General features: G+C 60.1%; 61 protein-coding genes and 1 tRNA gene (1 of these 62 cut by a window edge). 33 read left to right on the forward strand and 29 right to left on the reverse strand.

The window, feature by feature from the left end:
- Positions 1-43: 43 nt before the first annotated feature.
- Positions 44-307, forward strand: coding sequence for a hypothetical protein (locus WAO69_RS04405; RefSeq protein WP_422176836.1), 264 nt, complete (start codon positions 44-46; stop codon positions 305-307).
- A gap of 206 nt (positions 308-513) precedes the next feature.
- Here the strand turns inward: WAO69_RS04405 and msrQ are convergent, their stop codons facing one another.
- The 3 genes from msrQ to WAO69_RS04420 all read right to left on the reverse strand — a co-directional run bounded on the left by msrQ (position 514) and on the right by WAO69_RS04420 (position 3723).
- A complete protein-coding gene (msrQ, locus tag WAO69_RS04410) occupies positions 514-1119 on the reverse strand; it encodes a protein-methionine-sulfoxide reductase heme-binding subunit MsrQ (RefSeq protein WP_422176837.1) in 606 nt (201 codons plus the stop codon).
- Between the two features lie 124 nt (positions 1120-1243).
- Complete coding sequence (gene msrP, locus WAO69_RS04415; protein ID WP_422176838.1) at positions 1244-2161, reverse strand: protein-methionine-sulfoxide reductase catalytic subunit MsrP; 918 nt, start codon at positions 2159-2161, stop codon at positions 1244-1246.
- A 68-nt stretch (positions 2162-2229) separates the two neighbouring features.
- Complete coding sequence (locus WAO69_RS04420; protein WP_422176839.1) at positions 2230-3723, reverse strand: FMN-binding glutamate synthase family protein; 1494 nt, start codon at positions 3721-3723, stop codon at positions 2230-2232.
- 308 nt (positions 3724-4031) lie between these two features.
- On the opposite strand from WAO69_RS04420, the gene WAO69_RS04425 reads away from it, so the two are divergent.
- Both WAO69_RS04425 and WAO69_RS04430 read left to right on the forward strand, forming a co-directional pair.
- On the forward strand, positions 4032-4514 hold the full coding sequence (locus tag WAO69_RS04425) for a fasciclin domain-containing protein (protein WP_422176840.1): 483 nt from the start codon (positions 4032-4034) through the stop codon (positions 4512-4514).
- A gap of 173 nt (positions 4515-4687) precedes the next feature.
- Positions 4688-5191, forward strand: coding sequence for a fasciclin domain-containing protein (locus WAO69_RS04430; protein ID WP_422176841.1), 504 nt, complete (start codon positions 4688-4690; stop codon positions 5189-5191).
- A 56-nt stretch (positions 5192-5247) separates the two neighbouring features.
- Here the strand turns inward: WAO69_RS04430 and clpB are convergent, their stop codons facing one another.
- A complete protein-coding gene (gene clpB, locus WAO69_RS04435) occupies positions 5248-7866 on the reverse strand; it encodes an ATP-dependent chaperone ClpB (protein WP_422176842.1) in 2619 nt (872 codons plus the stop codon).
- Between the two features lie 208 nt (positions 7867-8074).
- Here clpB and pyrF point away from each other — a divergent pair, with 208 nt between their 5' ends.
- Complete coding sequence (pyrF, locus tag WAO69_RS04440) at positions 8075-8770, forward strand: orotidine-5'-phosphate decarboxylase (RefSeq protein ID WP_422176843.1); 696 nt, start codon at positions 8075-8077, stop codon at positions 8768-8770.
- Between the two features lie 266 nt (positions 8771-9036).
- Complete coding sequence (locus WAO69_RS04445; RefSeq protein ID WP_422176844.1) at positions 9037-10290, forward strand: DNA polymerase IV; 1254 nt, start codon at positions 9037-9039, stop codon at positions 10288-10290.
- A 2-nt stretch (positions 10291-10292) separates the two neighbouring features.
- Here WAO69_RS04445 and WAO69_RS04450 read toward each other — a convergent pair whose 3' ends face one another.
- The gene (locus tag WAO69_RS04450) at positions 10293-11153 is read right to left on the reverse strand and encodes an N-formylglutamate amidohydrolase (protein WP_422176845.1); all 861 of its coding nucleotides are present in this window, start codon (positions 11151-11153) and stop codon (positions 10293-10295) included.
- Positions 11154-11300: 147 nt separating this feature from the next.
- Between WAO69_RS04450 and WAO69_RS04455 the strand changes: the two genes are divergently transcribed.
- The 5 genes from WAO69_RS04455 to WAO69_RS04475 all read left to right on the forward strand — a co-directional run bounded on the left by WAO69_RS04455 (position 11301) and on the right by WAO69_RS04475 (position 14019).
- Positions 11301-11375: transfer RNA gene (locus tag WAO69_RS04455), tRNA-Val, on the forward strand.
- A gap of 78 nt (positions 11376-11453) precedes the next feature.
- The gene (ykgO, locus tag WAO69_RS04460; protein WP_422176846.1) at positions 11454-11579 is read left to right on the forward strand and encodes a type B 50S ribosomal protein L36; all 126 of its coding nucleotides are present in this window, start codon (positions 11454-11456) and stop codon (positions 11577-11579) included.
- 193 nt (positions 11580-11772) lie between these two features.
- Entirely contained in the window at positions 11773-12786 is a 1014-nt protein-coding gene (locus WAO69_RS04465) for an extracellular solute-binding protein (RefSeq protein WP_422176847.1), read from the forward strand.
- A 154-nt stretch (positions 12787-12940) separates the two neighbouring features.
- Positions 12941-13492 (forward strand): helix-turn-helix domain-containing protein, encoded by a 552-nt coding sequence (locus WAO69_RS04470; protein WP_422176902.1) that lies wholly within the window; start codon positions 12941-12943, stop codon positions 13490-13492.
- A complete protein-coding gene (locus WAO69_RS04475) occupies positions 13489-14019 on the forward strand; it encodes a GNAT family N-acetyltransferase (protein ID WP_422176848.1) in 531 nt (176 codons plus the stop codon). Before WAO69_RS04470 ends, WAO69_RS04475 begins: the two co-directional genes overlap by 4 nt.
- Positions 14020-14069: 50 nt before the next feature.
- Here WAO69_RS04475 and WAO69_RS04480 read toward each other — a convergent pair whose 3' ends face one another.
- Genes WAO69_RS04480 through WAO69_RS04495 form a run of 4 tightly spaced genes read right to left on the reverse strand, consistent with a single transcriptional unit; the run spans position 14070 to position 17006 of the window.
- Positions 14070-14990 carry an OmpA family protein gene (locus tag WAO69_RS04480; RefSeq protein ID WP_422176849.1) on the reverse strand — a complete coding sequence of 307 codons (921 nt, stop codon included), beginning with the start codon at positions 14988-14990 and terminating at the stop codon, positions 14070-14072.
- A complete protein-coding gene (locus WAO69_RS04485) occupies positions 14987-15559 on the reverse strand; it encodes a peroxidase-related enzyme (protein ID WP_422176850.1) in 573 nt (190 codons plus the stop codon). Before WAO69_RS04485 ends, WAO69_RS04480 begins: the two co-directional genes overlap by 4 nt.
- Complete coding sequence (locus tag WAO69_RS04490; RefSeq protein ID WP_422176851.1) at positions 15556-16287, reverse strand: GNAT family N-acetyltransferase; 732 nt, start codon at positions 16285-16287, stop codon at positions 15556-15558. The genes WAO69_RS04485 and WAO69_RS04490 overlap by 4 nt, the downstream gene beginning before the upstream one ends.
- Positions 16284-17006 carry a competence/damage-inducible protein A gene (locus WAO69_RS04495; RefSeq protein ID WP_422176852.1) on the reverse strand — a complete coding sequence of 241 codons (723 nt, stop codon included), beginning with the start codon at positions 17004-17006 and terminating at the stop codon, positions 16284-16286. The genes WAO69_RS04490 and WAO69_RS04495 overlap by 4 nt, the downstream gene beginning before the upstream one ends.
- 46 nt (positions 17007-17052) lie before the next feature.
- Between WAO69_RS04495 and sfsA the strand changes: the two genes are divergently transcribed.
- Positions 17053-17757 (forward strand): DNA/RNA nuclease SfsA, encoded by a 705-nt coding sequence (gene sfsA / locus WAO69_RS04500; protein WP_422176853.1) that lies wholly within the window; start codon positions 17053-17055, stop codon positions 17755-17757.
- Between the two features lie 24 nt (positions 17758-17781).
- Positions 17782-18630, forward strand: a complete 849-nt coding sequence (gene map / locus WAO69_RS04505) for a type I methionyl aminopeptidase (RefSeq protein WP_422176903.1) — start codon at positions 17782-17784, stop codon at positions 18628-18630.
- Positions 18631-18659: 29 nt separating this feature from the next.
- Here the strand turns inward: map and WAO69_RS04510 are convergent, their stop codons facing one another.
- From WAO69_RS04510 to WAO69_RS04520, 3 genes are read right to left on the reverse strand one after another with little or no spacing between them, the layout of a single operon-like run.
- Positions 18660-18872: a hypothetical protein gene (locus WAO69_RS04510; protein WP_422176854.1), complete on the reverse strand. Its 213-nt coding sequence runs from the start codon at positions 18870-18872 to the stop codon at positions 18660-18662.
- Positions 18873-18884: 12 nt separating this feature from the next.
- Complete coding sequence (gene rsmD / locus WAO69_RS04515) at positions 18885-19451, reverse strand: 16S rRNA (guanine(966)-N(2))-methyltransferase RsmD (RefSeq protein WP_422176855.1); 567 nt, start codon at positions 19449-19451, stop codon at positions 18885-18887.
- Complete coding sequence (locus tag WAO69_RS04520) at positions 19448-20656, reverse strand: NAD(P)/FAD-dependent oxidoreductase (protein WP_422176856.1); 1209 nt, start codon at positions 20654-20656, stop codon at positions 19448-19450. Before WAO69_RS04520 ends, rsmD begins: the two co-directional genes overlap by 4 nt.
- A gap of 88 nt (positions 20657-20744) precedes the next feature.
- Here WAO69_RS04520 and WAO69_RS04525 point away from each other — a divergent pair, with 88 nt between their 5' ends.
- On the forward strand, positions 20745-21233 hold the full coding sequence (locus tag WAO69_RS04525) for a peroxiredoxin (protein WP_422176857.1): 489 nt from the start codon (positions 20745-20747) through the stop codon (positions 21231-21233).
- Positions 21234-21297: 64 nt separating this feature from the next.
- Here the strand turns inward: WAO69_RS04525 and WAO69_RS04530 are convergent, their stop codons facing one another.
- Genes WAO69_RS04530 through WAO69_RS04545 form a run of 4 tightly spaced genes read right to left on the reverse strand, consistent with a single transcriptional unit; the run spans position 21298 to position 24053 of the window.
- The gene (locus WAO69_RS04530) at positions 21298-21594 is read right to left on the reverse strand and encodes a 4a-hydroxytetrahydrobiopterin dehydratase (RefSeq protein WP_422176858.1); all 297 of its coding nucleotides are present in this window, start codon (positions 21592-21594) and stop codon (positions 21298-21300) included.
- Complete coding sequence (locus tag WAO69_RS04535) at positions 21591-22778, reverse strand: GNAT family N-acetyltransferase (RefSeq protein ID WP_422176859.1); 1188 nt, start codon at positions 22776-22778, stop codon at positions 21591-21593. The genes WAO69_RS04530 and WAO69_RS04535 overlap by 4 nt, the downstream gene beginning before the upstream one ends.
- Before the next feature lie 58 nt (positions 22779-22836).
- Entirely contained in the window at positions 22837-23598 is a 762-nt protein-coding gene (locus tag WAO69_RS04540) for a glycerophosphodiester phosphodiesterase family protein (protein WP_422176860.1), read from the reverse strand.
- The gene (locus WAO69_RS04545; RefSeq protein WP_422176861.1) at positions 23595-24053 is read right to left on the reverse strand and encodes a RidA family protein; all 459 of its coding nucleotides are present in this window, start codon (positions 24051-24053) and stop codon (positions 23595-23597) included. The genes WAO69_RS04540 and WAO69_RS04545 overlap by 4 nt, the downstream gene beginning before the upstream one ends.
- A gap of 349 nt (positions 24054-24402) precedes the next feature.
- Between WAO69_RS04545 and WAO69_RS04550 the strand changes: the two genes are divergently transcribed.
- The gene (locus tag WAO69_RS04550; protein WP_422176862.1) at positions 24403-25155 is read left to right on the forward strand and encodes an MlaA family lipoprotein; all 753 of its coding nucleotides are present in this window, start codon (positions 24403-24405) and stop codon (positions 25153-25155) included.
- Between the two features lie 32 nt (positions 25156-25187).
- Positions 25188-25748: an MlaC/ttg2D family ABC transporter substrate-binding protein gene (locus tag WAO69_RS04555; protein ID WP_422176863.1), complete on the forward strand. Its 561-nt coding sequence runs from the start codon at positions 25188-25190 to the stop codon at positions 25746-25748.
- A gap of 3 nt (positions 25749-25751) precedes the next feature.
- Here the strand turns inward: WAO69_RS04555 and WAO69_RS04560 are convergent, their stop codons facing one another.
- Both WAO69_RS04560 and irrA read right to left on the reverse strand, forming a co-directional pair.
- Complete coding sequence (locus WAO69_RS04560; RefSeq protein WP_422176864.1) at positions 25752-26540, reverse strand: phytanoyl-CoA dioxygenase family protein; 789 nt, start codon at positions 26538-26540, stop codon at positions 25752-25754.
- Positions 26541-26544: 4 nt separating this feature from the next.
- Positions 26545-26961, reverse strand: a complete 417-nt coding sequence (gene irrA / locus WAO69_RS04565; RefSeq protein ID WP_422176865.1) for an iron response transcriptional regulator IrrA — start codon at positions 26959-26961, stop codon at positions 26545-26547.
- Positions 26962-27166: 205 nt separating this feature from the next.
- On the opposite strand from irrA, the gene fabA reads away from it, so the two are divergent.
- From fabA to WAO69_RS04590, 5 genes are all read left to right on the forward strand, one after another.
- Positions 27167-27676, forward strand: coding sequence for a bifunctional 3-hydroxydecanoyl-ACP dehydratase/trans-2-decenoyl-ACP isomerase (gene fabA / locus WAO69_RS04570; RefSeq protein WP_422176866.1), 510 nt, complete (start codon positions 27167-27169; stop codon positions 27674-27676).
- A 166-nt stretch (positions 27677-27842) separates the two neighbouring features.
- Entirely contained in the window at positions 27843-28619 is a 777-nt protein-coding gene (locus tag WAO69_RS04575) for a transglutaminase-like domain-containing protein (RefSeq protein WP_422176867.1), read from the forward strand.
- A gap of 156 nt (positions 28620-28775) precedes the next feature.
- Positions 28776-30005 (forward strand): beta-ketoacyl-ACP synthase I, encoded by a 1230-nt coding sequence (gene fabB, locus WAO69_RS04580; RefSeq protein ID WP_422176868.1) that lies wholly within the window; start codon positions 28776-28778, stop codon positions 30003-30005.
- A gap of 8 nt (positions 30006-30013) precedes the next feature.
- The gene (locus WAO69_RS04585) at positions 30014-30805 is read left to right on the forward strand and encodes an enoyl-ACP reductase FabI (protein WP_422176869.1); all 792 of its coding nucleotides are present in this window, start codon (positions 30014-30016) and stop codon (positions 30803-30805) included.
- An 8-nt stretch (positions 30806-30813) separates the two neighbouring features.
- The gene (locus WAO69_RS04590) at positions 30814-31200 is read left to right on the forward strand and encodes a hypothetical protein (protein WP_422176870.1); all 387 of its coding nucleotides are present in this window, start codon (positions 30814-30816) and stop codon (positions 31198-31200) included.
- Positions 31201-31229: 29 nt separating this feature from the next.
- Here WAO69_RS04590 and WAO69_RS04595 read toward each other — a convergent pair whose 3' ends face one another.
- Positions 31230-32261 carry a permease gene (locus tag WAO69_RS04595; protein WP_422176871.1) on the reverse strand — a complete coding sequence of 344 codons (1032 nt, stop codon included), beginning with the start codon at positions 32259-32261 and terminating at the stop codon, positions 31230-31232.
- Positions 32254-32565: an ArsR/SmtB family transcription factor gene (locus WAO69_RS04600; protein ID WP_422176872.1), complete on the reverse strand. Its 312-nt coding sequence runs from the start codon at positions 32563-32565 to the stop codon at positions 32254-32256. The genes WAO69_RS04595 and WAO69_RS04600 overlap by 8 nt, the downstream gene beginning before the upstream one ends.
- Before the next feature lie 125 nt (positions 32566-32690).
- On the opposite strand from WAO69_RS04600, the gene WAO69_RS04605 reads away from it, so the two are divergent.
- The 8 genes from WAO69_RS04605 (at position 32691) to WAO69_RS04640 (ending at position 42371) form a co-directional block, all read left to right on the forward strand.
- A complete protein-coding gene (locus tag WAO69_RS04605) occupies positions 32691-34178 on the forward strand; it encodes a PLP-dependent aminotransferase family protein (protein WP_422176873.1) in 1488 nt (495 codons plus the stop codon).
- A gap of 108 nt (positions 34179-34286) precedes the next feature.
- Positions 34287-36065: a sulfoacetaldehyde acetyltransferase gene (gene xsc / locus WAO69_RS04610; RefSeq protein ID WP_422176874.1), complete on the forward strand. Its 1779-nt coding sequence runs from the start codon at positions 34287-34289 to the stop codon at positions 36063-36065.
- 251 nt (positions 36066-36316) lie between these two features.
- Positions 36317-39133 (forward strand): molybdopterin oxidoreductase family protein, encoded by a 2817-nt coding sequence (locus WAO69_RS04615; RefSeq protein ID WP_422176875.1) that lies wholly within the window; start codon positions 36317-36319, stop codon positions 39131-39133.
- Entirely contained in the window at positions 39130-39279 is a 150-nt protein-coding gene (locus tag WAO69_RS04620) for a hypothetical protein (RefSeq protein ID WP_422176876.1), read from the forward strand. Before WAO69_RS04615 ends, WAO69_RS04620 begins: the two co-directional genes overlap by 4 nt.
- Positions 39280-39283: 4 nt before the next feature.
- Positions 39284-39964 (forward strand): class I SAM-dependent methyltransferase, encoded by a 681-nt coding sequence (locus tag WAO69_RS04625; protein ID WP_422176877.1) that lies wholly within the window; start codon positions 39284-39286, stop codon positions 39962-39964.
- A gap of 25 nt (positions 39965-39989) precedes the next feature.
- A complete protein-coding gene (locus WAO69_RS04630; protein WP_422176878.1) occupies positions 39990-40763 on the forward strand; it encodes a 4Fe-4S dicluster domain-containing protein in 774 nt (257 codons plus the stop codon).
- Positions 40763-41635 carry a dimethyl sulfoxide reductase anchor subunit family protein gene (locus WAO69_RS04635; RefSeq protein WP_422176879.1) on the forward strand — a complete coding sequence of 291 codons (873 nt, stop codon included), beginning with the start codon at positions 40763-40765 and terminating at the stop codon, positions 41633-41635. Before WAO69_RS04630 ends, WAO69_RS04635 begins: the two co-directional genes overlap by 1 nt.
- A gap of 244 nt (positions 41636-41879) precedes the next feature.
- On the forward strand, positions 41880-42371 hold the full coding sequence (locus WAO69_RS04640; protein ID WP_422176880.1) for a DUF3592 domain-containing protein: 492 nt from the start codon (positions 41880-41882) through the stop codon (positions 42369-42371).
- A gap of 294 nt (positions 42372-42665) precedes the next feature.
- Here WAO69_RS04640 and dapA read toward each other — a convergent pair whose 3' ends face one another.
- Positions 42666-43538, reverse strand: a complete 873-nt coding sequence (dapA, locus tag WAO69_RS04645; protein WP_422176881.1) for a 4-hydroxy-tetrahydrodipicolinate synthase — start codon at positions 43536-43538, stop codon at positions 42666-42668.
- A gap of 139 nt (positions 43539-43677) precedes the next feature.
- On the opposite strand from dapA, the gene WAO69_RS04650 reads away from it, so the two are divergent.
- Positions 43678-45633, forward strand: a complete 1956-nt coding sequence (locus tag WAO69_RS04650; RefSeq protein ID WP_422176882.1) for a lytic transglycosylase domain-containing protein — start codon at positions 43678-43680, stop codon at positions 45631-45633.
- A gap of 1 nt (position 45634) precedes the next feature.
- On the opposite strand, the gene WAO69_RS04655 is transcribed toward WAO69_RS04650, so the two are convergent.
- Positions 45635-46507, reverse strand: coding sequence for a DMT family transporter (locus WAO69_RS04655; RefSeq protein ID WP_422176883.1), 873 nt, complete (start codon positions 46505-46507; stop codon positions 45635-45637).
- A complete protein-coding gene (mnmD, locus tag WAO69_RS04660; protein WP_422176884.1) occupies positions 46504-47175 on the reverse strand; it encodes a tRNA (5-methylaminomethyl-2-thiouridine)(34)-methyltransferase MnmD in 672 nt (223 codons plus the stop codon). The genes WAO69_RS04655 and mnmD overlap by 4 nt, the downstream gene beginning before the upstream one ends.
- Before the next feature lie 61 nt (positions 47176-47236).
- Here mnmD and WAO69_RS04665 point away from each other — a divergent pair, with 61 nt between their 5' ends.
- Positions 47237-48280 carry an NAD(P)/FAD-dependent oxidoreductase gene (locus WAO69_RS04665; protein ID WP_422176885.1) on the forward strand — a complete coding sequence of 348 codons (1044 nt, stop codon included), beginning with the start codon at positions 47237-47239 and terminating at the stop codon, positions 48278-48280.
- Here WAO69_RS04665 and WAO69_RS04670 read toward each other — a convergent pair.
- The 4 genes from WAO69_RS04670 to WAO69_RS04685 all read right to left on the reverse strand — a co-directional run bounded on the left by WAO69_RS04670 (position 48275) and on the right by WAO69_RS04685 (position 51417).
- Entirely contained in the window at positions 48275-49060 is a 786-nt protein-coding gene (locus tag WAO69_RS04670; RefSeq protein WP_422176886.1) for an FAS1-like dehydratase domain-containing protein, read from the reverse strand. The genes WAO69_RS04665 and WAO69_RS04670 overlap by 6 nt on opposite strands.
- 58 nt (positions 49061-49118) lie before the next feature.
- A complete protein-coding gene (locus tag WAO69_RS04675; protein WP_422176887.1) occupies positions 49119-49661 on the reverse strand; it encodes an NADPH-dependent FMN reductase in 543 nt (180 codons plus the stop codon).
- 104 nt (positions 49662-49765) lie between these two features.
- Positions 49766-50425: an OmpA family protein gene (locus WAO69_RS04680; RefSeq protein WP_422176888.1), complete on the reverse strand. Its 660-nt coding sequence runs from the start codon at positions 50423-50425 to the stop codon at positions 49766-49768.
- Between the two features lie 137 nt (positions 50426-50562).
- Complete coding sequence (locus WAO69_RS04685; protein WP_422176889.1) at positions 50563-51417, reverse strand: methylated-DNA--[protein]-cysteine S-methyltransferase; 855 nt, start codon at positions 51415-51417, stop codon at positions 50563-50565.
- Between the two features lie 110 nt (positions 51418-51527).
- On the opposite strand from WAO69_RS04685, the gene nth reads away from it, so the two are divergent.
- The 3 genes from nth to WAO69_RS04700 are packed head-to-tail and all read left to right on the forward strand — an operon-like array spanning position 51528 to position 53766.
- Positions 51528-52172 carry an endonuclease III gene (gene nth, locus WAO69_RS04690; RefSeq protein ID WP_422176890.1) on the forward strand — a complete coding sequence of 215 codons (645 nt, stop codon included), beginning with the start codon at positions 51528-51530 and terminating at the stop codon, positions 52170-52172.
- Positions 52169-53161, forward strand: coding sequence for an adenosine kinase (locus tag WAO69_RS04695; RefSeq protein WP_422176891.1), 993 nt, complete (start codon positions 52169-52171; stop codon positions 53159-53161). The genes nth and WAO69_RS04695 overlap by 4 nt, the downstream gene beginning before the upstream one ends.
- Positions 53158-53766 carry a GNAT family N-acetyltransferase gene (locus tag WAO69_RS04700; RefSeq protein ID WP_422176892.1) on the forward strand — a complete coding sequence of 203 codons (609 nt, stop codon included), beginning with the start codon at positions 53158-53160 and terminating at the stop codon, positions 53764-53766. Before WAO69_RS04695 ends, WAO69_RS04700 begins: the two co-directional genes overlap by 4 nt.
- 72 nt (positions 53767-53838) lie before the next feature.
- On the opposite strand, the gene WAO69_RS04705 is transcribed toward WAO69_RS04700, so the two are convergent.
- Both WAO69_RS04705 and WAO69_RS04710 read right to left on the reverse strand, forming a co-directional pair.
- Positions 53839-54258 (reverse strand): hypothetical protein, encoded by a 420-nt coding sequence (locus WAO69_RS04705; protein ID WP_422176893.1) that lies wholly within the window; start codon positions 54256-54258, stop codon positions 53839-53841.
- Between the two features lie 47 nt (positions 54259-54305).
- Positions 54306-54367: the end of an RNA pyrophosphohydrolase gene (locus tag WAO69_RS04710; RefSeq protein WP_422176894.1), read on the reverse strand. It continues 430 nt past the right edge of the window; the window shows 62 of its 492 coding nt (coding positions 431-492); its start codon lies off the right edge, out of view; its stop codon occupies positions 54306-54308.

Genomic DNA, 54367 nt, shown 5'->3' on the forward strand with positions numbered 1-54367 from the left:
ACCTAAATCCTAGTAGCGCGATATGAAGAGGCTGATCCATCGGATGAACCAAACCGCCCACATATCTCTTCAGTTCTATTCTGTTTTCAAAGAACGTAGCGACAACAAAACTGAGATGCGCCCTATAACACCGGCGCGCCCCGCCCTGTCTGCCCCTGGTTTTATAAAACGACACGTTGCCATCCAGCCCGGTTGCCGCAACCAACAAAACATCACTGCGTCGCCGGTGAAGCGGGTTCTACGGTTAGGCACCGATACCCGCAACCCCTTTTTTCATGAAAAGCCCATTTTTTTACAGGTTTCCTGAAATCCATTTTATTTCAGTGGTTTAGATTATCCATCTTCTTGCATTCATGCGTTTTGTCCGTCGCTAACATCGTGAAATCTGCGCTCCGGCTGAGCGTGACACACCACATATTGCGTTATCCACAGAGCTATCCCCAAGACCGGCAGAACCCGCCCAGACTCAGGGCCCGGAATCGGGGCGACTCGGGCCGAATCCATGGCATCACATCACACAGTCGCCCGGTTGCGGCGGGATGGCAGGCGCAGCGCCAACAATCCAATGATCGCGCCCATGTAGAATAGCGGCTCCAACTGAAACCCCTTGGCCAGCCAGATGAAGTGCAAGGCACCCAGAAGAGCGCAGAGATAAACAAGCTTGTGCAAATGCCGCCAGCGCGGCCCCAGCTTGCGCACCGACCAGTTGTTGGACGTTATCGCCAAAGGGATCATCAGCACGAAAGCCAGCATGCCAACGGTAATGTAGGGGCGCTTGACGATGTCCTTCCAGATCTCGGACAGGAATTGCACATCCAGCACCATCCAGACCAACAGATGACAACAGACATAATAGAAGGTGATCAACCCGATCGCCCGGCGGAACCTCAGCAGGTTCAGCCCCGCAAATCGGCGCAAGGGTGTCACGGCCAGGCCTGCCACCAGAAACTGCAGAGCCAATTCACCCAGGCGGCGCTCAAGTTCCTTAATCGGCTCGACACCCAGCCCCCCCGTAAAGCCCTGATACACCAGCCACGGTGCAGGCAACGCGCAGAGACTATAGACGAGCCATATCGGTATGGCGCGTATCCGCGTGTTTATCCGATCGAGCGCGGTCATCCGATATCATCTGCATATGCAGAGGCACAGAGCATGGGAGCCCAGAAGACATGCGCACCTGTCTGTCGCAGGCCGGCAAGCTCAGCCTCTTGCCGGGTCCTTGGCAGTATCACATGGTCCTTGGTCAATGATATTTGACCAGGTCCATTCCTTCATACAGGCTGGCCACTTCTTTTTCATACCCGTTGAACATCAATGTCGGGGTTCTGCGTGCAAGCAACCCGCCACCGACGCGCTGCTCATAGGCCTGGCTCCACCTTGGGTGGTCCACGTTCGGGTTCACATTGCTGTAGAACCCGTATTCATTCGAGCTGTACTTGCCCCAGGCGGTCGGTGGTTCCTTGTCGGTCAGTGTGATCCGCACGACGGACTTGATGGATTTATACCCGTATTTCCATGGCACCACCAAACGCAGCGGAGCACCGTTCTGGTTCGGCATGGGTTTGTCATAAAGCCCCGTCGCCATGATCGTCAGCGGGTGCATCGCCTCGTCGAGGCGCAAACCTTCCACATAGGGCCAGTCGATCACGTTATAGCGCAGACCGCGCATTTCCGACGGGCGGGCCAGAGTTTCAAAGGCCACGTATTTCGCGCTCTCCTGCACGCCCACCATATTCAGCAGATCGGCCAGTTCGAACCCGTTCCAGGGGATCACCATCGCCCAGCGCTCCACGCAGCGCAAACGATAGATCCGCTGTTCGATCGTCATCGAAGACATGATGTCCTTGAAGTCATAGGTGCCCGGATTGTCGACCATGCCATCGATCTCGATGCTCCAGGGATCAGTCGTCATCTCATGGGCATATCGCGCCGGATCACCCTTGTCGGTGCCGAATTCATAGAAATTGTTGTAGCTGGTGATCTCTTCCCAGGTGTTCGGCTCCAACGCCCTCGCATCTGCCGTTGCATGTGCCTGTCCTGCAGCAATCGCCCCCAGACCAAGGCCCGCCGCAGCACCTGCGATAAGTTGGCGACGGTTCAGAAAGGCGTCATATGGTGTAACGTCAGCAGCGGTCAGGTCATTTTTCCAGCGATAGGCCATCGGGCACTCCTGTTCGAGGGTTACTCAATACTTATAGCACCGGGAACAAAGTCAAAACTAAACTGAACTCACGATTGAGAGAGGGAATTGTAACTTGGCAGCAGCTCATTCATCGGGATGCTTCGGCCATTGTCCTGAACAATCCGCACATGACGTCGGCGCATCAATCGCGGCTCGGCGACGCCGACCGAATGGGCGATCATCTCGACCTCCTTGATGATGCCCTTGGCATAGTTGGCGACGCGTTTGTACTTGTCCTCGACGACCAGCCCCTTCTGGAAACGTGGATCATGGGTGGTAATCCCGGTCGGGCAGGTGTTCCTGTTGCATTTCAAGGCCTGAATACAGCCCAGGCTGAACATGAAACCGCGCGCCGAATTCACGAAATCAGCCCCCGCGGCCAGGGCCCAGGCCACATCGCCGGGATTGACCAGCTTTCCGCTGGCGATCAGCCGGATACGCTCTTTCAGACCGGCCTCGTCGCGCAGGTTCGCGACGATGGGCAGCCCCTCGCGGATGGACACACCCACCAGATCAATCAGCGGCATGGGTGCCGCCCCGGTGCCGCCTTCGCCCCCATCAATGGTAATGAAATCAGGTGCGCTTTCGGCACCGCGCGCATTGATCAGTGCAAACAGTTCCTCAAAGGGCTCTTGCGCCCCAAAGACGGTCTTGATGCCAACCGGTTTTCCCGTGACCTCGCGGATATGACCAACCAGGTCCAGAAGATCGCCAAAATCGTCGACCTCGCGATGTCGATTGGGCGATATGCCGTCCTGACCGACGTGCAATCCGCGAATGGCTGCGATTTCAGCGGTCACCTTCTCTCCGGGCAGGATACCGCCCTTGCCGGGCTTGGCGCCCTGCGCCAGTTTCACTTCGAACATGCGCACGCGTTCATGTGCTGCGACCGCACGCAGTTTCTCGTCGCTCAGATTTCCGTCTTTGTCCCGCACACCGAATTTTGCCGTACCGATCTGGAACACGAGGTCACCGCCCCCCTCAAGGTGAAACGGGCTGAGCCCGCCCTCGCCGGTGTTCAGCCAGATGCCCGCCTCTTTTGCACCCCGGCTGAGCGCCAGCACGGCCGGTTTCGAAATCGCTCCGTAGCTCATCCCGGAGATGTTGAAGAAGGACGGCGCACTATAGGGAATGCGCGCACCCGCCCCGATGACCATCGCTTCGCTCGAGGCAAACTGGTCATCAAGCGGAGGGAAAGCCGCATTCACGAAAATCGGTGTGCCCACGACAGAGAGATTGCGGGTCGATCCGAAAGCCACCGTGTTGCCTTTGCCATCTGCGGCACGATCCACCCAAAGACGTTGGGCCCGATTGAACGGAAGCTCTTCGCGATCCATCGCAAAGAAGTACTGGCGGAAGAACTCTCCAAGTTCGCTGAAGATATGGCGGAAACGTCCGATCACCGGATAATTGCGGCGGATGGCGTCACCGGTCTGCGTGCGATCAATGAAGAACAGGACAATGAGCGCCAGAACGATCAGACCAACTACGGCCGTGAAAGTGATGACCATTCCTTCGATCATGTTCATCGCAAAGTTCATGCATATCTCCCACTTTCAGACTGCTTTCTCACACACTGCCCGCGGGCAGCGCATCGGCGCAAGACTTTCGATAGCGCGCAGCTTGGGCCAGCCTGAAACGCCCCGTTCGCAGCGCCGGATTCTCACGGAATTCTGACGCGAGATAACGTTTGTGTAACTGGACATGCGAAAGCGACGCGGCCTAGTCCGGCGGCCGCTTTCGTCAAGTGCAGCAAGCGGAAATCCCCGGTGATCTGCAACCTGTCGCCCGGCGTACACTGCTCAGATGCCAATGAGCGCATCAGGGAACAAAAAGAGGACTATTCAATATGCTTCGCAGAACATTCATGGCTGTCGCCGCTGCAGCAACATTTGCAACGCCTGTGTTTGCCGGTGGCCACTCCAAGGACATCGTCGACACAGCGGTAGGTGCGGGCACCTTCAATACACTGGTTGCCGCCGTCACAGCCGCTGGTCTGGTTGACACGCTGAAAGGCGAAGGCCCTTTCACCGTCTTCGCTCCAACAGATGACGCCTTTTCCGCGCTGCCCGAAGGCACAGTCGAAAGCCTGCTGCTGCCCGAGAACAAAGACCAACTGGTTGCGATCCTGACATACCACGTCGTGCCCGGCAAAGTGATGTCGACGGATCTGACGGACGGCATGACAGCGGCAACCGTGCAAGGCGGCATGATCACCATCGATCTGGATAACGGCGTCATGGTCAATGATGCAAATGTCACCACCGCGGATATCGAAGCCGAAAACGGCGTCATCCACGTGATCGACAAAGTGATCCTGCCCGAGGGTTAAGACCTCATCTGACGATCGGCAAAGGCCCGCCGGAATGCGGCGGGCCTTTTTCATTGCTCGCTACATTCTCTGAAATGACGCATGGTGCAGGGATTATGGGAACCAGAGATCTCGACGATGTACCGACGCCGATGGCGTGGCACAGCTTCCCGAAAATCATAAAGGAAGACCAGATGAACCGCCGTTTTATACTGAAATCATTCGCCGCCACAGCAGCCCTCGGCGCCGTTGCGGCCTGTGCTCCTGCAAACACCACGCCGAACATCGTCGACATCGCGGCCAGTGATCCGAATTTCTCGACCCTAGTTGCCGCTCTATCCGCAGCCGGCCTCGTCGACACGCTCAGTGGCCCGGGCCCCTTTACCGTGTTCGCTCCGACCAATGCCGCCTTCAACGCATTGCCCGCAGGCACAGTGGACAACCTGCTTTTGCCTGAAAACCTGGACACGCTGCGCAGCATCCTGACCTATCATGTCGTGCCCGGCTCGATCACATCCAGCCAGTTGGTCGGAACACGTCAACGGGTGGCGACAGTTCAGGGCGGCACCGTCGATATCAACGGCGTGCAAAGCAAACTGAACTTTGGCGTGCGCGTGAACGACGCGAATGTCACCACCGCCGATATCATCGCGTCGAACGGCGTGATCCACGTGATTGACAAAGTGCTTTTGCCCTGACCTTTGCTCGCGCAAAAAAAGGCCCCGCCGGAAAACCGCGGGGCCTTTTTGATGACTTAATGCACGACCGCATCTTCGGGGCGCGGACGGTTCGAGCTTGAAACCTTGCCGCCGATGATCAGGCCATCGGCACCTGCACCGATCTCTATGGTCTCGCCATCCCTGACGTCGCCAGCCAGAAGCATTTCCGCCAGCGGATCCTGAATCGCCCGCTGCATTACCCGTTTGAGAGGGCGCGCACCGAACACCGGATCATAGCCTTCGTCGGCCAGCCACGTCTTTGCCGCATCTGTCAGTTCCAGAATGATCTTGCGACCAGCCAGACGTTTGGCAAGAGATGCCAACTGGATATCGACAATGCCGTCCATATCGGCCCGTGAAAGCCGGTCAAAGATGATTGTTTCATCCAGACGGTTCAGGAACTCGGGCCGGAAATGGGCCCGCACAGCATCCATCACATCACGCCGAGCGCCGGCTGCATCCGCGCCATCGGGCAACTGGCTCAAAGCCTGAGCGCCAAGGTTCGATGTCAGCACGATCAGCGTCTGTTTGAAGTCAACGGTTCGGCCCTGACCGTCGGTCAGCACACCATCGTCCAGAACCTGCAACAGCACGTTGAACACATCTGGGTGGGCCTTTTCGACCTCGTCGAACAGGACAACCTGATAAGGCCTGCGCCGCACCGCTTCGGTCAACGTGCCGCCTTCCTCATAGCCGACATAGCCGGGAGGCGCGCCGATGAGGCGGGCCACAGAGTGTTTCTCCATGAATTCCGACATGTCGATCCGAACCATCGCGTTGTCATCATCAAACAGGAAGTTGGCCACAGCTTTGGTCAGCTCGGTCTTACCCACGCCGGTCGGCCCGAGGAACAGGAACGAGCCAAGCGGCCGGTTCTCGTCATTCAGCCCGGCTCGCGCGCGACGCACCGCATTTGCAACGGCTTTCACGGCAGAGTTCTGACCGATGACCCGACGATGCAGCGCGTCTTCCATGCGCAACAGCTTCTCACGTTCACCTTCCAACATTCTGGACGTGGGGATACCGGTCCAACGCTCGACCACGGCGGCGATCTGTTCGGGGCGCACGGCCTCTTCAACCATCACACCGTTTTCTTCCTGGGCTTCCGCATCAAGCAATTGCTTTTCCAGCTGCGGGATCACGCCATAAGACAGCTCTCCCGCTTTGGCGAGATTGCCTTCGCGCTTGGCGATATCCAGTTCGGCCCGCGCGCGGTCCAACTGCTCCTTGAGGTCGCGCGCCGAGGCAAGCTTGTCACGTTCAGCCTGCCACTGAGCCGTCATCTCCGCGGATTTCTCCTGCAGATCACTCAGCTCTTTCTCAAGCGTTTCCAGACGATCTTTCGACGCCTGATCATCTTCAAGTTTCAGAGCTTCAACCTCGATCTGCATCTGCAGGATCTGACGATCCAGCTGATCCAGCTCTTCGGGCTTGGAATCCACCTCCATGCGAAGACGGCTGGCCGCTTCATCAACAAGGTCGATGGCCTTGTCCGGCAGGAACCGGTCGGTGATATAGCGATGGCTGAGCGTTGCAGCCGCCACCAATGCGCTGTCCGAGATGCGCACGCCATGGTGCAATTCGTACTTTTCCTTGATACCGCGCAGGATCGAAACCGTATCTTCAACGGTTGGCTCCGCGATCAGGATTGGCTGAAACCGACGCGCCAGTGCGGCGTCTTTCTCGACGTATTTGCGATACTCATCCAACGTGGTCGCGCCGATACAATGCAACTCACCGCGCGCAAGCGCCGGCTTGATCAGGTTCGCTGCATCCATCGCGCCATCGGACTTGCCCGCGCCAACCAGCGTGTGCATCTCGTCGATGAACAGGATGATTTCGCCAGCAGCCTCGGTCACTTCGGTCAGAACCGCCTTCAGTCTTTCCTCGAACTCACCGCGATATTTCGCGCCTGCGATCAGCGCACCCATATCGAGCGCCAGCAGTTTCTTGTCGCGCAGGGATTCCGGCACATCACCATTGATGATGCGCAGTGCCATGCCTTCGGCAATCGCCGTCTTGCCGACTCCGGGCTCACCAATCAGAACCGGGTTGTTCTTGGTGCGCCGACTCAGGACCTGCATCGAGCGCCGGATTTCCTCGTCCCGCCCGATGATCGGGTCGATCTTGCCTTCCCGCGCCGCCTGCGTGAGATCGCGAGCGTATTTCTTGAGAGCGTCATAGCCTTCCTCGGCACTCGCCGTGTCGGCAGTGCGTCCTTTGCGGATATCATTGATCGCTTCGTTCAGCTTCTGGGCAGACACAGCACCTGCGTCCAAAGCGTCTTTGGCTTTGGATTTGACCATGCACAGGGCCATCAGGATGCGTTCCACCGGCACAAAGCTATCGCCGGCCTTGCTGGCAAGCGCATCTGCCTCGGCCAGCACCTTGGCAGTCGCGCCATCCAGATAGGTTTGGCCGTCTCCGCCAGAGACGACCGGAATCTTGGAAATGGCCAGATCATTTGCCTCGGCAACCCGCGCCGGATCACCGCCTGCGTGTTTGATCAGGTTGCTGGCCAGCCCCTGATCGTCGTCAAGCATCGCTTTCAGAATATGCTCGGGTGCCAGGCGTTGATGGCTTTCCCGGATCGCAATGGTTTGTGCCGCCTGGATGAATCCACGCGCACGCTCCGTGAACTTTGCTAAGTCCATGGTCATTCTCCTTGTCTAAGCGCCCTGTGGTTGCTGCGCCCGCCTGGCGGCACACAGTCTGTTTTGGGCCTCACTCACAATGTGGGAAAAGCGTTGCTTCAGTTCAAGGTTTCGTGATCTGAAAATCGACACCCGCATTGCGCAGCTCGTCATGGACATGACTATGCCCGCGGTCTAGGGAACGCGCACCAACAGCAAAGGGGCACCCATGACAGATGACCGATTGATTGTTGCGCTGGATGTACCCAACGCGCTGGACGGGTTGGCTATGGCCGAGCGGATTGGCGACAGTGTCGGGTTTTACAAGATCGGTCTTGGCATGCTGACCGGCGGAGGCCTGGCCTTGGCCAATGAACTGAAACAGGACCATGGCAAGCGCATTTTCCTGGATATGAAGCTATTTGACATCGGGGCCACGGTCGAGGCCGCGGTGCGTGGGCTGGCACAGTTCGAATTGGATTTCCTGACCGTGCATGGCGATCCGCATGTGGTGCGCGCAGCCAAGGAAGGGGCAGCCGGCAAGGACCTCAAGATACTCGCGGTCACGATCCTGACCTCTCTGGACCGCAGCGATCTGGATGCAGCCCTGATCCGCGACGGAGACATCCGCGATCTTGTTGCCGAACGTGCCGCCCGTGCCTTCGAGGCCGGTGCAGACGGTGTCATTGCTTCACCCCAAGAAGCCGCCATGATCCGCGCTTTGCCCGAAGCAAAAGGCCGCCTGATCGTCACCCCGGGCGTGCGGCCGGCCGGAGCGGCCCTTGGCGATCAGAAACGCGTCGCGACACCGGCGCAGGCCATCTCGGACGGTGCAGACCATATCGTTGTCGGCCGTCCAATATGGCAAGCCGCCGATCCAAAAGCTTCGGCACAGAAAATTTTGGCCGAACTCGCAGGGGTTTAGTACCGCCCTGTGCTTTCAAGGGCACAAGGCTGGGTTGATTGGCCTGGTCTGGAATTCCATACTTTGCGTTTTTGCAACTCTGAGCGACTATATTGAGTGAGACACTCCCCGACGGACCTTTTCTTCCTGTGGTTCGTTAACTCCCCCCGCCTCATCAGCGGGGGGTTTTTATTTTTCACGTATTTGGCTTATGTGCCTTGCAGCGTATACTGTGACCAGCACATCTTCGCGCGCGCAGTACACCGCGCCCATAGCCGCCCGAGCCGATGCCAGCCCTTTGTCGTGACTGCCTTACCCAATTCCAAGCAGGCCGCCGCTGTCCGTCTTGCGGCAGCCGGCGCACCGTGTCGAATCCGGAACTGTTCGATCTGTCGATTGCGCATATGGATTGCGACGCGTTTTACGCTTCTGTGGAAAAGCGGGACAACCCGTCACTGGCAGACAAACCGGTCATCATAGGTGGTGGCCGACGCGGCGTGGTCTCGACGGCCTGCTATGTCGCGCGCATCCGGGGCGTGAAATCTGCCATGCCGATGTTTCAGGCGCTCAAGCTGTGCCCCGATGCGGTCGTGATCAAACCCAGGATGGAGGCCTATGCCGAAGCATCCCGCGCGATTCGCGCGATGATGGAAGAGCTGACCCCCGCGATCCAACCCTTGTCTCTGGATGAGGCGTTCATGGATCTCTCCGGCACACAGAAACTGCATGGTGCACCACCGGCTGTGATGCTGGCTCGGCTGATCCGAAGAATGCGCAGCGAGCTGGGGTTGACCGGCTCGATCGGGCTGTCTCACAACAAGTTCCTGGCGAAAGTCGCCTCGGATCTGGACAAGCCGCATGGGTTTTCGGTGATCGGCAAAGCAGACACGGATGCGTTTTTGCGCGACAAACCCGTGCGCATGATCTGGGGCGTCGGAGAGGCAGCGCAACACGCGCTGGAAAAGGCAGGCATCCGGACCTTCGCGGACCTGCTGCGTTGGGACAAAGAGGGGCTAGTCGCGCGGTTCGGCTCGATGGGCGAACGGCTCTGGCACCTGGCGCGCGGCGAGGACCACCGGCGCGTCACCGCGCATGAGCCGATCAAGTCCATATCAAACGAGACGACCTTCAACACGGACACGAACGATCCCGACCTGCTGGATGGGCACCTGTGGCGCATGGCCGAAAAAGTGGCGGACCGCGCCAAGGCCAAGCGCATAGCAGGCCGCGTGGTCACGCTGAAACTCAAGCGCGCAGATCACAGTTCGCTGACTCGGCAAGTCGCCCTGCGTGACGCCACTCAGATGGCCGATGCAATCTATCGCAATGCGCGCGGTCTTTTCGATCAGCTGGGTGATGAAGGCCCCTATCGGCTATTGGGCTGTGGGCTGTCGCATCTGTGTCCCGAAGAAGAGGCCGATCTGTCCGGCGATCTGCTGGATCCCGGCGCAATCCGGCGCAGCGGTGCCGAAAAAGCGACAGACAAGATCCGCGAACGCTTTGGAAAAGATGCCATCCTGAAAGGGCGCGCCTTGCGTTGATGTTATTCCGCTGCCAAAGGCAGGTCCCGCGCCTGCAGTCCGGTGATCTCGGCCACGACCCCACGCAGAAGATCACGGAATACATCAAAATTGGCATTCGGCTCTATCAGCTTCTCATCCATGTAAAGCGCGCGGTCGATCTCGATCTGGACCGCATGCTGACCCCGTGACGGGCGCCCATAGGCCTGCGCAATATACGCACCCGCAAATGGCGCGTTGCGCGTTACAACCAATCCGGCCGCAGCAAAGGCCGCTTCGATCTGATCCACGATCTCGCCACTTGCCGCCGCGCCAAAACGATCCCCCAGAACAATCTCGGGCCGTTTCACGGCAGATCGCGCAACCCCGTCCAGGGCCTCATGCGGCATGGAATGGCAATCCACCAAGATCGCCTGCCCGAATTGCCTGTGCGCGTCAGTCAGCAACGTTTGCAGAGCCGCATGATAGGGATGCCAGTACCGGGCAAGCCGCGCATCCGCTTCTATCCGCGACAGCTTTCCGTCATAAATGGCACGCCCGTTGGACACCACGCGGGGAATGACACCAAGACCCGAGGCGATGCGCGGATTATGCCCGCTGCGCCTGACGCCCTGAATCAGTGCTGGATCCAGCTCGTCGGGGCTGCGATTGAGATCGACATAGGCGCGCGGGACCTTTGCGGTCAGCAGCGGCGCGCCAAAATCTGGAACACAATCAAACAGCCTGTCGACGAAAGCATCCTCGGATGAGCGCAGCGCGCGTGCATCCAAGGCAGATCGATCCGCAAAACTCTGCGGATAGCTGCGCCCGCTATGGGGCGAGGCAAACACCACGCTCGAACGAAGTTCGCGTGGTTGATACAGGTCATAGGCGATCGTGGACATTCGCTCTCCTTTGAGCGCAACATAGCGCGGAAATTGCTGATGCCAAAACCCCTTGATCCGGCCCACGACTCCTTTTATAGACCCCGCTACCGGCGCGGATTTCCGCGCCCCATTTTATTGGGGCAAGTCAGTTCAGCCGGCATTCATGGGCGCTTAGCTCAGCGGTAGAGCACTTCGTTGACATCGAAGGGGTCACTGGTTCGATCCCAGTAGTGCCCACCATGAATTCATCGTTGTCCACTCGGGCAACACCCGCAAACCCAGGCGCTGGCCCGCGCCGCATGTAAGAGGAGAACGGCCATGAAGGTTCGCAATTCGCTCCGCTCGCTGAAAAACCGGCATCGTGATTGCCGTGTCGTGCGTCGCAAAGGCCGCGTTTACGTCATCAACAAAACGCAAGGCCGGTTCAAAGCCCGTCAAGGCTGAACCGATACAGGCGACACTGCTTGCAAGAACCGCGCCCCGGAAACGGCGGCGCGGTTTTTCTTTTTCACGGGTTTGATGAGCCGCGACCAAATAACCCACTTTTTTTGTCAGAAATAGGTTTCACAAGCCGCCAGAATCGATTAACTGATTAAATCAGTCGGATATTAACTCTGCTCCAGAATGGGAAAACAAGATGAGAACCTCAACCTGCATCGCAGCCACCCTTGCAACACTCATGGCGACTTCGGCTGCCGCCGAGGGTGTGCTGAACCTCTATTCCTCGCGCCACTACGACACGGACGAACGGCTTTATTCGGATTTCGAAGAGCTTACCGGAATCACCATCAACCGTATCGAAGGCAATGCAGACGAACTTCTGGCCCGTATGCAGGCCGAAGGTGCCAACAGCCCTGCCGATCTTCTGTTGACCGTGGACACCTCGCGGCTGGAACGGGCAAAGGATATGGGCTTGCTCCAACCGATCGACAGCGCTGTTCTGGAACGCCGCTTGCCCGCTTACATGCAGGACGAAGACAACCAGTGGTTCGGCTTCAGCCAACGGGCGCGCATCCTGTTTTATGACAAGAACGACGTCACAGACCCGCCAATGACCTACCAGGATCTTGCTGATCCCAAGTACAAGGGCAAGATCTGCATCCGCTCATCGACCAATGTCTATACGCAAACCATCACGGCCGCTCTGATCGAGCATTTGGGCGAGGCCGCTGTGAAAGACTGGGCCGAAGCCGTTGTCGCAAACTTTGCCCGGGATCCCCAGGGCGGCGATACAGACCAGCTGCGGGGCATCGTGTCAGGTGAATGCGATATTGCAATGTCCAACACCTATTATTTTGGCCGCGCCATTCGCCGACCCGTCGAAGGTGTTTCGGACAGCTTGGACATGTTCGGCTGGGTGTTTCCGAATCAGAATGACATCGGTGCGCACATGAACCTGTCCGGAGGCGGCGTTGCCGTGCATGCCCCCAACAAGGACAATGCGATCAAGTTCCTCGAGTATCTGGCGTCGGATCAGGCGCAGGTCTACTTCTCGGCAGGCAACGACGAATACCCGGCAGTGCCAGGTGTTGGCATCAGCCCATCCGTTGCTCAGCTTGGGTTCTTCAAGCCCGATGATCTGGACGCGACTGCAATCGCCAGGAACATCCCGGCTGCGCAGAAACTTCTGAACGAATCCGGCTGGAAGTAACCCGATTTACCCATTCGGCTTTGAAAGGCGCGAGAGCGATCTCGCGCCTTTTTTCTGCGCAGCGCTTTGGCCGAAAGCGTGGTTGTCCTTGACATTTACAGAATATAAACAGAGAATTTCCCTTATATGAAACATTTTCTCGAATATGGACGTCATGCTGGATTACTCCAATCGCCTTGCTCATCGCATGTTTTCGCTGCGCAGCGAAAAAGGCTGGTCGCTGGATCAACTGGCCCAGAAATCCGGCCTCAGCCGCGCCTCTCTCTCGCGCCTTGAAAACGCCGAAGTCAGCCCGACAGCCGAAACTCTGGGTAAACTCTGCGCTGCCTACGGCCTGCCCGTCTCACGGTTGCTGATGATGGTCGAGGACAGTTTTACAACCCATATCCCGCTTGAAGCCCAGCCCGAATGGGAAGATCCCGAAACCGGTTTCGTGCGCCGCTCCGTATCTCCGCCTTCGGCGCAACTGGCCGCAGAAGTGATGGAGGGCCATCTACCTCCAGATACGGTGATTTCCTATGACACCCCGCCCAAGCCAGGTCAGGAGCATCACCTCATCCTTCTGGATGGAGCCTTGTCCCTGACCGTTGACGGCACCCTCTATGACCTCACCGCCGGGGACTGTCTGCGCTATCAGCTTTATGGCTCCAGCCAGTTTGCCACTCCGGAAACACGCGGGGCGCGGTACATTCTGGTGCTGGCATGACCGCGGCGTCGATCCGGTTGGCAAACCCCGGCGATCTTGCCCCGGCCCTGCCGGAATTGACCGAGATCCTGCACCAATCCGTGCATGCCGGGGCCAGCGTGGGTTTCATCCTGCCCTTCTCTCACTCTGACGCCGAGGCGTTCTGGCTGGATCAGGTATTCCCGGCAGTAGCGACCGCTCAGACCGTCCTTTTTCTGGCGCAGCAGGATCAGGAGATCATCGGAACCGTTCAACTGAGTTTTGCCCGTCCTGCGAACCAACCGCACCGGGCAGATGTCGCCAAGCTGTTGGTCCACCCGAAGGCACGCAGACAGGGCATTGCGCGCCAGTTGATGCGCGCGCTCGAGACCGAGGCGAGGCAGAACGGCAAGACCCTGCTGGTGCTTGACACCCGGAGCGGCGACAGCGCGCAACCGCTCTATGCGTCCCTCGGGTTCGCGGTCGCCGGAGAGATCCCCGGCTATTGCCGCAATCCCTTCACGGATACCTATGAAGGAACCACCTACATGTATAAGGCGCTGCGGTGACGTCAGCGTTTGTGCTGGTTACACCGGGGTAAAGACGGGAATCTGAAACTTCATTCCAGAGACAACAGAATCGCCTCAACCCGCCGGTTTCGTTCACGCCCGATCTGGGTCAGGTTTGACGCGCGTGGCGAGAGATAGCCCATGCCTTCCGCCTGAATGCGTCCGGCAGCAATACTATGCGCAGTTATCATGCGATCCCGCACCGCCGCGGCGCGCCTCTGGGAGAGCGCGATGTTCACATCCAGCGCTCCGGTTGTATCCGTGTGACCCACCAGAGCAATCAAGGCCTGCGGATTGGCACGCATGAATTCAGCCAGTTCCTGCAGCGATGTATAGGCCGTCTGGCTCAGTTCTGCGGTTCCCACCTCGAACTCAAGATCCGACAGCGCAACATGCCCGAACTCGATCAGTTTCGCCGAGATATCCTGCGCATCAGCCGATGCGCTGATGGGTGCCTCTCCATCAGGCTTGATGTACAGACTTCCATTTTCCGGCGGGCCGACCTGAATGATCTGAAAATAGCCCGCCGTCCGGCTTCGGCTCACCATCAGAGTGATCGCGTTTTCATCTTTTCGCGCAGACACAAACCTGTAATCCCGGATGTCGACATACATGTCCGGCGTCGGGATCACCTCGATGGCAAACCGAAAGTCGAACCCACCGCAGGTCTTGGCTTCACAATCCAGCAAAGTCTCATAGCCGGCCGCGTCCAACTGCTGGCGCAGCGGGTCAAGCAATTGCAGCGTGGTAATCGCAGAACTTTCCAGGCGCCAGCTTTGCCGATCCACGCGCCCTTCGAACCTCAGGGTCTCTACTGCGCCATCGCTCCAAGGAGCGACAGGGACCTCATAGCTGTCAAAGGTGCTGGCCCGGTCGGAAATCAGGCGCGATCCGGATGGGAACGTGATATCCACAGCTCCGGCGGTACTGGCCCACAGGCCCAAAATCAGAACGCTTGGCCATCGGTTCATCGGGATTGCGCGTGATACTCGTCGTTGGGCTTCATGGCTGTGGCACTTGCCACGCGGTTGGTCATGTTGAAAAACGCCGCCACGCTTGCAATGTCCCAGATATCGCGATCACTGAAACCGACCTCGCGCAATGCCTCACGGTCGGCCTCTTCGACACTGGCGCTGGAGGTCGTGATCTGTGCCGCAAAATCCAGCATTGCGCGTTGACGCGCATCCAGAGGGGCCACAAGGTAATTCATCACCATCATTTCGCCCAGCTTGGGATCGCCGGACAACTCACGCACAGCGGCTCCATGGGCGACCAGACAGTAAAAGCACTTGTTGATCGACGAGACCACGACCGCGATCATCTCGCGCTCCAGCTTGGAGAGATTGCTCTGCCCCAACATCAGATCGTTATACATCGCGGTGAATGTGTTCAGCTTTTCAATGTCGAACGCATAGGCCTGCAGCACATTGGGGATCATTCCCAGCTTTGCGGTGCACACGTCGAAATACTTCTGAGTGGCCTCGGGTAGCGGATCAACCATTGGAAGGTTCAGAGCAGTTGGCAGATCAGATGTGGTCATGATGTCTTCTCCGGCTTCACACGATAATGATAGTGTCCCACAACGCCAAACCCGAGGGAAGCGTAGAGCGCATTGGCCGCTTCATTTGCGTCGGTACAGATCACCGCAAGCGTATCCGCACCCTGCTCTGCGGCCCAGAACGCAGCGCCGCGCATGATCCAGCGCGCAACGCCCTTTCGGCGCTGCCGGGGAAGTGTTTCGACGGCATGCACCATGGCGACATTATCCTGCATCGCCACAAACGCCACGCCACCGGGTTTTTCATCCATCCGGCAAAGCAGTGCGGTCTTCGGACCGGCCGCGCGATCCATGACACGCAATCGGGCCGGGCCGACCCCACCCTGAGCCCAGATTTCAGCCATGATCGCCAGCGGCTCCCAGATCGTGAAGATCGTCACCCGCGGGATTGCAACATCCGTCAGCAGCGCGGTATCGCAGGCATAGACCTTGACCGGATCAACCAGCGCATAGCCGCGCGCCGACAGGCGGGCATCCAGCGCATCGTCACCCGCGCGCAGCATGAACAACCGCTCCTGCCCCATATCGCGCATCACGATTTCAGCCGCATCTATATCAGCCTCGCCGACCTCGCCCAGCGCCGAGGTTGCCGAGACCCGCTTGCCGCCACCATCCCCTTCGCGAAAACGCCAGGGCCCGTCGTCAAACCTGCGCTTGGCAGGCCATGTGCCGTCAATCACATCATAAAGCGCGGATAGAGTGACGTTCACAGCTCAAGCTCATCGGCCAATCGGGTGATCGCCGCATCCACCCGCGCGCCCTCCGAGCCGCGCACGACGACATTCGCCCCATACGCACCGTCTTTCTGGAACGGATAACAGCCGATGGACAGATCGGCGAAATCTGCAGCCACCTTACCGAGAATCTCGGCAATATCGCCCTCGCCCCGCATGATACGCAGGCTTTGGCTGAGCAGAGGTGCGCCCCCGGTCAGCGTCGGCAGAACGCTGGCGACCATGGCTCGGAACACCGACGGGACCCCGGCCATGACATGCACATTCTCAATGGTGAAGCCCGGAGCCGTCGACACGGGGTTGTCGATCAGGGCGGCCCCGTCCGGAATGCGCGCCATGCGCAACCGTGCCTCGTTCAACTCCAGACCGGAATTCTTGTAATGGGCCTCAAGCAAGGCGCGCGCATCTGCGCGCACGTCAATGCTGCACCCGAAGGCTTGCGCCATGCAATCGGCGGTGATGTCATCATGCGTGGGACCGATCCCGCCACTGGTAAAGACGTGGTCATACCCTGCGGACAAGGTCTGAACGGCTGACACGATGGCCGCCGCATCATCGCTGACCACGCGCACTTCCTTCAGGTCAATTCCGTGGGTCGTCAGTTCACCAGCCAGATAATGCATGTTTGCGTCGCGGGTCCGGCCCGACAGAATTTCGTCACCGATAACCAGCATGGCCGCTGTTGGGTTTGCCATGTGCCTCTCCTTGCAAACACGTCTGCCCCCGTATAGGCCCCGCGCCATGCGCTTTCCAACCCCTCTTGTCCCGGCCCGCCTGATCAGGCGGTACAAACGGTTTCTTGCCGATTGCACGTTGGAGGACGGGCGCGAGGTCACCGCCCATTGCGCCAACCCCGGCTCGATGATGGGGCTGGCGGAACCGGGCCAGCGTATCTGGCTTGAGCCGAATGATGACCCGAAGAAAAAGCTGAAATACGGCTGGCGGCTGGTAGAGCACGAAAATGGTCATTTCAACGGCGTTGACACCTCGGTGCCCAACCGCGCGCTGCGCGCCGCCCTCGAGGCAGGACGCATAGCGCCTCTGAGCGGATATGATCGCGTCCGACCCGAAGTGAGCTATGGCGAGAACAGCCGAATTGATTTCCTGCTCAGTGCCGACAGCCTGCCCGATGCCTATGTCGAGGTGAAGAGTGTAACCCTCTCACGCCAGCCCGGCCTTGCCGAATTCCCGGACTCGGTCACAGCGCGTGGGGCAAAGCATCTGGGCGAACTGGCACAGATGGCACGCGCTGGACACCGCGCGATCCTGTTCTACCTCGTTCAGCGCACGGATTGTGACAGGGTCGGTGTGGCGCGCGATATCGATCCGACCTATGGGGCTGCACTGGATGCCGCCAAAGCCGTAGGGGTTGACGTGATGGCATATAGTACTTTGATTTCGCCCGACGGGATCGCGCTGGGACAGGCTCTCAAGACCGTGACGTGAGGTCCTATGTCCTATAAGGCGCGCATGCATTACATAGTGCGAAAAATCAGGAGCTTAGGCTTGAAAGAGACGTTGAAAGGCCGTTTGACCAAAGACGGTATCAGAATTTACGAACCTGGTGACTTCGCCGGAATGCATGTTGCGGGCGCACTTGCAGCCCGCATACTTGACGATATTGCCCAGCATGTATTTCCCGGCCAATCCACGGAAGAGATCGACCGGCTGATCACCAATATGGTGGAAGATGCCGGGGCAACTTCGGCCACGATAGGCTACAAGGGCTACAAACACGCAAGCTGTATCTCGGTGAACCACGTGGTGTGCCACGGCATTCCCGGGCCAAAGACGCTCAAGGACGGCGACATCCTGAACATCGACGTCACGGTGATCGTCGATGGATGGTATGGCGACACCAGCCGGATGTATGTCGCCGGCAAACTGCCGCGCAAATCCGAACGCCTGATCGAGGTGACCCACGATGCCCTGATGAAAGGGATCGAGATGGTCAGACCCGGCAACACGTTCGGCGATATCGGCCATGCCATTCAGTCCTATGTCGAAGCCCACCGCATGAGCGTTGTGCGCGACTTTTGCGGTCACGGTCTGGGCCGCGTGTTCCATGCACCGCCCAACGTGCTGCATTATGGGCGGCCCGGGACGGGTGCCGTTCTGGAAGAAGGCATGTTCTTCACCATCGAACCCATGGTGAATCTGGGCCGCCCCGAAACCAAAACGCTGGCGGATGACTGGACAGCCGTCACGCGGGACAAATCCCTCTCGGCTCAGTTCGAGCATTCCGTTGGCGTGACTGCGGATGGGGTGGATATCTTTACCCTGTCACCCTCCGGCAGGTTTCATCCCACATACGGCTGAACCCCGGACCAAGGGCAGATCGCCAGGATTTACCTTTCGCCCGGCTTGACAGCGGGGCCCTGCCCCGAGTCCGGTTCATCCCGCCTCAGGATCTCCAGCAACAGGGTGCTGCCCCTGTAAGGCACAACCGCGTCATGGATGAAGATCGGGCCGGGTCGGGCGCGGCGCTTGGGGCCTGTTGTTGCCGGAGCCTGCGATCTGGAGAACCATGCCCAGAAACCGGATTGAGTCGCTGTTGTCATGTCCGGATGATATCACAACCCGGTCACATCCGCGAAACGCAACAGCGTGACATGCGTTGCACCATAGCGCCGTCTGTCTTCAAGTCGGAAACCATCCGGCGCCTCAACCGGCGCGGCTTCCTCCCAGACAATCAGGGCTTGCGGCGCAAACCACCCGGAGGCCCCTGCGCTCAGCACAGCGCGCTCGCCCATTCCCTTGCCATAGGGCGGATCAAGAAACACAAGTGTCGCGGGGTCCTGATCGGGCGGACCCAATCGCGTGGCGTCCCGGGTGATCAGGCGTGTCCTGTCCTGCGTCTGGGTCAGCCTGATATTCTCGCGGATCAACCCCTGACCAACGCGACCGTTTTCGACAAAGGTGACATCCGCCGCACCACGAGACAGCGCCTCAAGACCCAAGGCTCCGGTCCCGGCAAAGAGGTCCAGAACATGCGCGCCACCGATCACATCCATGTGGCTCAGGACGTTGAACAGGCTCTCGCGCACCCGGTCGGCTGTGGGACGCAAATGTGCCCCCGCGTCGCCCTTGCCGACCGAGGCGAGGCGTCGGCCCCGGAAATCTCCGGCTATGATCCTCACCTTGTCAGCAGCGCTTTCAGATCGGCATCCGGATCGGCGACAAGGGCCGGGTCCGGTGATTTGCCGGCCTCGATCAGTCGCTTGCCAATCATGTATCCGCGCGGATCGTTCATCGCATCCACCGCCAGAAGCGTATCGTCCTGATAATACCAGAACGAGGTGCTCTGCCCGGCACCGGGCCGGGTCACGATGCGGTTGTAGCCTGTATTCAAACCCGCGATTTGCAGTTTGACGTCATATTGATCCGACCAGAACCAAGGCTTTGGCACATAGGCTTCCTGCGCGCCCAACAGGTTGCGCGCAACGCATTCGGCCTGATCAATGGCGTTGGGCACACTTTCAAGGCGCAACCGACCGCCGCGATAAGGAAAGGAGCAGCAATCGCCCGCAGCCCAGATATACGGGTCCGATGTTTGGCCGAATGCATCCACGGCAATCCCATTGTCGATTTCCAGACCCGCGTCCTGTGCAAGCCGGGTGTCAGGCTGAATGCCAACGCCGACGATGACGAAATCAACGTCCAGCGTTGTTGCGTCGCTGAGTTCAGCCGCAGTGACAACTCCCTCACCGATCAGCCGGTTGAGACCTGTTCCCTCAAGTATTTCAACGCCATGTGCACTGTGCAAGGCGCGGAAATAATCCGAGGTTTCCGGCGCGGCCACGCGTTGCAAAATGCGATCAGCCATTTCAACCAGCGTGACATGCACGCCGAGCTTCGAGGCCACCGCCGCCGCTTCCAGCCCGATATACCCACCGCCGACGATCAATGCCTTCGCCCCATCTTTCACGAAACCTGCCATTGCGTCGACATCCGCCAGGGTGCGCACCACGAACACGCCGCCCAGATCTCCGCCGATGCTGGCCGGGAGCGTGCGCGGAACCGAGCCGGTTGTGAAAACCAGTTGATCATAGCCCAGCGTCTCGTCATCGATGCTGAGCGTTCTGGCCGCGCGGTCGACCGCGTCGACCTGAGTTGCCGTCCGCAGCGTGATCCCCTGGTCTGCATAGAAACTTTCAGGCCTCAGGAACAACCGCTCGACGGTCATGTCTCCCAGCAGATACCCCTTGCTGAGCGGCGGACGCTGATAGGGTGGCACCGGCTCCGAGCCGATCAGGGTGATTTGGTTGTCACACCCTTGTTTGCGCAACTCTGCGACAAGAGAGGCTCCGGCCTGACCGGCCCCGACCACAACGATACCTGACATGCTGTCTCCACTTGAGAAATCTCTGGGCGCCACCTGCGCGAGACCCTATATCCAGCACAACGGGAAACGCAAACAAGAGAGAGGCCCAATGACAATTTCACAAGGTGCAACACTTCCGGATGCAACGCTGGTTCAACTGGGCGAAAGCGGGCCCGAGGCTGTTTCGATCATGGACAAGACCAAGGGCCGCAAAGTCGTGATCTTTGCCGTACCCGGTGCATTCACGCCGACATGCCATTCGGCCCATGTCCCCAGCTTTGTGCGCACAAAAGCCCAGTTCGATGAAAAGGGCGTCGACGAGATCATCTGCGTGTCGGTCAATGATCCTTTCGTGATGAAAGCCTGGGGCGAGGCCACAGGGGCCGCAGATGCGGGTTTGACCATGCTTGCAGATGCCGAAAGCGCATTCACCAAGGCGATTGGCATGGATTTCGACGCGCCTCCGGCCGGTCTGATCGCACGCTCCAAACGGTATGCGATGCTGGTGGAAGACGGTGTTGTCACGCTGTTTCACGAAGAGGCAAGCCCGGGGACATGCGAAGTGTCCGGCGGCGAAGCCTTGCTGGCCGCGATGTAACGCCGGCGCGATATCACTTGCAAAAGGGCCCCTCAGGGGCCCTTTTTTGTTGCGATCGAAGGAATCAGTCGGCCAATGCGTCCATCTTGCGGGCCAGCTTGGCGTCAAGCGCGCTCAGGCCACCGACATCATGCGTCGAGAGCGTGACATTCACGGTCTTGTAGACGTTGAACCACTCAGGGTGATGATCCCATTTCTCGGCCCACAAGGCGACCCTGGCCATCCAGCCGAACGCATCCACGAAGTTGGCAAAGACGAACTGCTTTTCGATCGCATCTCGACCGTCCACCATGGCCCAACCGCTATCGAACAGCGGTTGCAACAAGGGCCCGCGGGTTTCTTCTGACAGTTTTTCGGTCATTGCTGTTCCTCCATCTCAACTTTGCGGAATGGTCCGTAATCGGTCAAAATCTCGATTTCTTCCTCAACCGCTTCACGTTCCGCCTCCAGATAGCGCGCTATGGCATCCGAGAACCCCGGATCCGCCACCCAGTGCAGCGAATGGGTCTGGTTGGGCAGATATCCACGTGCAAGCTTGTGCTCACCCTGTGCGCCCGCTTCGACTCGGGTTTGGCCATTGGAAAGCGCCCAATCTATGGCGCGATAATAGCACAGTTCGAAATGCATGCACGGTTGATGGCGCGTACAACCCCAATACCGCCCAAACAGCGTATCGCGCCCCGCAAAGTTCAGCGCCCCTGCAAAGGCACCCCGTGCGTCCCGGGCCAGCATCAGCACCATATCGTCGCGCAGGGTCTCCTGGGCCCGTTCAAAGAACGCGCGGGTCAGATAGGGCGTGCCCCATTTGCGCGCGCCCGTATCCTGATAGAATACCCAGAAATCATCCCAATGCTCGGGTTTGATCTGATCACCGGTCAGGATCTCGATCTCTCCGTCGAAATCGTTGGCCTGCGCGCGTTCCTTGCGGATGTTCTTGCGCTTGCGTGACGAGAGTGAGGCGAGAAATCCGTCAAAATCGCCAAAGCCCGCGTCCTGCCAGTGGAATTGCTGGGTCACACGCGTCATCAAGCCCATCTGCGCGCCGGCCTCTGCCTCTTCCTGGGTGCAAAAGGTGATATGGAGCGAGGAAAGACGATTGTCAGCCGCCAGTTGAACAGCGCCCTGAACAAGGGCCGCCTGCCCCGTCCGGACGTGATCAGGATGCACAAGGAGGCGGCGACCTGTGGCCGGGGTAAAGGGGACGGCCAATTGCAGCTTGGGATAATACCGCCCGCCCGCGCGTTCATAGGCATGCGCCCAGTTGTGATCGAAGATGTATTCGCCCTGGCTGTGGGATTTGGCATAAAGCGGCGCGCAGCCGATCAGCAGATCACCGTCAAAGGCCGCAAGATACTGTGGCTGCCACCCGGTCCCTGCGCCGACAGATCCGCTGTCTTCAAGCGCCTTGAGGAACCGGTGGGTGGTAAAGGGATCGATCGGGCGCCCGCCTGCTGCCGTTTCGGGGCAGGCACAGCTATCCCAGTCGCTGGCACTGATCTGCGCAAGCGATCCGAGAACGCGGATTTCGATGTCCGATTGGCTCAACGCTTTGGCCTTGTTGTGATTGCAGTCTGTATCTGTACCGCCTGACGCGCGGTTCAAGTCAGCGGCGGGCCGCGTAGCCTTCAAAGGTGATATTGTCGCAAAACGGGCGAACCGCATCTTCTTGCGCCTGGGATTTCACCGTCCAGCTTAGCACCGCAAGGCCGCTGGCGCGCAAGGCCGTCACACGCGGACGGGTCAGGTCGGTTGCCTCGTGGCTGATGAAACAGGCTCCGGTGCGCTCGATATCCGGTATCTCGCGCAGACGGTCGCAGGTATCCTTGGACAATGGCCAGTCAGCCGGATCATAGGCGCTGGTCGTCAGGCCTCGGGGGATCCCGGGGGCAAGTTTCGCCATCGCAGCAACGGAATGGGGATTGAAGGACATAACCGCCACGGGACCTTCATAGCCGCCCAGCGCCTTTGCGGTCGCAGCTTCCAGCGGGCCGACATCGGGGCCCATGGCACCATCCTGATCCTTGATCTCGATCAGCAACGGGGCGCGCCCGGCCACAAGAGACAGAACCCGAGACAGGGTCGGGATGCAGTCTTCCCCCCCGGTCAGCGCAATGGCGCTCAACTCGGACGCGCTGCGCGCTCTGATCGGGCCCTGTTCGCCGGTCAGGCGTGCCAAGTCATAATCATGAAAAACCATGGCCTCGCCATCCGACGAAAGCTGAACATCGATCTCGATTCCATAGCCCGCCTCAATGGCCGCCGTGACTGCAGCCAGGCTGTTTTCAGGGCGGCCCATATCGCGATCATGATAGGCGCGATGGGCCAGCGGCACGTCAAGGAATGACGCGGGCAAACTATCGGTCATTTGATCTGGAAAATGCCTTCGATTTCTACGGCAACACCAAAAGGCAGCGAGGCCGCGGAAACCGCAGAGCGCGAATGCTTGCCCATATCGCCCAATGCATCGACAAGGAAATCAGATGCTCCGTTGATGACCTTGGGCTGATCGCCGAAATCAGCGGTCGAGTTCACAAACCCCGTCAGCTTGACGACGCGCACAAGGCGGTCAAGATCGCCACCACAGGCCGCCTTGACCTGAGCCAGCAGGCTGATGGCGCATGTTTTGGCAGCGGCCGCCCCTTCTTCTGCGGTCATGTCAGCCCCCAATTTGCCCGTGATGAAGCCGTCCGGACCATTCGAGATCTGGCCAGAGACATAGACCGTGTCGCCCACCTGGACGAAAGGGACGTAATTGGCAGCGGGTGCGGGTGCGTCGGGCAGTGTAACGCCCAGTTCGGCAAGCCGAGATTCGATGGTCATGGTCTTTCCCCTCAGGATCAATGTTTGCGCGGACGCTAGCGGGGAACGCGCCCGACGAAAAGGGGGATCAGCTTTCGCGCAAGGCTCAAGGCGGATAAGCCGGGCCCCGAGCATATGCACGCCACCCAACACCAACCGGTTTGGCCTCGTTTGGCAGTCGCTTGACGATCGCTCCAGAAATGAGGCTAAGTCCAAGGCAAAATGGCAGACTCCTGCCGCCTTTATTGTTTCCAAACTGCCACAACTTGCTCATTAACCCGACTGGGACATTGGAACCGGTCAATATTCGTTTAGGAAGTAGATAACCGCTTCGACCCTGCGCACAATCTTTAAGGCCTTTACATAGATGATGCCGAAATCGTTACTGAAATCTCTGATGCTGATCGCAACACTGGGGCTGTCGGCCTGCGCTGCGTCGCATGAGAACGTAACCCGCGAAGACGGCATTTTTGACCCCTATGAAGTCAACAATCGCAAGGTTCACGAATTCAACCTCGGCCTTGACCGCGCCCTAGTGCGTCCGACAGCCATCGGTTTTTCGACCGTCTTGCCAGATGTGGTCGAGGACGGAATCGGCAACTTCGCGACGAATGTCGGACTGCCGGGCGTGATGGTGAACAGCCTCTTGCAGGGCAATCTGGAGCGGACAGGGCTGGCCTTCTCGCGCCTGTTCATTAACACGATCTTCGGCTTCGGCGGTGTGATGGATGTCGCCACAGCCTTTGAAATCCCCGAGGCCGACACGGATTTCGGAGAGACGCTCTATGTCTGGGGTGCAGAAGAAGGTCCCTATGTCGAACTGCCCTTTCTTGGCCCCGCTACACAGCGCGCCGCCGTGGGCAAGTTTGTCGACCTGTTCACCAACCCGATAGCTTATGTGTTGGAGTCGCCTTACAACTACTTCGGGACAGGCGCGGATATTGGCCGACGATTAAGTGATCGCGGCAGGTTCTCGGATACTGTGGATTCCATCCTATATGAAAGTTCTGACAGTTACGCACAGTTGCGCCTGATCTATTTGCAGAACCGCCGCTTCCAACTGGGAGAGGAGGCCGGTGGGCCTGAAATCGATCCATTCGCACTGGAAACAGAGGGATTCTGAGTATGTTGCACAGACGGAGTGTTCTGATCGGGATGACAACGACCGCACTTGTCGCGCCGACGATGTCGCTGGCGCTGGACGAAAGCCAGGCCAAAACCCTGATCGACGCGCTGATCAAGGATATCAACAGCGTGATCGCCTCCGGCAAATCCGAAGGCGGGATGATCCGCGATTTCGAGAGGATTTTCGCGCGCTACAGCGACACCTCATATATCTCCGCCTATGCGATGGGTGTGGATGGGCGTCGCGCATCCAGCGCTCAAAAGCGCGCCTTTTCAGAGGCGTTTCAGGCCTATATCGCGCGCAAATACGGACGCCGGTTCCGGGAATTCATCGGCGGACGTCTGGAAGTGACCGATGTGAACAAGGTCAAGAACTGGTTCGAAGTCGACACAATCGCTTATCTGCAAGGCCAGGCCCCTTTCAAAGTGACGTTCCATGTGTCGGATCGCACGGGCAAGGATCTGTTTTTCAACATGTATATCGAAGGTGTGAACCTGCTGCTGACAGAACGCACCGAGGTCGGCGCGCTTCTGGACCAGAACCGCGGAGATATCGATGCGATGATCGGAGCTCTGCAGAAACAGAGTTGACCCTCAGGCGCGCAGGATCGGAAACCAGTCTTCGCGCAGGCTCTGGCCGGGTATCATGTCATGGCCGGGAAAGGGCGGTGACGTCGGACCGGGGCGCTGCACATATCGCGCATCATCGCCCACAAGCCTCAGCGAAAACGCGCGCCGACGGCTCCGGGAGGTGTTGCCGCGTGCACCATGCAGGGTGCGATAATGGAAGGCGACTGCATCCCCGGGTTCCATCTGCCATTCGCGAATGGGCATCTCTTGCGCATCCGGATCTGGGACGGGCATGTAATCCCCCTCGAAAAACGCGGATTCCGAAGCCCAGCGCGTCGGCAGCACGTCTTTCTCCCAAAGATGAGATCCGGCCACACAGCGCAACGTTGCCTCACGCACCGGGTCAAGCGGGACCCAAAAACTGATCGTGTGCTGGCCTTCAACGAAGTAGTAAGGCGCATCGGAATGCCAGGGCGTCGCCATGGAGGTTCCGGGTTCCTTCACCAGCACATGGTCATGAAACATCTGCACCTTCGAGGATCCCATAAGCGCGCCCGCCGCCTCGATGACCGCAGGATCACGGATGACCTCGCCGAATTCGGGAATGTCCATCCAGTTGCAGTAATCGTCGAAAAAGCGGCCCGTTTCGCCGTCGCGCTTGTTTTCGGATGCATAGGGACCCGGCGCCTCCATATTTGCGGCCACGCCTTTACGCAAAGCATCTACATGCCCGGCAAACAGGCCGCGTATGCACACGACTCCATCGCGCGCAAAACTGTCTATCTGGTCCTGGGTTACGACCTGAGCAGCCAATGGTTCAGCGCTTGCGCAGGCGGATCACGACGTCAACCGACGCAATCTCGGCCCCTGCGGGCGCTTGCGGAAGCCGCGTGATCTCAAGCTGATCGGCAGGCGCATCGGTGAGACGGCCCTCATCTTCCCAATAGAAATGGGGATGATCATGGGTGTTGGTGTCGAAATAGCTTTTGGACCCGTCCACGGTGACTTCCTGCAACAGACCCGCTTCGCAAAACGCGCGGAGGGTGTTGTAGACCGTGGCCAGAGACACGGATGCGCCTTCGGCCTTGACCGCATCAAACAGGCTTTCTGCGGTCACATGCCGGTGCTGGCCGTCTCCGACAAGCAATTCAGCCAGCGTCACACGCTGGCGCGTGGGGCGCAGACCGGCTTGTCCAAGCCAATCCGTTGCAATCTGCATACGAGGTGCCGTCATCCGAGATTCTCATTCAAAGCCGTGTTTCCCTTATATAAAGGGCGGCGACAGCGAATTACAAATGAAATTGAGTCGCAACTGGAACGCAGCCTGCCAGGTGTTGCGGTTGCCTGTCCGCCACCCCTGCACTTGCAGGACCCTTTTGCACGGTGTTAGAGGGGCTGAAGAACACCACAACACAGCCGAATTCAGGAGGCGCGCAGGCATGGGCCAATTCCACAACAGTTTCAACAAAGATGACCTGCTGAAATGCGCAAGGGGCGAGCTGTTCGGGCCGGGCAACGCCCAGCTGCCCGAACCGCCGATGCTGATGATGGACCGCATCACGGATATCTCCGATGATGGCGGCGCGCATGGCAAAGGCCATGTGGTGGCCGAATTCGATATCTCGCCGGACCTGTGGTTCTTTACCTGCCACTTCCCCGGCAACCCGATCATGCCGGGCTGCCTGGGACTTGATGGGCTGTGGCAACTGACCGGCTTCAACCTTGGCTGGCGCGGCTGGCAGGGGCGCGGATATGCCCTCGGCGTCGGCGAAGTGAAACTGACCGGGATGGTCCGGCCTGACCGCAAGATGCTGACCTATTACGTCGACTTCACCAAAGCCATTCAGACTCGTCGCCTGACCATGGGCGTCGCCGATGGCCGGGTGGAAGCGGATGGCGAGGTGATCTATCAGGTCAAGGACATGAAGGTCGCACTGAGCGAGACCTGAGGTCTTGGCGGCTGCCCGTACCAGACCTCATCGGCAACCAATGATCTCGCCGGGCGGCGCATCCTGCAGTCCGCCCCTTCGAACATGTGACAGACCCACCCAAGCGGCAACAGCGACCAGCATCCCGGTTCTGCGCCATCCGGCTCACTGAAACAGGCAGAGACACATGCGCATAGATATAGATGTCTCCATGGACTACCGGATTGCTGCCAATGACCCGGTCCTCCTGACACTGGAAGCCGCGCAGACGGACGGGCAGAGCGTTGTTGCAAGCACGCTCGACATCGAGAACGCCAGCCTCAAGCGGATCAGCGGCGAGGGCATTCCCGCCGAGCGGATCTGGGCCTCGGTCCCGGGTGAAAGGCTCAGACTGCGTTATCGCGCGACCGTGGATCTGACGCACCCTGTCGCAGATCTGCGCGCCCTTCCCGCGACGCCCTTTCATGCGCTGCCGGGGGATTTCGTGACCTATCTGCGCCCATCGCGGTTCTGCCAGTCCGACTTGTTCGAAACCTTCGTCACAGAAGAATTCGGCCATCTGGAAGGGGGTGCAAAAGTCGCGGCGATCACAGATTGGGTTGCCTCGGAAATCTCCTATGTGCCGGCAAGCTCGACCTCGGCGACGACCGCGTCCGATACCTTCGTGTCCCGAACGGGTGTGTGCCGCGACTTTGCCCATCTGGTGTGCACATTGGTGCGCGCGGCGAAAATCCCGGCGCGCTATACCTCGGGCTACGGTCCAAATGTCCGCCCGCAAGACTTCCATGCCGTCGCGCAGGTCTGGCTGGGGGATGCATGGCACCTTGTTGATGCGACAGGCATGAGCTCAGCCGACGAACTAGCCATGATCGGTGCCGGACGCGATGCAGGCGATGTTGCCTTCATGGAGACCGAACACTGGGCGGATGTCATCAGCCAAACCGTAAACGTCTCAAGACGATAAGCGGTCAGAGGTCGTCGACCCTGCCCTTAATGCTGCACGCGACGCGCATGCGATGTGCATCGCGCGTCACAGTCCGGGTCAAGACCGCCTCTATCTGGTTGCGCCCTGCTAGGTGCCTGTCCTACACAGTCCGTGGAACAACGGAGGAATGCGCTCATGCGCCGTGTCGTCGTCACAGGGTTGGGGATTGTCTCGTCGATTGGGAACAGTGTGTCCGAGGTCGAGGCATCACTGAGAGCCGGGACATCAGGGATCGTTGCCAATGCCGATATGGTGGAACATGGGTTTCGCAGCCAGGTATCGGGCACGTTGAACATCAATCCGGCCGAACATATCGACAAGCGCACGCTGCGTTTCATGGGGCCAGGGGCCGCCTATGCATTCATCGCAATGGAGCAGGCGATTGCGGATTCCGGACTGGAAGAAAAAGACGTCGTAAATCCCCGCACCGGGCTGGTGGCAGGATCGGGCGGGCCATCGACATCAGCGATGCTGACCGCGCATCAGACCGTGCTGCAGACCGGTGCGACGAAACGGATCGGGCCATTTTCGGTGCCCAAATGCATGTCCTCGACAGTCAGCGCCAATCTGGCGACGGCGTTCCGGATCAAGGGTATCAACTATTCCATCACCTCGGCCTGTTCGACTTCGCTGCATTGCATCGGCAACGCGGCGGAACAGATCATGATGGGCAAGCAGGATGTGATGTTCGCAGGCGGCGGGGAAGAACTGGACTGGACGCTCTCCTGCCTGTTCGACGCCATGGGCGCGATGAGCAGCAAATACAACGACACCCCGGAGAAAGCCTCGCGCGCATTCGATGCGGATCGCGACGGATTCGTGATTTCAGGCGGTGGCGGGATCGTCGTGCTCGAGGATCTGGATCATGCACTGGCACGTGGCGCAAAGATCTATGCCGAAGTCACCGGATACGCCGCGACAAGCGATGGTCATGACATGGTCGCGCCCTCGGGCGAAGGCGGCGAACGCGCCATGCGTCTTGCGCTGCAGACTGTGCCCCAAGATCGCAAGATCGGCTATATCAATGCCCATGGTACATCGACGCCAGTCGGCGATGTAGGAGAAGTCGAAGCCGTGCGCCGGGTCTTTGGCAAGGGATCGACCCCGCCGATCAGCTCGACGAAATCCATGACCGGACATGCGCAAGGTGCCGCTGGCGCACTTGAGGCGATCTTCAGCCTGATCATGCTGGATCGGGATTTCATCGCCCGGTCGATCAACGTGGATACGCTCGACCCCGCACTGAATGCGACCGAGATCGCAACCGAGTACAAACAAAATGCAGGCCTTGATTCCGTTATGACCAACAGCTTCGGCTTTGGTGGAACAAACGGATCCATGGTTCTGTCAAGATATCACGGGTAGTAGGTTCTATGAGCAAGCTTCTGGACGGCAAGCGCGGGTTGGTCATGGGTGTGGCCAATGAACGGTCAATTGCATGGGGCATCGCCAAGGCCCTCCACGAGGCTGGGGCCGAACTGGCCTTTACCTATCAGGGCGAAGCCTTCGGCAAACGATTGGAACCTTTGGCGCAAAGCGTCGGTTCGGACTTCATGGTTGATGTGGACGTGACCGATGACGCCTCACTGGACGCCGCGTTCGGGCAGTTGGCGGCGCGTTGGCCGACGATCGATTTCGTCATCCACGCCATCGCCTATTCGGACAAGTCCGAACTGACGGGGCGTTTTCTGAACACCTCGCGGGCCAATTTCAAGAATTCGATGGATATCAGCGCCTATTCCTTCATCGAGATCGCGCGGCGCGCGCACCCGATGATGAATGTCCATGGCGGCACATTGATCACCCTGACCTATCAGGGTTCGAACCGGGTTGTGCCCAACTATAATGTGATGGGCGTGGCCAAAGCGGCCCTGGAAGCCGCGACCCGCTATCTGGCCAATGATCTGGGTCCTGAAGGCATTCGCGTGAACGCCATCTCTCCCGGCCCGATGAAGACGCTTGCGGGCGCGGCTATTGGTGGCGCGCGCAAGACCTACAAACACACCGATCAGAACGCGCCGTTGCGCGCCAACGCCACCCTTGAGGCGGTCGGTGGAACGGCGGTCTATCTGGTGTCTGACGCCGGTGCATGCACCACGGGCGAGATCATTCGCGTCGATGGTGGGTTTCACGTTCTGGGCATGCCACAGTTCGATCACCTGTGAGCTGAGCCATGCTGGATGTTCTCGCCAAGATCCTGGGTCCTGAACGGGCGGTCACAGCCTGGGTCAACCTGCGCAGGTTCGGATTGCCCGTGGCGCTATTCGCAGGGTTTCTGGCAGTGTTCTTCTTTATCGTGACCGTCTCAGACCCCGACCGGATGGAGCATGTGGCCTATCTGCGCGTCGAGGTGATCAATGTGACGCCCCTCACTCAGGACATCAATTCGGGCGTGTTCGTCGATGTGCGCCTGCCCGACGGCACCGAGCTGAAACTGACCGAAACGGAAGGCGCGATTTCCCGCGAACTGAGCGATATCGCCTGTCTTGAGCAGCGTCGCGATACCGAAACCGGCGAGATCAGCCACCGCCTGCGGCGCGCACATCGCTGCGCCGAGTAACGGCCTGATCTCTCGGGCGCGCAGATCAGTCAGACAAGCGACTGAAACAGGATGCCTGACAGGATCGCCCCCGTCACACCCAGCGCCAGATATGTTGCAAACACCCGTGGCTTGACCAGCGACCACACAGCCGCCATCGCCGGGATCGAACTGACCGATCCCGCGATCATGAAGGACATGGCAGCGCCCGCGCTCATGCCTTGCGTCATCAGACCCGCCAGAAGCGGCGGCGCGACATAGGAGTTCAGGTAGGCAGGCATGCCCACAAGCGCCGCAATCGTGATCGGCAGAACACCCTCACCGCCAACCAGCCCCGCGATCGTCTCGGCAGGCACGTAAGACACCAAAAGCGCCTCCAGAGTGTATGCCAGCGCCAGCCATTTCAGCAAAAACAACCCGTTGGAAACCAGCTCGGCCCGAAAATGCACGCGCCGGGCGGCATCCTGCCAGAAGCGCCAGACCGGCGTGCCGTCCAGCTTGGGCCCGGCACCACAGCAACCGCCGGATCTATAGATCCTGAGAGGCGCGCTGAATGCTCCGCGTTTCATCAGGGTCTGGACCGCGAAGCCGCCGAAAAGACCCAAACCCACCGCTGCCACCGCCTTGGCTATGGCAAAGGGCCAGCCAAGGGCGGCTGCCGTGATCAACAGCGTCGGCGGGTCGATCAGGGGCGATGCCAACCAGAACGCCATGACCGCCGACAGGGGGGCCCCCAGCGCCAGCAGCCCTGCAATGAATGGAATGACTTCGCAGGAACAGAACGGCGCAAGCCCCCCGAACACGGCCGCCAGAAAAATCATCCGCGTCTCGCGCCCCTGAAAGGCGCGTGCGACCATGACTTCGGCTCCGGTTGCCTTGAGATACGCCAGCAGGAGCACCGCAAACCCGATGTAGGGCGCGGTATGCGCCAGAGCCTTGAGCGCGAAACGAATGATCTCTGTCAGATTGGCGGGATCAAGAACCGCGACCAGCCCGAGGATCACGGCGATCACGGCCCAGGGCGTCTTGAGATACGGTGCCCAGCGGCGGGGTGCGTCAAGCAACTGCGTCGTGTCAGCCATCATTGGCCGCCTTTCTTTTTTCTTCCGAACAGCATTCGCTCAGAATGAACGCGGCCAGTTGTTCGAGCCGTTGAAAACTGGCGCGGCTGATGACTGCGCGACCGATCCGCTCCTGCTCAATAACCCCTGCCCCGGCCAGGAACTTGAGATGATGTGCAAGTGTTGACGGCGCAATACCCGTGCGATCCTGGATCTCGCTCACGCTCAGGCCCGGAGCGCCGGCCTTGACCAGACACCTCAAGACAAGCAGGCGCGCTTCAGAACCCATCGCCGCAAAGCCATTTGCCGCCTGTTCCCAGATCATGATGAGGCCCCCTATGATTCGATAAAACTAGTTTTATAGTTTTATCTCTGGAAATCAATCCGATTTTCATCGCGCCTCATCAGTCCAGATTGCCTCGCCCTTATATCCAGCTTATCTAGGCGGCCATGGTAGTATCCGTCGACACCCTGTTTCTGACCCCGGACGGTCAAGGCACCCTGCAGGCGCAGATCCAGCAGATGATTGCGCAAGGCATTCTTTCGGGGCGCTTTCATCGCGGTGAAAAGCTGCCTTCGTCGCGCAAGCTGGCACATCATCTCAGGGTGAGCCGCATCACCGTGACCCTCGCCTATACCGAGCTTCTGGCCAATGACTATATCACCGCGCGCGGGCGCTCGGGCTATTACGTGTCGGATACGGCTCCTGTCCCTCCGGCCTATATGCCCGGCAAAACGTCGGTCGACAGCATCGACTGGGATCACGCACTGGCCCAGCGCTTTACCGGAGGCGATACGCCGCGCAAGCCCGATGACTGGCAAAGCTTTCGCTATCCGTTCATCTATGGGCAGACCGATGCCTCGTTGTTTGATCACGCGAACTGGCGGTTGTGCGCGGTGCGCGCTCTGGGACAGCGGGATTTCACGTCGCTCACGACGGATTACTACGATCAGGACGACCCGCTTCTGATCGAATTCATCGCGCGTCACACCCTGCCGCGGCGCGGTATCAGCGCGCGCCCCAATGAAATCCTGATCACCATGGGGGCGCAGAATGCCCTGTGGCTGACCTCGCATTTGTTGCTGGGGCCGGGCAAACGGGCGGTGATCGAAGATCCCTCCTACTATGCCTTGCGCGATGTCTTGCAGCAGATGCCCTGTGATCTGACCACGCTTCGGGTGGATAGCGATGGCCTGCCCCCCAAGAACATGCCCGACAACACCGATGTGGTGTTCGTCACGCCCAGCCACCAGACTCCGACAACCGCCACGATGCCGCTTGAGAGGCGGCGCGCGCTGCTTGCGCGCGCGCGCGAAACCGGGGCGATCATCGTCGAGGATGATTACGAGTTCGAGATGTCATTCCTTGGCCCACCGTCTCCTGCGCTCAAATCGCTGGATCGGGAAGGCCGGGTGATCTATGTGGGCAGCTTCTCCAAGTCGCTCTTTCCGGGGTTGCGCCTTGGGTATCTTGTCGGCTCAGAGGCCTTCATTCGCGAGGCCCGTGCCCTGCGCGCACAGGTGTTGCGCCACCCGCCCGGCCATATCCAACGCACCGCGGCCTATTTCCTGTCCCTGGGTCACTATGACGCCCAGATCCGCCGGACCGCAAAAGCGCTGCATGCGCGGCGTGAGACCATCGAGACCGCGATTGCCAAACACGGTCTGACCATTGCCGGACGCGGGGTCTATGGGGGTAGCTCCCTGTGGATGGAGGCTCCCGAAGGGGTGGACGCCACGGTTCTGGCGGCGCGATTGCAGCAGAAATCGGTCCTGATCGAACCCGGCACGCCATTCTTTGAGGGCCCCGAACGCCCCAGATCGTTCTATCGGCTGGCCTACTCCTCGATCCCGGCAAACCAGATTCCGGATGGCATCGCCCGCATCGCCACCGAGATCGCGGCCATGCAAACCGCGCGGATCACACGCCGTCAATAGGACACCCAGATGTCTGGCTCTAAACTGCCCAAGCATCTGGCCCTAATCACACCTTGATGGTCACCGTAGAACCGGCCAGACGCAGATGTACGCGCGAGGAGAAACGCCATGAAGATGACGACCGAAGAAGCCTTTGTGAAAACACTTCAACGGCATGGAATTCAGCATGCTTTTGGCATTATCGGATCGGCCATGATGCCGATCTCGGACCTCTTCCCTCAGGCCGGCATCACCTTCTGGGACTGCGCACATGAAGGCAGCGCGGGCATGATGGCGGATGGTTACACCCGTGTCACCGGCAAGATGTCGATGATGATCGCGCAGAACGGCCCCGGCATCACCAATTTCGTCACCGCCGTCAAAACCGCATATTGGAATCACACGCCACTTTTGTTGGTGACGCCGCAGGCGGCCAACAAGACCATTGGTCAGGGCGGATTTCAGGAAGTCGAGCAGATGAAACTGTTCGAAGACATGGTCGCCTATCAGGAAGAGGTCCGCGACCCGTCCCGCGTCGCCGAAGTACTGACCCGCGTCATCAGCCAGGCCAAGCGCCTGTGCGGCCCCGCGCAGCTGAACATTCCCCGCGATTTCTGGACTCAGGTGGTGGACATCGAGATCCCCGAACCAATCGCATTCGAGCCATCTTCAGGCGGCGAGAACTCGGTTGCCGAGGCGGCAAAACTGCTGTCTCACGCCAAGAACCCGGTGATCCTGAACGGCGCGGGCGTTGTGCTGTCGCAGGGTGGGATCGAGGCCTCGCAGGAACTGGCCGAACGGCTGAGCGCTGCGGTCTGTGTGGGCTATCAGCACAATGACGCATTCCCGGGCTCGCACCCTCTGTTCGCCGGGCCCTTGGGCTATAACGGCTCAAAAGCCGGGATGGAGCTGATCAAGGATGCAGACGTCGTTCTGTGCCTTGGCACCCGGCTGAACCCGTTTTCCACGCTTCCGGGCTATGGCATCGAATACTGGCCCGCACAGGCCAGGATCATCCAGGTCGACATCAACCCCAACCGGATCGGGCTGACCAAGAAGGTTACCGTCGGAATCGTTGGCGATGCGGCCAAAGTCGCGCGCGGCATACTGGCGCAACTGGACGACAGCGCCGGTGACGAGGGCCGCGACGCGCGTCTGGCCAAGATCGCTCAGACGAAATCCGCCTGGGCGCAGCAACTCAGCTCGATGGATCACGAAGACGACGATCCGGGCACAACCTGGAACCAGCGCGCGCGCGCGGACAAACCCGACTGGATGAGCCCGCGCATGGCCTGGCGCGCGATCCAATCTGCACTGCCTGCCGATGCGATCATCTCCTCGGACATCGGCAACAACTGCGCGATCGGCAACGCCTATCCCACGTTTGAAGCAGGGCGCAAATATCTCGCACCGGGTCTGTTCGGCCCCTGTGGCTATGGACTTCCTGCCATCGTGGGCGCCAAGATCGGCCAGCCGAATGTGCCGGTCGTCGGCTTTGCGGGGGACGGGGCATTCGGCATCTCGGTAAACGAGTTGACCGCGATCGGCCGGGGTCAGTGGCCTGCGATCACCCAGATCGTGTTCCGCAACTATCAATGGGGTGCCGAAAAGCGCAACTCCACCTTGTGGTTTGACGACAACTTCGTGGGCACCGAGCTTGATACCGACGTATCCTATGCCGGGATTGCGCAGGCCTGTGGCCTCGAGGGCGTCATCGCACGCACCATGCAAGAGCTGACAGACGCCCTGAACCTGGCCATCGAAAACCAGATGAAGCATGGCAAAACCACGCTGATCGAAGCGATGATCAACCAGGAACTTGGCGAACCCTTCCGCCGTGACGCCATGAAAAAGCCGGTGGCCGTGGCCGGTATCGACCCCTCGGACATGAGACCGCAAACCATGTGAACCCGGGCTGCTTCCGGGCAAGGCGCTGTTCACACCGCTATGGGAGCCATGTTGCGGACCGTTTTGCCTGGTGCTGTTGATTGGTCCGGCAACTGCGAAACTATTGCGGCTGAGCTTTGACGAATGAGAACGTTTATCCTTCACATTCAAAGTTCAGGACCGCATTATTCCGGATATTCGGGCGCGGTTGGAAGAACAATGCCAGTGTATGCGCTTCGGCAGAATGACCCGAAAGCTTGAGGGAGCAGAGAATGGCCCATCGCCAACCCCAGTTGGACCTGTCGCCGCATGTGTCGGATGAGGTGCGCAAAACGACCTGCTACATGTGCGCCTGCCGCTGCGGGATCAATGTGCATCTCAAGTCCGGCAAGGTTGCCTATATCGAAGGCAACCGTGATCATCCGGTGAACAAGGGCGTGCTTTGCGCCAAAGGCTCGGCCGGGATCATGCAGGTCAACGCTCCCTCCCGACTGCGCGCCCCGCTCAAGCGCGTCGGCCCGCGCGGATCCGGCGCGTTCGAGGAAATCAGCTGGGACGAAGCACTGGATATCGCCGCAAGCTGGCTTGAACCCATTCGCAAGGACAACCCCGAAAAACTGGCGTTCTTCACGGGTCGGGACCAGTCGCAAAGCTTTACCTCGTTCTGGGCACAGAACTTCGGCACGCCGAACTATGCCGCACATGGCGGCTTTTGTTCGGTGAACATGGCGGCGGCAGGTATCTACACCATGGGAGGCGCCTTCTGGGAATTCGGCCAGCCTGATTGGGACTATACCAAACTGTTCATGCTCTTCGGCGTCGCCGAGGATCACGATTCAAACCCGATCAAGATGGGCATCGGCAAGATCAAGGCGCGCGGCGCACGGGTGATCGGCGTCAATCCGATCCGCACCGGCTATAACGCGGTGGCCGATGAATGGGTCGGCATCACACCCGGCACCGACGGTCTGTTCATCCTGTCGCTGATCCATTGCCTGATGTCCGCGGGCAAGATCGATCTGGAGTATCTGGCGCAATTCACCAATGCGCCCTGCCTTGTGAATTCAGATCCCAAATCGCCCGAATACGGTCTGTTGCTGCGCGATGCTGACGGCAAGACACAGGTCATCGATCGCACCACCGGCAAGCTGGTCGCCTTCGATCAGAAGGGCGTGCGTCCGGATCTCTCTGCAACCCATCGCCACGCGGGAACCACCCACCGCCCGGTATTGCACCTGATGGCGGACAAATACCTCGATCCCCAATACGCCCCCGAGGCCGTGGCCGAACGCTGTGGCATCCCCGCCAAGCGTATCCGCGCCATCGCCGGCGAAATCGCCCGCGTCGCCTTTGACGAGTCCTTCGTGCTGGATCGTGAGTGGACAGATTTTCGCGGCGAAACGCATGAAACCATGATCGGCCGCCCGGTGTCGTTCCACGCGATGCGCGGAATTTCAGCCCATGCCAACGGGTTCCAGACAGCGCGCGCGCTCCACGTGTTGCAGATCATCCTCGGCACGGTCGAAGTGCCGGGCGGCTTTCGCTTCAAACCGCCCTATCCCAAGCCGCCCGAAGCGCATCCGAAACCGCATTGCAAAGTCACCCCCGGCGCACCGCTGGACGGACCGCATCTGGGCTTTGTACATGGCCCAGACGATCTTGCGCTGAAAGACGACGGAAGCCCTGCCCGCATCGACAAGGCCTTCACCTGGGAAAACCCGATGAGCGCGCACGGGCTGATGCATATGGTGATTTCCAACGCGCACGCAGGCGATCCCTACAAGATCGACACGCTGTTCATGTATATGGCGAACATGTCATGGAACTCGTCGATGAACACGCGCGGCGTGATCGACATGCTGACCGATACCGATGAGAACGGTGATTATGTCATCCCGCGCATCATCTATTCCGATGCCTATTCATCGGAAATGGTCGCCTATGCGGACCTGATCCTGCCCGATACCACCTATCTTGAGCGCCATGACTGTATCTCGCTGCTGGACCGGCCGATTTGCGAAGCAGACGCCGCGGCCGACGCCATCCGCTGGCCCGTGATCGAGCCGGACCGCGATGTACGCGGGTTCCAGACCGTGCTGGTACAGCTTGCCAACAAAATGGGCCTGCCCGGCTTTACCAATGAAGACGGCAGCGCGAAATTTGCCGATTACGCCGATTACATCATCAATCACGAACGTCGGCCCGGCATCGGCCCACTGGCCGGCTGGCGCGGCGATGGCACGCAAGCGGGGCGCGGCACATCCAACCCGCAACAGCTCGACACATACATCGAAAACGGCGGATTTTGGGTCGGCCACATCCCCGAGGACGCGCAATATTACAAGCCCTGGAACACGGCCTATCAGGACTGGGCCGTGGGACTGGGGCTTTATGACTCCCCACAGCCCTATATCTTCAACCTCTATGTCGAACCGTTGCGCCGGTTCCAGCTTGCCGCCGAAGGTCACGGGAAACGCCAGCCCCCCGATCATCTGCGCGACCGGATCAAGGCGCGGTTCGATCCATTGCCGATCTGGTACAGCACGGAACCCGACAACAAGGCCCAGGAATTCCCCATCACGGCCCTGACCCAGAGGCCAATGGCCATGTACCATTCCTGGGGAACCCAGAACGCCTGGCTGCGACAGCTGCACGGGCACAATCCGCTCTATCTGCCCACGGACCTGATGCGCTCCAATGATCTCGAGGACGGTGACTGGGCCACCGTCACCTCGCCCCATGGCGCGATCACGGTGCCGGTCATGCATATGGCCGCGCTGAACAAGGACACGGTCTGGACCTGGAACGCCATCGGCAAACGCAAAGGCGCATGGGCACTGGACACGGACGCGCCCGAAGCGACCCGGGGCTTCCTGCTGAACCATCTGATACATGAACTGCTGCCACCCAAGGGCGATGGCCTGCGCTGGGCCAACTCCGACCCGATCACCGGGCAGGCCGCGTGGTTCGACCTGAAGGTGCGCATCGAAAAGGCCCGCGCCCCGAGCGAGGCACAGCCCACCTTCCCCCCCATCAAATCGCCCGTGGGCACTGGCCCGGATCAACTGACATGGAAGGTGGGGAAATGACGCCAAAGACGCGCACCCTGCTGTTGATCTTCGGGTTCGTGGCCCTGTCGCTCGGCTCGTTCATATGGTTCATCGCAACCTGGGATCCGGCCAAGGAACAGCCCGTCGTGCATCTGTCCGATCCCGACCTGAAAGCCCGAGTGTGAATGCATGAAATACTGGATCCACCATCGCCTGATGGCTCTCAAACGCCCTTTCTCAGGGGCAGCGCGCGAAAAACGCATGGCGCTTTTCATCGAAACGATGGGTATCAAGGGCGGCGAAAAGGTGATCGATCTGGGCGGCACCCCCAGTTTCTGGGCTGATTGTCCGTACAGCCTTGAGATCACGATCGTGAACCTGCCCGGCTTCAACCCGCCCGAACCGGGCGACACGCATCACAAGATCACGCTGATCGAGGGCGACGCCTGCGATATCAACTTTGCAGGGGACAACAGTTTTGACATCGCACACAGCAACAGTGTCATCGAACATGTAGGGGATGAAACGAACCAGGCTCGTCTTGCCAACGAGGCGCGCCGTCTTGCGCCGCGCTATTGGGTCCAGACACCGTCCATCTGGTTTCCAATCGAAGCACATAACAACATGCCGTTCTGGTGGTTCTACCCACCTGTTCTCAAGCGGGCCCTTATCCGCCGCTGGCGTCAGAAACTTCCTGCCTGGACCGAGATGGTCGAGGGCACCACCGTGCTGATGCGCAATGATATCCAGAACATGTTCCCTGATGGCACGATCTGGACCGAACGCGTCCTTGGCTTTGCGAAATCCTACGTCGTCTACCGGACCTCCAAGCCCGACAGCAACGGGACCCGGGAAACGGTCGCAGAATGACACCGACAAGAGAAAAGGACCCCGCATGACTGTTCTTCCAGCAGCAACAGACCGAAAACTGGGTCTCGTGATCGACCTTGACACCTGCGTCGGCTGCCATGCCTGCGTGATCTCCTGCAAAGGCTGGAACACGGAAAACTATGGAGCCCCCCTGTCGGATCAGGACCCCTATGGAGCAGACCCCACGGGAACGTTCCTGAACCGCGTGCATTCCTACGAGGTGCAACCCGAAGACGGCGCAGCCCAACTGATCCACTTTCCGAAATCCTGCCTGCATTGCGAAGACGCGCCCTGTGTCACCGTCTGCCCGACCGGTGCCTCCTACAAACGCGTGGAGGACGGTATCGTACTGGTGAACGAAACCGACTGCATCGGCTGTGGCCTCTGTGCCTGGGCCTGCCCATACGGTGCCCGCGAGATGGACGGTGCCGAGAAGGTCATGAAGAAATGCACACTCTGCGTCGATCGCATCTATAACGAGAACCTGCCCGAAGAAGACCGCGAACCCGCCTGCGTGCGCACATGCCCCGCCGGAGCGCGCCATTTCGGGGATTTTGCCGACCCGCACAGCAATGTCTCGAAACTGACCGCCGAGCGCGGCGGCATGGACCTGATGCCCGAACAAGGCACCAAACCGGTGAACAAATACCTCCCGCCCCGCCCCAAGGATACGCTGGATGCCCAGATCGACATTCTGGCCCCGCTGCTTGCCCCGGTGTCGCAAGAGCCAACAGGCTTCCTTGGCTGGCTCGATCGCACCCTCGGCAAGATCGACGGCAACAAGACAGGGGGCACCTGATGCATCCTGCTCCCTCCGTCATTCTGTTCACCACGCTGTCGGGCCTCGGCTTCGGACTGCTGGTCTTTCTGGGTCTGGGCTATCCCGGCTCGACCGGCTGGGTGGCCTTCGTGTTCTTCGCGCTTGCCTATCTGCTGGCAGTGGGCGGGCTTCTGGCCTCGACCTTCCACCTCGGCCATCCCGAACGCGCCCTGAAAGCCTTTACCCAATGGCGCTCAAGCTGGCTGTCACGCGAGGCATGGTGCGCCGTGGGAGGCCTTGTGGTCATGTCCCTGGTCGGCATCGGCCGTGTGTTCTTTGACAGCCACTGGATGCCCCTGGGCGTCATCGGAGCGATCTTGTGCCTGGCAACCATCCTGACCACCTCGATGATCTACACCCAGCTCAAAACCGTCCCACGCTGGAATACACCGCTCACGCCCATGCTGTTTCTGGCCTATGCGCTGGCGGGCGGATCGCTGCTGGCGGGTCAGATCGACATGGCCCGCATCCTGCTCAGCCTTGCGGCAGCCATCCAGCTCGCCTGGTGGATAACCGGTGAAAACGCGCTCGAGCGCTCCGGCTCCTCACTGGACTCCGCCACGGGCCTCGGCCCCATAGGCACCACCCGCGCCTTCGAGCCCCCCCATACCGGCACAAACTACCTGACCCGCGAAATGGTCTTCGTGGTGGGCCGCGCCCATGCCAAGCTGCTGCGCCTGGTCGCGATCCTGCTGGCCTTTGCCATCCCGGTCATCGTTCTGACCATGCCGTTCAGTCACATGATGGCAGGCCTGGCCGTCCTCAGCCATGTGGCCGGCGTTCTGGTTGCGCGCTGGCTCTTCTTCGCCGAAGCCGAACATGTGGTCGGCCTGTACTACGGACAGCGCTGATCGGGCTTCTTTCTGGTCTGAAATACCCAAAGCCAACACAGGCCACAGGCGCGCCCCTTGAAAAAGGGGGGCTGGCCCCGGCCCTTTTCAGTCAAGGCAGCGAATGGCGGTTCCGAGCCCCGCACAGACGTCGCGAAGACCAGCGCCCACAACGACGTCCAAGCATTTCTTGCCTCAAGTGGCATTTTCGCCCAATCTCGCTCGATAAATACTGTTCGTGGAATATCCAAGGGGTTGGTGCATCATGTCTTCCAAGGGCCAGTACCAGTTTGCGATCCTTGTCGATTCGGTTCTTCTTTGGGGTCGGCTGGGCGGAAAATTTGCTGTGTTCGCTGTAGTTGTCTGGGGTATTCTGGGCCTCATACCGACGATCCCGAGCTGGCTTGCCCCCTCTGCCCTGCTTGCCGCATTTGTCCTGGCGATGCTGGCTATCCTGAGGCTGCTTCCCTATCTCGCGGTCCGAAAGAACGGTGTGATCATTGAGGGACATGTCTCTGACATCGAAGAAGAAAGGAGCCGACAAGCCGATCTCAACCACCTGAGCAAGCGCATCAACTTCCGATACGAGATCAATGGTCAGGCATACACCGGTCAGACGACCTGGGCCTCGTCGGGCAAGTTCGGAACGCTCGGGATCGGCAATCCAATCCCACTGCTCGTCGATCCCGCCCGGCCTCAGCGCGCATTCTGGACTGAGGACGTACCTCTTCAAATGCCGCAGGTCATCGGCCTTTAGGCTTGGCCGGAGACTTTCCGTCCGCCTGCGGAGATCACGGATACATGACGTCGGATAGAGGCCAAACGCCACGAACTTCGCACAAGCAATCATTCCGCCGGGCCCTGCACCCGTTGCGGCATTTAGATGACCGCTTCGTCCGCCCAGCCGACATAGACAGGTTCCATGAAACAACTCGGGCCCAAGCTCCCGAAAATGTCTTCGGGAACGTCATGTCCGCGTCGTCCAAGAAACCTCACCAAGCGATCCGCACCATTCTCGGCAAAGGACGGCGCGTCTGGTCTGTCTGAAGCCTTACAGCAAACCGGCGTGTTTCAGCCCGGCGTCGATCTTCAGCTTGGTCTCATCGGAAAGTCCCAGCAACGGCAGGCGAACCTCATCCGAACACAGATCCAGACGTGACATGGCGTATTTCGCCCCCACAAGCCCCGGCTCGATAAAGATCGCCTTGTGCAGCGGCATCAGCCGATCCTGGATCTCAAGCGCCTTGGCATAATCACCGGCAAGGCAGGCCTCCTGCATCTGGCTCAGCAGTTTTGGTGCGACATTCGCCGTCACCGAGATACAGCCGACACCGCCCTGGGCGTTGAACCCATGGGCGGTGGCATCTTCACCCGAAAGCTGCAGGAAGTCCGGCCCGCAGGTCAGACGCTGATCACAGACCCTTGCCAGATCGCCCGTGGCATCCTTCACCCCCACGATCCGGGGAAGTCTGGCCAGTTCACCCATGGTTTGAGGGCTCATATCAATGACCGAGCGGCCGGGAATGTTATAGATGATGATCGGAATCTCGGCGCAGTCATGCAGCGCCGTGAAATGCGCGATCAGGCCGCGCTGGGTGGGCTTGTTGTAATAAGGTGTGACAACCAGAACGCCATCGGCACCGACCTTGGCGGCATGCTGCACAAAGCGGATCGCTTCCAGCGTGTTGTTCGAGCCTGCACCCGCAATCACCGGCACACGGCCATTGGCCGCCTTGACCACTTCTTCGACAACCGTTTCATGTTCTTCATGGCTCAGCGTCGGGCTTTCGCCGGTTGTGCCCACAGGCACCAAACCGTGGCTGCCTTCGCCGATGTGCCACTCGACAAGTTTCTTCAGCGTTTCCAGATCCAGTTCGCCGCCCTGGAACGGCGTGACGAGTGCTGGCATCGAGCCTTTGAACATGACCACGCTCCTTTTTCTGGTCTGGGGCAGGCAAAGGCCCGCCGGTGCTGGGGTGCCTGCCGGGATTGTGATTTGAAAGCGCCCGAACAAGCTTTATCGTGACAGGTTCTATTCCTCTTTGTTGGCGGAAAAGCAAGCCATGACGCGCATTCTGATCGTTCTTGCCCTTGTCTTCGGACTTGGCGTTGCGCAGCCCGCGCAGGCGCAAAATGCTGCGGCAATGAGCCAGGCCCTGACAGAGATGCGCAGCGGCGATTGGAGCAGTGCCCTGGCACGCGCGGATGGGCCCGTGGCGCGCGACATCATCGAATGGCATCGCCTGCGTGCCGGGCTTGGAGATTTCGCCAGCGTCACCGATTTCCTCGATCGCCGCCCCGATTGGCCGGGGCTTGACTGGCTGATCCGCCAGAACGAAGAAAACATCGCCGGCCAGTCCGCCGATACTCTTGCCGCGTTTTTCGGACGCTTCCCGCCCCAGACCGCGCTGGGTGTCTATGAATACGCGAATGCACTGGAAACGCTGAACCGCCGCGGCGAGGCACAGGCCGCCATCGTGATGGCATGGCGGACAATGGAGATGCCCGAAACGGTACAGGATCTCTATCTTGAACGTCATGGCGCTCTGCTCAGGGACCATCACAGCGCGCGGCTGGATCAGATGATCTGGCAACGCGATCTGGTCAGCGCCCGGCGTGCCTTGCCATTGGTTGATGACGGCTGGAAGGCGCTGGCTGCGGCCCGGCTTGCGCTGCACGATCAGGCCAATGGCGTGGACGCGCTCATCGAAGCCGTCCCCGCGGCCCTCGCCAATGACCCCGGCCTCGCCTATGAGCGCTTTGTCTGGCGCAACCGCAAAGACCGCGACGATGCGGCCATCGAGCTGTTGCTGGAGCGCTCGACCAGTGCCGAGGCTTTGGGACAACCCGCCGAATGGGCCCCTCGCCGCCGCAATCTTGCGCGCTCCGAAATGCGCGCAGGCAACGCAGCGCGCGCCTATCAGATCGCCTCACAACATTATCTCAGCGAAGGCTCCTCCTTCGCGGATCTGGAATGGCTGTCGGGCTATCTTGCACTGACCTATCTGAACGACCCCGAACGTGCACTTGCGCATTTCGAACGGTTCAACGCGGCCGTGTTGACCCCGATCTCGCTGGGGCGCGCGGGATACTGGATCGGGCGCGCCCACGAGGCGCTTGGCAATACCGCGCAGGCGCAGATCGCATATGCCGCAGGGGCGCAACACCAGACCTCGTTTTACGGGCTTCTGGCCGCCGAACGCGGCGGCATTGCGTTTGATGCGGCCCTTGCAGGCACGCAGCCCACCGCGCCCTGGCGCGAGGCCACATTCACCAACAGTTCGGTTTTCAAGGCCGGGCTCCTGTTGCTGGCCGCCGGAGAGTTGGACCTGGCCGAACGGTTCCTGACCCATCTGGCCGAAACCATCGATACAGCCGAGGCCGCCCAGCTTGGCGAAGCAGTCAACGAACTCCGCCAACCCCATCTGGCCGTCATGATCGGCAAACGGCTGGCAGGCCGCTCGATCGTGGTGCCTGGTGCCTATTACGCGCTGCACCCGCTGGCCGAAGATGACCTGCCGATGCATCCCGAAATGAACCTGGCGATTGCACGGCGCGAAAGCGAGTTTGACCCCAAGGTCGTCTCGGGTGCCGGCGCACGCGGCCTGATGCAGGTGATGCCGGCCACCGCCGAAGGTGTCGCGCGCAAACTGGGGCTGAGCAATGACCACAGCACCGAACGGCTGACACGCGATCCCGACTATAACGCCAAACTGGGCGCGGCCTATCTGGTCGATCTGGCGCAGGTTTTCGACGGCAATGTCATCATGATGTCCGCAGGTTATAATGCCGGGCGCAGCCGCCCGATCCGCTGGATGGAAGAACGCGGCGATCCGCGTCGGGGTGGCATGGATATCGTGGACTGGATCGAACACATCCCCTTCACCGAAACGCGCAACTACGTCATGCGGGTTTCGGAAAGTCTGCCTGTCTACCGCGCACGTCTTGGCAAGGATCCGCACCCCGTGCCGTTCAGCCAGGAACTTGTCGGCTCGACCCTGCGCTGGCCGTCACAGTAAGTCACCGCGCCCTCTGACGCTCGCGCCAGAATGTGAACAGGCCTGCCGCAACGATCAGGGCAGCGCCAAAGGCAACATTGGCCCGGATCGTTTCGCCAAAGATCAAAAGCCCGATGGCCGAGACGAAGACCAGCTGGAAATAGGCAAAAGGCTGAACCGCGCTGGCCTCGGCCACCTCATAGCAGCGGATCAACAACCAGTGGCCAAGCGCCCCGGTGATGCACAGCAAGCCCATCCAGATCCAGTCAGGCCCGCTCATCGGCTCCCAGAACCAAACCCCCACACATGTCATCACCACAGACCCAACCGTGCCGGTCCAGAAGAACGAGGTTGCCGTTGTATCCAGCCGCGCCGCAAAGCGCGTGAGAAGGCCGTAAAGCGCGAACATGATCGCCGCGCACAGAGGGATCAGGGCCGCCGGATCAAAGACGCTGGATTCCGGCTGCAAAATGATGATCACACCGACAAACCCGACGGCAATCGCCGCCCAGCGCCGCCACCCGACCTGTTCGCCAAGGATCGGACCCGATAGCGCCGCGATGATCAATGGATAGCAGGCAAAAACAGCATGGCTTTCCACCAGACCCAACACGGTGAAGGCCGCAATCATGACGCAGATCTCAAGCGCCAGCAGCGTGGCGCGAAAGGCCTGCAACACCGGTTGCCTGGTCCGTGCTGCCGCCCGCACGCCGCCTGCCTTGCGCCCTGCAACGGCGATGACAAAGGCGGCAAAGAACCAATAGCGGATCATTACCACCATAAGGACATTGTATTCCCCCGCCAGATGGCGCGAGATACCGTCCTGCAAGGCAAACACCACCGTGGTGGCGATCATCAACAGGATACCCAGACGTGTGTTGTTGCCCGCACTCATGCCAACCGTCCGATCGTCATATGCCGCTTGCGGCCAAATCCCGGCTCGCGCGAGACGTCAAAGCCGGCCGCCTCCAGCCCCCGCCGCACGAAGCCTGCCGCCGTATATGTCGCCACGCTGCCGCCCGGCAGGGTGTGTCGGGCCACCTCGGCCATCAGGGTCTCTTCCCAAAGCTGGGGATTCTTGGCCGGGGAAAACCCATCCAGAAACCACGCATCCGCACGCCCCTGCCAGTTTGGCAAGGCCTGCCGCGCATCCGCTGCGATTACCTCAAGCCGGACGGCTCCGAAATCGTAAACACCGCTGTCGGGCTGCCAGACTGCCAGCAACTGCCGCGCGTATTGCGCCAGTTCGGGAAATACGTCCAACGCCCGCGCCATCTCGGCGCGCTCCATCGGATAGGCCTCGAACGAGGTGAACCGCAACGGCGGCGCGATCCCTTGCACCTCCCAGGCCGCCCATGTGGCAAGAAAGTTCAGCCCCGTGCCAAAGCCAAGCTCTGCCACGTGAAAACCGGGGGCAAACCGTTCCGGCAACCTGTTTCCCGCCAGAAAAACATGCCGCGTCTCGGCCAAACCGTCATCAAGCGAGAAATACGGATCATCAAACAGCCGTGAGACCGGGACACCACCGTCCCGCCACTCAAGATCCGCCCGCTGGCCCTGCATCGCAAACATCCTTAAAAGGCGTAAAACAGCGCGACACTGGCGAAAGGGGCAGCCATTGGCAATGGCCGATATCACCCTCCGGGGGGCCGGGATTTTCGGCCTCTCCATCGCAGGGGCCTGTAGCCTGCGCGGCGCAGGCGTCCAGGTCATAGATCCCTTCGGACCCGCTGCCGGGGCAAGCGGAGGTCTGGTCGGCGCACTTGCTCCACATGTGCCCGAGACATGGAACGAAAAGAAGGCCTTTCAGTTCGAAAGCCTGATCCGGGCAGACCGCTTCTGGTCCGAGGTTGAAACCGCAGGCGGCACCGGTGCGGGGTATGGGCGAACCGGTCGGCTGCAACCCATCGCGGATGCGCCTGCCCTGGCTCTGGCCCATGCGCGCGCGCAAAATGCCGTGACGCTCTGGAAAGGCCTGGCAAGCTGGACGGTGATCCCACAACAGGACGCCGGGGACTGGGCCCCCCACAGCCCGACCGGATATCTGATCCACGACACGCTCAGCGCGCGCATCCATCCGCGCCATGCATGCCTGGCGCTGGTCGCAGCTCTCAGGACACGGGGCATCGAGGTGATGGCCGAGGCAGAAGACCAGGGCGCAGTGATCTGGGCAACCGGGGTTCACGGGCTGGAACAGCTCAACGCAGGGCACACCCGCATGGTCGGCAATGGCGTCAAGGGACAGGCCGCGTTGCTGCGCCCGATCCGGGCCTTGCCAAAGGGTGCGCCACAGCTCTTTGCCGACGCCCTGCATATCATTCCCCATGCCGATGGCACGGTTGCAATAGGCTCCACCTCCGAGCGCGACTATGCGGACCCGACCGGCACCGATGCACAACTGGACGAGATCATCGCCCGCGCGCGCATCCAGAGTCCGGCTTTGGATGGTGCCGAGGTGATCGAACGCTGGGCGGGCCTGCGCCCACGCGCGCGATCGCGCGCGCCGATGCTGGGACCATGGCCGGGAAACCCCGGTCACTTCATTGCCAATGGCGGCTTCAAGATCGGCTTTGGAATGGCCCCGAAGGTGGCCGATGTGATGGCCGATCTGGTTCTCGAAGATCAGGACCGGATCCCGGATGCGTTCCGTGTCGAGGCGTCGCTATAAAGCCACCGCCTGGGCTTGCATGTTCTGACGCCCATCCGGACCGCGTACCCAGAGATCCCCGCCATTGCGGCACAGCTCTGCCTGCTCTGTATCGATCAGCGCAGAGGTGGCCCGGAACGAGAACGAGGCCAGCGGCCCCATCTCTTCCTCGGCCATCAGCATCAACATCTGAGCCAACAGCGGACCATGCACCACAAGCCCGCCATAGCCTTCCACATCCCGCGCGTAATCCCGGTCATAATGAATGCGATGCCCATTGAACGTCAGCGCCGAATAGCGAAACAGGCTTGTGCTGCTGAATTCCGCCAGCCGTCGTGAGGTCTCATCCCGGCGCGCAACCGCAGGAGCCGGTTGCGCCGCGCTCGGATCGGGATCCTGACGATAGACCAGATCCTGCCACTCAGTGAGGCAGCGCGCTCCGTCCTGCCATATCTCGTGGCGCAGGGTGACAAAGCCCAGCGGACCGCTGCGCCCGTCCTTGCGTGTGCTGGTTTCAACGACACTGCGCTTTTGCGCAATCAGACCGGCGCGCAAAGGGGCTTCAAAGGTCAATCGACCTCCCGCCCACATGCGGCGCGGCAGGCCCATATCCGGGATCAAGCCGCCGACTTTGGGATGTCCGTCGCGCCCCAGTCCCGGCGGGGCAACAGGTTGCCAGAAAAACACCTGATGAAAGAATGGCGGCAGGGCATCGCCCTGCGCAACCTCCTGATCCCGGCCCAGTGTCGCGTTCAGAGCGACGGCCCGCGCGGGATCAATCAGATCGGTTTGCTCTACCATGTGAGAAGGATCATCCTGCATGGTGACCTTCTACAAGCCCGGCTGAGATCAGACAAGTTTATCGCGCGATCTCGGCCTTCAGCGCATCCATCAACCCTTGCAGGGTGTTGCTGTAGATCTCGCTTTTCAGATGACCGTTCTCGCCGAACTCATCGCTTGAGGATGCAAGATGCATTTCCGGCCCCTGCAGAATACGCGGACGGAACGGCACCATGAAGCCGCGCAGCACCATTTGCGCGCGCTCACCCCCTGCCCGGCCCGCGGCAGCCGACATCACCGCAACCGGCTTGCCAGCCCAGGGGCTGCCCTTGGTCCGGCTGACCCAGTCCAGAGCATTCTTCAGCGCACCCGACGGCCCCTTGTTGTATTCCGGAGTCGAGATCACGACGGCATCCGCATCCGCGATCTGATCCGACAAAAGCTGCACCGCAGCCGGAATCCCCGCTGCTTCCTCGTCATCGCCATTGTACAACGGCAAAAGCAGATCGGCTTCGACATAGCTTGCCGGATCAAACAGACGTGCCGCTTCACGGATCAGTTTGCGATTGGTGGCTTGCGCGCGCAGCGAGCCGGAAATTCCAAGCAAAGAGTGGGTGCCCATATCATGTCCTCAACTGGGGTCATCTGTCCCCCAGCTAGTGCGGACACCGCTGTGAACCAAGGGCCAGCAGCGCACAATTCATGCGCGCTGCTGCATATTCAGGATCAACTGTTGGGCAGGATCACGATTTCCACGCGCCGGTTCAGCGCGCGCCCCTCGGGGCTCAGGTTGGATGCGATGGGCTGATCTTCTCCGCGACCCACGGTGGTGATCCGCCCGATCGGCACACCGGACTCCAGCAGAACATCCGCCACCGCATTGGCGCGCTGCACCGAAAGCGTCTGGTTATAGCCCGCATCACCGGTGTTGTCGGTATGGCCGATGATCTGGATGGTGCTGTCGGGATAGGCCTGAAGGTTGCCTGCCACCGTGCGCAGATCGCGTTGCAGATCCGGGCGAACCGTGAAGCTGTCGGTGGCGAACAGGATATCCTGAGGCAGGGTCACGATCAGCCGGTCACCTGTATTGGTGATCTGCACCTGATCATTTCCAAGGCTCGATCTCAGATCAGCTTCCTGTCTGTCCAGATTGTTGCCGATCAGGCCACCTGCGACGGCACCTGCGACAGCTCCGCCAACCGTGGCTTTGGTGTCCCCGCCAAAGATCTGCCCGAGGACCGCACCCGTCGCAGCCCCCAGCAAGACGCCCTGATCGCGATTGCTGTTTGGGTTGTTGGGATCGTTGAGCTGGCCGGGATCTGTGCAGGCGGTCAGGCCAAGCAACGCTGCAAATGCAACGACAAGAGGGGTCTTAAAGAATGTCATGTCTGTACTGCTTTCTTATGGGCGCGCTTCTTTCGAGCGCGTATCTGATTGAGATAGCCATAATCTGAGCAATCCATGTTTGATATGCAATAACACGCGCAGTCTAGGCGGGTTCCCGCTGCCCGATAATGGAGTTTTTACTGGCCCGCGTCGACCTGCGCGGCCTCAAAGGCCAGCATGGCCCGTTTCACCGGCAAACCCCAGTGATACCCGCCAAGCCCGCCCGATTTGCGCAGCGCACGATGGCACGGGATCAGCCAACTGACCGGGTTGCGCCCCACAGCCGTGCCCACGGCACGCACCGCCCGTGGCGTGCCGATCGCCTGGGCAATCTCGGAATAAGTCGTCACATGACCCGAAGGGATGGCCAGCAGCGCTTCCCAGACCTTGATCTGGAACGGAGCCCCCATCAGGAACAGCGGCGCGGTTTCAAGCTGATCGGACATTCCGAACGCCACCCGGACCCAGGGGCGCAACCGCTCGGGATCTTCGACAAATGCGGCTTTGGGCCAGCGCGCGCACAGGTCTTGCATTGCATGCTCTTCACCGGTTTCCGCCGCAAAACCCATGCCGCAAAGCCCCTTGTCGGTGCCCATGACCAATGCAGGCCCAAATGGGCTTTCGAACCAGCCCCGGTAAATCGTCAGACCGGCACCTCCCTTGGCATAGTCTCCCGGGCTCATGGCCTCCCAGCGCAGAAACAGATCATGCAGCCGCCCGCCACCGGACAGCCCGGCCTGATGCGCCGCGTCCAAGGTGCTGAAACGGTCGCGCAACAGCTCCTTGGCATGGCCCAGCGTCAGATATTGCTGATACCGCTTGGGCGACACGCCCACCCATTGTGAAAACAACCGCTGGAAATGCGCCGGGCTCATGTTCATCGCGCGCGCCAGATCATCCAGGGTCATGGTCGCACCACCTGCATCGATCAGGTCGATCGCACGGCGCATGACATTATAGTGATAGCCTTGCTCGGTGTTCTGGATGTTCATCGCTCAAATCCTCCGCTCAATTCAAGGATAGGTGCAAGACGTCAGCCTTGCGACCCGAAACCTGCGGTTTGGCGTTGCGGGGCGCGCGCCGTCACGGCATTAAGGCGACGATGGCCAGACAACTTGATTACCATACGATCCACGAGATCTTCACCCGCTTTCGCGATGCAGAACCCGAGCCCAAGGGTGAACTGGATCATGTGAATGTGTTTACGCTTGTCGTGGCGGTGGCCCTCAGCGCGCAAGCCACGGACGCAGGCGTGAACAAAGCCACCCGTGAGCTGTTCAAGATCGCAGATACACCGCAAAAGATGCTGGATCTGGGTGAAGACCGCCTGATCGAGCATATCAAGACCATCGGGCTGTATCGCAACAAGGCCAAGAACGTCATCAAGCTCAGCCGCATTCTGGTCGAGGACTACGGCGGTGTCGTCCCCTCCTCCCGCGCGGCCCTGCAATCCCTGCCCGGTGTGGGGCGCAAGACCGCAAATGTGGTTTTGAACATGTGGTGGCGCCAGCCTGCGCAGGCAGTCGACACCCATATCTTCCGGCTCGGCAATCGCTCGGGCATCGCTCCGGGCAAGGACGTGGATGCGGTAGAACGCGCCATCGAAGACAATATCCCGGCTGAATTCCAGCTTCATGCTCATCACTGGATGATTTTGCATGGACGTTACACCTGTGTCGCACGCAAGCCCAAATGCGGGGCCTGTCTCATTCGCGACCTCTGTCAATTCGAGGAAAAGACCCAATGACAAAGACCTACGACCTGGTTGGAATCGGCAACGCCGTTGTCGATGTGATCTCGCAAGCCGACGATTGCTTTCTGGACAATATGGGCATCGAGAAGGGCATCATGCAGCTGATCGAGCAGGACCGGGCCGAGCTGCTGTATGGTGCCATGGCAAACCGGGTGCAAACACCCGGCGGATCGGTGGCCAACACCATCGCCGGTGCCGGTGCGCTGGGTCTGCAAACCGCTTTCATCGGACGGGTGAATGACGATGGCCTTGGACAGTTCTATGCCAAGGCGATGACCGACACGGGCGTGGATTTCGTCAATGACCCGGTCGAGGACGGAGATATTCCGACCTCGCGCTCGATGATCTTTGTCTCTCCGGATGGCGAGCGGTCGATGAACACCTATCTTGGCATTTCGACCGGGCTGTCCTCGGTCGATGTGCCCGAAACCGTCACCGGCAATGCCAAGCTGATGTTCCTTGAGGGCTATCTGTTTGACCATGACGCCGGGAAATCCGCCTTCCGCGAAGCCGCCCGCGCCACGCGCGCCGCAGGCGGCAAGGCGGGTATCGCCATTTCCGATCCGTTCTGCGTCGATCGTCACCGCGCCGATTTCCTTGCCCTGATCCAGCATGACCTGGATTTCGTGATCGGCAACGAAGCCGAGATCCAGTCGCTGTTTCAAACCGATCATCTGGACGACGCCCTGATGCTGACCGCCGGGATCTGTCCGCTGGTCGTCTGCACCCGCTCGGGCGATGGTGTCAGCATCATGGAAGGCACCAATCGCTCGGATGTCGCGGTGCACAAAGTCACGCCGGTCGACGCGACCGGAGCAGGCGATCAGTTTGCCGCCGGGTTCCTGTTCGGCATGGCAACCGGTCGCGACGTGGAAACCTGCGCGCGGATGGGCAACGTCTGTGCCCGCGAAGTGATCAGCCACATCGGCCCGCGCCCCGAAGTCGACGTCGCCGCACTGATGAAGGCCGAGGGACTTTTGTGACAGTCGACCTGACGCCCGGTTTTTACGATGTGCCACCGGGCATGGTGGCGGCTGTCGTCACCTATCTCGAGATGACGGCCAGACCGCCCCTGCGCCCGGCACCGGATCTGGCGGGCATCGCCCTGGAGCCGCTTCCCGATATCACATCCGCACGATATCGCGATCTGTTCGAACGCGTCGGTGCACAGGATTGGTTGTGGTTCTCGCGCATGGCCATGTCGGATGAAAAACTGTCCGCGATCCTGAACGCCCCGGATGTAGAGGTCTTCACCCTTGCCAAGGACGGCGTCTCGCAGGCGCTTCTCGAGCTTGATTTCCGCGTCGAGGGAGCCTGCGAACTGGCCTTCTTCGGCGTGGCCCCCGCTCTGATCGGCACCGGAGCCGGCCGCGTGCTGATGAACCATGCGATTGAGCTGGCATGGGCCCGCCCGATCCGGTGCCTTCATGTGCACACTTGCACGCTGGATCATCCCGGCGCATTGGCGTTCTATCAACGCTCGGGCTTTGTCCCGTTGCGCCAGCAGATCGAGATCGCCCCCGACCCGCGCCTCACAGGGGTTCTGCCCGAAACCGCAGGCCCGCACGTCCCGATGTTTCGCCCCTGAACACGGGCCTGAACACTGGCCTGAACACGGGGCGCGATCCACAATGACAGCCCCCTGGCGTCACATCCCGCATCAGAAATCAGGCTGGCAGGCCCCACCCCTCATGCAGCGCGTCAGATCTTCTGCCATCTGCTCGGTCGGGTTCCCAAAGGCGTTGCCGCCACAGGGATTCGTGCTGATCATCATCTCTCCGTCGCGATTCTCGACAAAGGCAATATACTCCACACCCGATATCAAGCCGGCACACCATGGCCCCATGCAGGCCACTTCCAGCGTGACGCCGCTCTGGAACGGCCGGATGAATCCGCGCGGGCTCAGTTGCAGCCCCTCGATATAGCCATCAATCCGGGTCATGGCAGGCGTGTCTTGCTGGTTTTGCCAATCCACCCGGGGCAATTCACGCTCGTCAAACAGCAGCGTACCGCGCACGATCAAGTAAAGCTTGTCCGATGACGCCGCCTCGGCCCATGCGGACAGATGCGACCAGGGCATGCAACTCAGCGCAAGTACCGGCCCCGCGATCAGGGCGAACAGAGCGCTCAGACAGGCCCGATATGCGACGCGAAAACCTCCAGCACACGAATATACACCTCGCGCTTGA

Source organism: Aestuariivita sp. (assembly GCF_049276915.1).
Classification (GTDB): Bacteria; Pseudomonadota; Alphaproteobacteria; order Rhodobacterales; family Rhodobacteraceae; genus Aestuariivita.

Excerpts from the sequence above, each read along its gene's own strand:
- WAO69_RS04405 (WP_422176836.1), top strand. The coding sequence starts at position 44 with ATGAACCAAACCGCCCACATATCTCTTCAGTTCTATTCTGTTTTCAAA.
- msrQ (WP_422176837.1), bottom strand. The coding sequence starts at position 1,119 with ATGACCGCGCTCGATCGGATAAACACGCGGATACGCGCCATACCGATA.
- msrP (WP_422176838.1), bottom strand. The coding sequence starts at position 2,161 with ATGGCCTATCGCTGGAAAAATGACCTGACCGCTGCTGACGTTACACCA.
- WAO69_RS04420 (WP_422176839.1), bottom strand. The coding sequence starts at position 3,723 with ATGAACTTTGCGATGAACATGATCGAAGGAATGGTCATCACTTTCACG.
- WAO69_RS04425 (WP_422176840.1), top strand. The coding sequence starts at position 4,032 with ATGCTTCGCAGAACATTCATGGCTGTCGCCGCTGCAGCAACATTTGCA.
- WAO69_RS04430 (WP_422176841.1), top strand. The coding sequence starts at position 4,688 with ATGAACCGCCGTTTTATACTGAAATCATTCGCCGCCACAGCAGCCCTC.
- clpB (WP_422176842.1), bottom strand. The coding sequence starts at position 7,866 with ATGGACTTAGCAAAGTTCACGGAGCGTGCGCGTGGATTCATCCAGGCG.
- pyrF (WP_422176843.1), top strand. The coding sequence starts at position 8,075 with ATGACAGATGACCGATTGATTGTTGCGCTGGATGTACCCAACGCGCTG.
- WAO69_RS04445 (WP_422176844.1), top strand. The coding sequence starts at position 9,037 with ATGCCAGCCCTTTGTCGTGACTGCCTTACCCAATTCCAAGCAGGCCGC.
- WAO69_RS04450 (WP_422176845.1), bottom strand. The coding sequence starts at position 11,153 with ATGTCCACGATCGCCTATGACCTGTATCAACCACGCGAACTTCGTTCG.
- ykgO (WP_422176846.1), top strand. The coding sequence starts at position 11,454 with ATGAAGGTTCGCAATTCGCTCCGCTCGCTGAAAAACCGGCATCGTGAT.
- WAO69_RS04465 (WP_422176847.1), top strand. The coding sequence starts at position 11,773 with ATGAGAACCTCAACCTGCATCGCAGCCACCCTTGCAACACTCATGGCG.
- WAO69_RS04470 (WP_422176902.1), top strand. The coding sequence starts at position 12,941 with ATGCTGGATTACTCCAATCGCCTTGCTCATCGCATGTTTTCGCTGCGC.
- WAO69_RS04475 (WP_422176848.1), top strand. The coding sequence starts at position 13,489 with ATGACCGCGGCGTCGATCCGGTTGGCAAACCCCGGCGATCTTGCCCCG.
- WAO69_RS04480 (WP_422176849.1), bottom strand. The coding sequence starts at position 14,990 with ATGAACCGATGGCCAAGCGTTCTGATTTTGGGCCTGTGGGCCAGTACC.
- WAO69_RS04485 (WP_422176850.1), bottom strand. The coding sequence starts at position 15,559 with ATGACCACATCTGATCTGCCAACTGCTCTGAACCTTCCAATGGTTGAT.
- WAO69_RS04495 (WP_422176852.1), bottom strand. The coding sequence starts at position 17,006 with ATGGCAAACCCAACAGCGGCCATGCTGGTTATCGGTGACGAAATTCTG.
- sfsA (WP_422176853.1), top strand. The coding sequence starts at position 17,053 with ATGCGCTTTCCAACCCCTCTTGTCCCGGCCCGCCTGATCAGGCGGTAC.
- map (WP_422176903.1), top strand. The coding sequence starts at position 17,782 with ATGCATTACATAGTGCGAAAAATCAGGAGCTTAGGCTTGAAAGAGACG.
- WAO69_RS04510 (WP_422176854.1), bottom strand. The coding sequence starts at position 18,872 with ATGACAACAGCGACTCAATCCGGTTTCTGGGCATGGTTCTCCAGATCG.
- WAO69_RS04520 (WP_422176856.1), bottom strand. The coding sequence starts at position 20,656 with ATGTCAGGTATCGTTGTGGTCGGGGCCGGTCAGGCCGGAGCCTCTCTT.
- WAO69_RS04525 (WP_422176857.1), top strand. The coding sequence starts at position 20,745 with ATGACAATTTCACAAGGTGCAACACTTCCGGATGCAACGCTGGTTCAA.
- WAO69_RS04530 (WP_422176858.1), bottom strand. The coding sequence starts at position 21,594 with ATGACCGAAAAACTGTCAGAAGAAACCCGCGGGCCCTTGTTGCAACCG.
- WAO69_RS04540 (WP_422176860.1), bottom strand. The coding sequence starts at position 23,598 with ATGACCGATAGTTTGCCCGCGTCATTCCTTGACGTGCCGCTGGCCCAT.
- WAO69_RS04545 (WP_422176861.1), bottom strand. The coding sequence starts at position 24,053 with ATGACCATCGAATCTCGGCTTGCCGAACTGGGCGTTACACTGCCCGAC.
- WAO69_RS04550 (WP_422176862.1), top strand. The coding sequence starts at position 24,403 with ATGCCGAAATCGTTACTGAAATCTCTGATGCTGATCGCAACACTGGGG.
- WAO69_RS04555 (WP_422176863.1), top strand. The coding sequence starts at position 25,188 with ATGACAACGACCGCACTTGTCGCGCCGACGATGTCGCTGGCGCTGGAC.
- irrA (WP_422176865.1), bottom strand. The coding sequence starts at position 26,961 with ATGACGGCACCTCGTATGCAGATTGCAACGGATTGGCTTGGACAAGCC.
- fabA (WP_422176866.1), top strand. The coding sequence starts at position 27,167 with ATGGGCCAATTCCACAACAGTTTCAACAAAGATGACCTGCTGAAATGC.
- WAO69_RS04575 (WP_422176867.1), top strand. The coding sequence starts at position 27,843 with ATGCGCATAGATATAGATGTCTCCATGGACTACCGGATTGCTGCCAAT.
- fabB (WP_422176868.1), top strand. The coding sequence starts at position 28,776 with ATGCGCCGTGTCGTCGTCACAGGGTTGGGGATTGTCTCGTCGATTGGG.
- WAO69_RS04585 (WP_422176869.1), top strand. The coding sequence starts at position 30,014 with ATGAGCAAGCTTCTGGACGGCAAGCGCGGGTTGGTCATGGGTGTGGCC.
- WAO69_RS04590 (WP_422176870.1), top strand. The coding sequence starts at position 30,814 with ATGCTGGATGTTCTCGCCAAGATCCTGGGTCCTGAACGGGCGGTCACA.
- WAO69_RS04595 (WP_422176871.1), bottom strand. The coding sequence starts at position 32,261 with ATGGCTGACACGACGCAGTTGCTTGACGCACCCCGCCGCTGGGCACCG.
- WAO69_RS04600 (WP_422176872.1), bottom strand. The coding sequence starts at position 32,565 with ATGATCTGGGAACAGGCGGCAAATGGCTTTGCGGCGATGGGTTCTGAA.
- WAO69_RS04605 (WP_422176873.1), top strand. The coding sequence starts at position 32,691 with ATGGTAGTATCCGTCGACACCCTGTTTCTGACCCCGGACGGTCAAGGC.
- xsc (WP_422176874.1), top strand. The coding sequence starts at position 34,287 with ATGAAGATGACGACCGAAGAAGCCTTTGTGAAAACACTTCAACGGCAT.
- WAO69_RS04615 (WP_422176875.1), top strand. The coding sequence starts at position 36,317 with ATGGCCCATCGCCAACCCCAGTTGGACCTGTCGCCGCATGTGTCGGAT.
- WAO69_RS04620 (WP_422176876.1), top strand. The coding sequence starts at position 39,130 with ATGACGCCAAAGACGCGCACCCTGCTGTTGATCTTCGGGTTCGTGGCC.
- WAO69_RS04625 (WP_422176877.1), top strand. The coding sequence starts at position 39,284 with ATGAAATACTGGATCCACCATCGCCTGATGGCTCTCAAACGCCCTTTC.
- WAO69_RS04630 (WP_422176878.1), top strand. The coding sequence starts at position 39,990 with ATGACTGTTCTTCCAGCAGCAACAGACCGAAAACTGGGTCTCGTGATC.
- WAO69_RS04635 (WP_422176879.1), top strand. The coding sequence starts at position 40,763 with ATGCATCCTGCTCCCTCCGTCATTCTGTTCACCACGCTGTCGGGCCTC.
- WAO69_RS04640 (WP_422176880.1), top strand. The coding sequence starts at position 41,880 with ATGTCTTCCAAGGGCCAGTACCAGTTTGCGATCCTTGTCGATTCGGTT.
- dapA (WP_422176881.1), bottom strand. The coding sequence starts at position 43,538 with ATGTTCAAAGGCTCGATGCCAGCACTCGTCACGCCGTTCCAGGGCGGC.
- WAO69_RS04650 (WP_422176882.1), top strand. The coding sequence starts at position 43,678 with ATGACGCGCATTCTGATCGTTCTTGCCCTTGTCTTCGGACTTGGCGTT.
- WAO69_RS04655 (WP_422176883.1), bottom strand. The coding sequence starts at position 46,507 with ATGAGTGCGGGCAACAACACACGTCTGGGTATCCTGTTGATGATCGCC.
- mnmD (WP_422176884.1), bottom strand. The coding sequence starts at position 47,175 with ATGCAGGGCCAGCGGGCGGATCTTGAGTGGCGGGACGGTGGTGTCCCG.
- WAO69_RS04665 (WP_422176885.1), top strand. The coding sequence starts at position 47,237 with ATGGCCGATATCACCCTCCGGGGGGCCGGGATTTTCGGCCTCTCCATC.
- WAO69_RS04670 (WP_422176886.1), bottom strand. The coding sequence starts at position 49,060 with ATGGTAGAGCAAACCGATCTGATTGATCCCGCGCGGGCCGTCGCTCTG.
- WAO69_RS04675 (WP_422176887.1), bottom strand. The coding sequence starts at position 49,661 with ATGGGCACCCACTCTTTGCTTGGAATTTCCGGCTCGCTGCGCGCGCAA.
- WAO69_RS04680 (WP_422176888.1), bottom strand. The coding sequence starts at position 50,425 with ATGACATTCTTTAAGACCCCTCTTGTCGTTGCATTTGCAGCGTTGCTT.
- WAO69_RS04685 (WP_422176889.1), bottom strand. The coding sequence starts at position 51,417 with ATGAACATCCAGAACACCGAGCAAGGCTATCACTATAATGTCATGCGC.
- nth (WP_422176890.1), top strand. The coding sequence starts at position 51,528 with ATGGCCAGACAACTTGATTACCATACGATCCACGAGATCTTCACCCGC.
- WAO69_RS04695 (WP_422176891.1), top strand. The coding sequence starts at position 52,169 with ATGACAAAGACCTACGACCTGGTTGGAATCGGCAACGCCGTTGTCGAT.
- WAO69_RS04705 (WP_422176893.1), bottom strand. The coding sequence starts at position 54,258 with ATGCCCTGGTCGCATCTGTCCGCATGGGCCGAGGCGGCGTCATCGGAC.